The sequence below is a fragment of the Paraburkholderia sprentiae WSM5005 genome (genome assembly GCF_001865575.2).
Taxonomy (GTDB): domain Bacteria; phylum Pseudomonadota; class Gammaproteobacteria; order Burkholderiales; family Burkholderiaceae; genus Paraburkholderia; species Paraburkholderia sprentiae.
Genome location: NZ_CP017565.2, coordinates 399,443 through 457,113 on the forward strand (window position 1 = coordinate 399,443; position 57,671 = coordinate 457,113).

The following is a 57,671-nucleotide window of genomic DNA, read 5'->3' on the forward strand; positions in this document are numbered from 1 at the left end:
CCGCGACACGTACGGAGCCATGCGCCTCATTTTCGACGGCGCCTTCAAGCAGGCCGGAATGCCTGCATTCAAAAACATCACCGATAAGGACATCATAGCCCTTCAAGCCTATCTCACTGATCAGGCATGGAACGGCTACGAAGCACAGCAAGCACAGCAAGCACAGCAAGCACAGCAAGCACAGCAAGCACAGCAAAAAAAGTAACCCCGGGCGTTCACATTCAAACGTTCTGACGAAACAGGAGACTCCCATGCTCTGGAGCGTACAACTGCCAGGTTCGCATCCTATCGAAAAGCAACTCGAACTGATCGAACTAGCTGATCAGCTAGGCTTTCACGCCTATTACTTCAACGATGAGATCTATCATTACGATATTTGGAACGTGATGGCTCAAGCTGCCGTCCGGACAAAAAATATACGGCTCGTGGCTGTCACCAATGTCGTGGTGCAGGATCCTGTCTATCTGGCGCAGCGGTTGCTCACTGTCGACATGGTGTCGAATGGGCGCGCCGAAGCCCTCTATTCGATCGGCAGCGTGCCGATGCTGAAGCAATTCGGTGTCGATATGGAGCAACTCAAGCCGATCGGTAGGCTTCGCGAGGCCCAGAAAGTGCTTCGCCAGTTTCTGGATACTTCGGAAATTACGTTCGAGGGGAAATACTATAAGTACACCGGGATCTCGACTTCAGCTCACAAGATTCAAGATCAAATTCCGCTGACGATGGGCGGTATTAAGGGTCCCAAGACCTTCGAAGTCGCTGCCGAGATCTCACATGGGCTGATGACCGGCATTCTCTATTCCCGCGAAGCGCTGCGCTACGCCGCCGACCACTTCAAGATCGGCGCCGCGAATGCCGGCCGCGACTGGAAAAGTCTGAGTCTCGGTGCAGGCATCATTGGCACCATCGGAACCGACGGCGACGCAGCGAGAAATGCCGCGCGCAAAATCGGCGCATTCTATCTTCCCGCCCTCGGCGACGAGGCCGCGATAAAACATGGCATCGACCCCCAGCGGCTTATTCCGATCCGGGAGGCGTTCCACCGCGGCGACGTCAAGGCCGCGATCGAGATGACCCCGAACGATATCGCGGATTCGCAGATTCTCGCCACCGGAACGCCGGACGAAGTGGTCAATCAATTGCGCGTGGTAGAGGAGGAAGGCTATAACCACATCTGCATCGACATTATTGATGCCAGCAGCGTCAAGAACATGACCGGCTTCGATGTGGATGGTATCCCGGATGCGGCGGGTCAACTCCGCCTTCTTCACGAAAAAGTGCGACCGGCATTCTCGTAGAGAAAGTGCCAAGGTGGCATCAAAACAAAGGATCGTCGGCGGAATCTGTGGGTGATTTGAGGCAATTCCGTGTCCGCCGTCACGTTTGTTGACGCGCAGCATGGCTGCGCAGTTGGGCAGTGGGGCAGTGGGGCGTGATTCTCGCGACTAGCGACGGCGGTGAGACCTGGCAGAAGCAGCGCATGGACATTTCGGTGGGCCAGCCGCTGTTTCCGGTGCACTTCACGAACGAGAAGGACGGGATCACGGTGGGCCTGTGGTCGCTGATGCTCGCAACGCATGACGGGGGGCGACGTGGACAAAGGTGACCGTGCCGAAACCGCCAGGCAGCACTCGTGCGGATCGCAATCTGTATCACATTTTTGCGGATCGCCAAGGAGCGCTGTGTTTTCACTCGGAGCAGGGGATGGTGCTCAAGTCGACAGATAGCGGCGCCAACTGGACATATCTGGCGACAGGCGGCAAAGGCACTCTGTCGGCCGGCGTGGCGATGCCGGATGGACGTATCGTCGTCGGCGGACCACTCGGCAGCCTGTTCGAAAGCACCGATGGCGGGACGACGTGGTCGCCCGTGACCACAGGCACGAAAAGCTCGATTACAGATCTCGTTGTAAACGGTAATGAACTAATGGGCGTCGGGCTCGACGGGATGGTGATGAAGCAGAGAGTGGGTGCCGCAGCGTTCGAGGTTTCTCAACGCCCGGATCGCGCGACGCCGACCGCGGCCCTCTTGGGCGCGGGCGGAAATCTGATTCTGTTTCCCCACGAAGCGTGCTGCGGACGCCGTAAGAAAGGGAATTAAAAACTTAGTATCAGGAATACTAACTATATGACTCGAGCGTTTTTAGATGTGGTACTGTCGAGTCGGGGCGAATTGTGCATGCTGAGCGTTGTCCGGACCACGTCCAACGGCTGCACGATGTGCTTCGTGTTTGCTTTTTTGTTGTCTGTCGTTCGTGCATTGCACGGTACTTCCGTTCCTTCCATCTACTTAGAGGAGTTCAACCATGTGGACCAAGCCCGCATTTACCGATCTGCGTCTCGGCTTTGAAGTCACGATGTACATTTCGAACCGTTGATCCGTAGCATCGAAGGTTGCGAGAGCCCCGCTATGCCGGGGCTTTCCTCTGATTCACGCAGTGCGCAGTTTCTGGGCAAGCATGCATATTCAAATTCTCGGCTCCGCGGCAGGCGGCGGCTTTCCTCAATGGAACTGCAATTGCGTGAATTGCGCGGGCTTTCGTGAAGGCCGCATACGCGCCTCTGCGCGTACCCAGTCGTCGATCGCTATTTCGGACGAAGGCGTGGAATGGGTACTGTGCAATGCATCGCCAGACATCCGTGCACAGCTGTCAGGCTTCCCGCCGATGCAGCCGGGCCGCGCGCCGCGCGATACAGGCATCGGCGCTATCGTGCTGATGGACAGCCAGGTCGATCATACGACCGGCCTGCTAAGCCTGCGTGAAGGCTGCCCACATGAGGTCTGGTGCACTGACACCGTTCACGAGGATCTGAGCACTGGTTTTCCGCTCTTTCCAATGCTCTCGCACTGGAACGGCGGCCTATGCTGGAACCCGATCGTCTCGGGCACGGCATTCGTCGTTCCCGTATGCCCCAACCTGCGCTTCATGCCGTTTGCGCTACGCAGTGCGGCCCCGCCGTTTTCGCCGCATCGCAACGACCCGCATCCGGGCGACAACATCGGCCTCGTGATCGAGGACTTGCGCACAGGCGGCAAGCTGTTCTATGCGCCCGGACTTGGCGAGGTGGACGACGCCCTGCTCGGCCGCATGCGTGGTACCGATTGCCTGCTGATCGATGGCACGCTCTGGACCGACGACGAAATGCGGGGCTGCGGCGTGGGCGCACGCACGGGCCGCGAGATGGGACATCTCGCGCAAATCGGCGCCGGTGGCATGCTTGAGGTGCTCGATCAGTTTCCACACGTGCGCAAGGTTCTCACGCACATCAACAACACGAATCCGATTCTTGACGAAGACTCGCCCGAGCGCGCGGAACTCGTACGACGCAACGTGGAAGTCGCTTTCGACGGCATGAGCATCGTGCTATAGATATTTGCTGCACACGCGTGCGGCGTGTTACCAGGCTGCCGCAATTCTGTCGCAAAGCCACAGGAGAGATTCATGACAAAATCCGCCCTCACAACCGAACAGTTCGAACGGGCCCTGCGCGCGAAAGGCACTTACTATCACATTCACCATCCTTATCACGTGGCCATGTACGAAGGTCGCGCGACCCGGGAGCAAATCCAAGGGTGGGTGGCGAACCGCTTCTACTATCAGGTCAATATTCCTGCGAAAGACGCGGCGATTCTCGCCAATTGTCCCGACCGCGAAGTGCGCCGGTTGTGGATCCAGCGTCTACTCGACCACGACGGCGCGCCGGGCGAAGATGGCGGTATCGAGGCATGGCTCCATCTGGGGAAGGCCGTCGGGCTCGATCCCGACCAGTTGCGCGCGCAGGAGCTGGTGTTGCCCGGCGTGCGCTTCGCGGTGGACGCCTATGTCAACTTCGCACGGCGTGCGAACTGGCACGAAGCGGCCAGCAGTTCGCTCACGGAACTGTTTGCACCGCAGATTCACCAGTCGCGCCTCGACACCTGGCCCCAGCACTACCCGTGGATCGATCCACGCGGCTACGAATATTTCCGCTCGCGACTGAGCCAGGCGCGGCGCGACGTCGAGCACGGCCTGCAAATCACGCTGCAGCATTACACGACCTTTGAAAGCCAGCAGCGCATGCTCGAAATCCTTCAGTTCAAACTCGACATTCTCTGGACCATGCTCGACGCGATGTCGATGGCCTACGAACTCGGCCGCCCACCTTATCATACGGTGACAGACAAACGTGCCTGGCACAAAGGAATTGCACTGTGACGTTTCACCGCAAATTAACGCCAGCTTGGCGGCGGGGCTACCGCTTTCAGTTTGAAATCGCCCAGAATGCCTACGTGGTGCTCTATCCCGAGGGCATGATCAAGCTGAATGAAAGCGCAGGCGCGATTGGTGGACTAATCGACGGTGCGCGCAGCATAGCCGCCATCATCGACCATCTGAGCATACAGTATCCCGGCGCGCTGGAGCTTGGCGAGGATGTTGAACAGTTCATGTTGGTCGCGCGCGACAAGCACTGGATCGATCTTGTCTGACGATCACACCACGCACACCGACTTGCATGCATCCACAGGGGCGGCCGATAAAACCAAGATCGGGCTGCCGCTCTGGCTCCTCGCAGAACTCACGTACCGCTGCCCGCTTCAGTGTCCGTACTGCTCAAATCCCATCGATTTTGCGCGACAAGGCGAGGAACTTACCACGGAGCAATGGATTCGCGTGATGACCGAGGCGCGTGCGATGGGAGCGGCGCAGATTGGCTTTTCGGGCGGCGAACCACTTGTGCGCAGCGATATCGCGCAATTGATCGGTGAGGCGCGCAGGCTCGGCTACTACACGAACCTGATTACGTCAGGCATCGGCCTGACCGAGCAGAAGGTCGCCGATCTCCAGCACGCCGGACTTGATCACATACAGATCAGCTTCCAAGCGAGCGACGAAGATATGAATAACATGCTCGCGGGTTCGGGCAAAGCGTACGCTCATAAGCTCGCGATGGCACGGGCAGTGAAGGCGCACGGTTATCCGATGGTGCTGAACTTCGTCATGCACCGTTACAACATCGATGACGTCGGCCGCATTATCGAGATGTGCATCGCGCTCGAGGCGGATTTCGTCGAACTCGCCACATGCCAGTTCTATGGTTGGGCCAAACTCAACAGTGCGCTACTGCTGCCCACACGCGCTCAGCTCGAAAAGGCTGAGCGCATCACCAACGAGTACCGAACGAAGATGGAGGCGATCGGCAGTCCGTGCAAGCTCATTTTCGTGACGCCTGATTACTACGAGGAACGCCCTAAGCCATGCATGGCCGGTTGGGGCGCTATCTTTCTCCTCGTCACGCCCGACGGCACCGCATTGCCGTGCCACAGCGCTCGGCAGTTGCCGATCGAGTTTCCGAACGTGCGCGTTCACGATTTGCGCCACATTTGGTACGACTCGTTCGGCTTTAACCGCTTTCGCGGCGACAGGTGGATGCCTGAGCCATGCCGTTCCTGCGAGGAAAAGGAAAAGGACTTCGGCGGCTGTCGCTGCCAAGCCTTCATGCTGACTGGCGACGCAGCCAACGCTGACCCCGTATGCGGGAAGTCGCCTGAGCACCGTATCATAGTGCAAGTCCGCAACGAGTCTTCAAAGCCTGTCCAACCAATAAACCGGCTGATCTTTCGCAATGACCGAAACTCGCGCAAGCTCGACAAGTCCTGACTTCGTGTCGGCCGAACAGGCGGTCGCGGCACGAAAAAATTTCGTGGAACTCGTGGCGTGGTCGAGCGGCGTGTTCTGGAGTACATACGATCCGAATGATACCGCGTGCCATGTTTGGCAATGGCAACAGGGCTCCCCGCCGCGCTGCGTCACACGCAATGGCTTCAGCGTGCACGGCCGTGTTTACACTTGCCGCGAAATTTAGCCGCTTCCGCAGTCTCGCCGCCGACAAGGAGTGGTTCTACTGCATCGCTGCTTCGCCTACTTGCCCCCGCCGCCGTGCTTGCAATCGAACGCCGAGGACATCAAGTGAAAGTGCTAGCCGAAGTCTCGCCGATGATGCCCGAAGAACGCATTCCGCAGCCAGAAGTCCTGCGGTTTCCGAGTGGCAGCAGTGAGGCGCATGCGTACTTCTACGCGCCGGAGTTTGCCCAAAGGTTGCCGCCAGTCATCGTCTTCATTCACGGCCGCCCTACCTCCCACCTGCTATCCGGTGTTCGACTCCCGCATTCCGTACTGGACGCAACGAGGGTTCGCAGTCGTCAATCTGAACTATCGCGGGAGCACCGGATATGGCCGCGGCTTTCAGGAGTCGCTCCGGCGGAACTGGGGCATAACCGAGGTCGACGACGCGTGCGAGTCCGTCGCCCATCTCGCCGCGCGGCAGCGCATTGACCGCGCGCGTGCGTTCATCCGCGGCAGTAGCGCGGGTGGCTACACTGCGCTTTGTGCGCTCGCGTTTCGCAGAGTGTTCTGCGGCGGGGGGTGGCCTGTACGGCGTCAGCGATCCACTCACGCTCGGCCGTCGCACGCACAAGTTCGAGGCCGATTATCTGGCCTGGCTGATCGGCGATGCGGTTGCTGACCGCGAGCGCTATCTGGCGCGCACGCCACTGCTGCACGCGCATCGGATCGAGGTGCAGGTGATCTTCTTCCGGGGCGAACTCGATGCCGTCGTTACGACCGACCAGACACGCAGCGTGGTGGCTGCGTTAAAGGCAAACTGTGTGACCGTCCAGGCGCACTATTATGTCGATGAGCGCCACGGTTTTCGAAAGGAAGTGAATCTCGCGCACGCACTCCAGGCAGAATACGCGTTCTACCGTGGGGTTCTCGGGCACCCCGCGGAATGAACGGAATCTGTGCGCACGTACTCGAACCCTCAGGCCGGATCGTTCCAGCGTGGCAAGAGCTGAAGGTAACTGCAGGCTTTGTTGCGCAGCTTGTAGCTTCTAGACGAGGTCGCTGATGCGTGCCATGCGATCACCGAAGACGCCGCGCAGCGCTTCGCAAGGACGGAATCCGTCGAACCGGTATGCGTCGGAAAGACGCTTGACGTGCGTGAAGTAGCCATCGCGAAATCATGCCCGATTTCGCGAGGCCATCAAGACGCGCAAACCCCTGCCCCGATTGGCTCTCCGACGTTTTCATCATGGAAAACCGTCACACTTTTCCGCAAAGATCCGTTTTCCCTACGGACACGCGATTTGTCACGCCGCTTCGCTGGCTGTAAGGGAACGTATCAGTCCGAGACTGATCGATGGTGCTGATGTGCGCCTTTTGCTCAATCGCGACGGCGCGCAACTGGACTAGAGCATCACCCGGTGATCGCCTGATCGACGACTCCGGCTTGAGCCGAAGTTGTGGTAACTGCCTGCATGCATCCGACGGTGCGGCGATCCGCGCTGTCTGCGGGGCAAGCAGGCTTTCCCACATTTGCTCGGCTGACACCGACCCACGGTACAGAGAATGACACCATCAACGCAGTTGAGCAACGCAACATTTGTTCAACTTTATCGTCGAAGAGCTTCATCAGCGTGAACCTGAAGGCTTATCACGCAGCGGTACGATGCTCATCGCTTCGCAAAACCAGCGCGAGGATTCGCTCGGGCGTGCTGGACCAGAAGCTCGATGCCATCGCACGCGCCACCGCTATTCCAGAGCATCTCGTGCCACAGTTGTATCTTTTACACCGCAAGCGAGAAACCTCCGTCGCGTTCTGGCAAGCGTGGAACCGGTTGCTTGCCGCCATGGGCCGCAAGGAGTTCACGCTACTCGAACTCGGCCCGGTGCAGCCTCAGCACATCTGATGCAAGGAGGTCGTAGAAAACCTCTTTTCGCTTCGCATGCCCATTCTGCAGCTGTGGGCAGGTGATTCAGCTTGGCTGTAACGCAAAAAACTTGGATTTTTGAACCACGCCAAGGAAACCGCTGGTACTACCCTACGCACGATTCGCACTAATTTTGACGTTCGCCAGTGCAGAACCCAGGAGCGCATGGGTCGCAGGGGAATACTCTCGGCTTCGTCTTGCAAGTGCCAGATACACATTCTCTTCCAATCCACTTACGGGACGGTATCGCAGAGCGCGTGACATCAGAAATTGCATCGACTCGGGCACAAGCACAAGCCCATATCCAGCGGATGCCATCGTGAGCGCACTGATGAAATCCTGAACACGAATCTCGGCCGCCACTGAAAACCCACCGGAAACGGCAAGTCGTTCTAATGTCAAGCTGAAGCCCTCGTCTTCCCTCAATTGTGGGGTAATGAAAGTTTCATTCGCGAGATCACTGACATTTAGCTTAACTTTTGAGTTCAACGGATGATCCTCGGCGATCGCTACCACCAGTCGCTCAGTATGAATGATGGTCGCAGTCAGGCCGGATGGATATTTGCGTCTCGGTCTGAGGATCGCTAGGTCAATTTCCCCTGCAGCAAGTGCCTCTAGTTGACGCGGCGTGTCCATTCCCACCAGTTCGACCACGACGTCTGGATGTGTCGATCGAAAATCCTTCAGCATCCCGTTGACCAGACCACTACTTACGCCGGACGCGACCGAACCTACCCTGACGAAACCTAACTGACCACGCGCCGCAAGGCGGCCGACCTGACCCACCCGCGTGACATGTTGCAACGCGGCCGTGGCTTCTTCGTACACCATGCGCCCCACTTCGGTCAAAGACACCGGCTGCCGCTTATTGCGATTCAGCAGCCGCGCCCCGACTTCCTTTTCAAGTTTCAGGACTTGCACGCTGAGCGCCGACTGCGCAATGCCCAGTTCGTCCGCGGCCTTGGCAAAGTGCAAATGATCCGCCAGCGCAACAAAGTATCGAAGCTGACGCGTGTCAGGCATTTAATCACCCCGATGCATTAAAACTTCGGTTTTGGAATCTTTATCATATCAAACTATTGGTGTCCAATGAGTCTTTCCAGACGCTGGGTGCCACCATGAACGCTCCTCTTTCCGCAACAGCCTTCGCGACCACAATCGACAACTTCGAAGTTCGTCGGCACGAGACACATCATCGTATCAAGGTGATCGATATCGACGATAAGGCACTTCGCCTCTTTCTGGACGAAGCCCGGCACGTCGAAGTTCAGAACCTCGAATACGTTCCCTTCATGCGGTTTTACCTGGGAGGGCTTCTCGCTAGACATGCAGGCGAGACCTTCGCATCAACACTTCTCACTCTTGTCCGTGATCGACGGTTCGGAGGATTCACCGTCGGACTGAAGAATTTGACAGAAGACCCTGATGATTTCGTCCGGTTTGGCTCGGCCATCGGGCACCTTTTGGGACCGGCTAATCACGATGCGATGTCGGGAAATTATTACGCCCGCTTCCTCGTCAAACATACCGACGATAGCGACTCGTACCTCCGGCAGGCATACCGTCTCTTCACTCTGCATACCGACGGGACCTTTGTTTCAGACGCCACTGACTGGCTGCTGATGATGAAGTTTGAAGAAAAAAACGCGGTCGGTGGGGAATCACGCTTCCTGCATCTCGACGACTGGAATGAGGTTGATCAGTTTTCCTATCATCGCCTCGGCTCCAAGCCGTTTCTCTACAAATCTCCTGGGTCGAAAAATGTAACCGAAGTTATCGAGCGTCCTCTTTTCTTCCATGGAGAATTTGGTCTTTCAATGTCCTTCATCGATCAGTTTGTGCAGCCGACGAATCTCGAAGAAGCCCTCTTCCTGCGCGAACTGTCTAACTCGATGGAAGCCTCCGGGGGAACAAAGGAGGTCGCTTTGCCCGTCGGTGAACTTGTCGTTTTGAACAACTATTTTTATCTGCACGGTCGTGCACCGTTTGAGCGTAATGAATCCCTTCACCGTGAACTCATGCGGATACGCGGAATGCTGGTCTCTTAATACTTCAGCTTTGCTGCGACGACGCTTGCGCGTCGCCGCGTATTTTCGGCAGGATCCCCCATGAAGAGTACTGTTAAATCTACCAACCCTCACGAGGCTGCAGATGCAAAAGCGCTCGCAAAAGCGGCCTATGAGGTACGAGCCGACCTTCCCAAACGTCTCCGCAGGGTTCTATCATTAAACGACTTCGAAAACGAAGCACGATCGCTTCTCCCGCGGCCGCTCTTTGGATACATTGCAGGTGCGGCGGAGGACTCCACGTCACTTACCGCAAACCGTCTCGCTTTCGCACGCCATGAGTTTTGCCCGAAAGTGATGATCAATGTGTCGCGGCGGTCACAAAGTACGGATCTGTTCGGTCACAAGTACTCGTGCCCTTTTGGAATCGCTCCTGTTGGCATTAGTGCGATCTCGGCCTATCGTGGTGACATCGTTCTCGCAAGCGCGGCTCAAAAGTTGAACATCCCGGCCATCATGAGCGGATCTTCTCTCATTCGAATGGAGGAGGTTCATGATGCCGCGCCCTCGACTTGGTTTCAAGCCTATCTTCCCGGTGACAGCGGGGGTATCGATGCACTGATTGACCGCGTTGAGAGCGCGAAATTCTCAACACTCGTGATCACCGTTGACATTCCCGTGTGGGCGAACCGGGAGAATAACATTCGCACCGGATTTTCATTGCCGTTGCGCCCTAGCATGCGTTTGGCGTTTGATGGCATCACTCATCCACGCTGGCTGTTCGGGACTTTCCTTCAGACCATGCTACGGCATGGGATGCCTCACTTCGAAAACTCCTTCTCGACGCGCGGAGCGCCAATGTTGTCAGCATCGGCGGTCCGCGATACAACCGGGCGTGATCACCTTTGCTGGGACAACATCGAGCGTATAAGGCGCCGATGGAAAGGAAGGTTAGTCCTCAAAGGCATCCTTCACCCGGATGATGCCAAAAGAGCGGCACTGTCGGGTGTCGACGGGATAATCGTATCGAATCACGGTGGTCGACAACTCGACGGTGCGGTTTCTCCACTGACCGTTCTGCCCCTCATCAAAGAAGCCGTTCAGGACAGCATTGTAGTGATGATGGACAGCGGCATCCGTCGCGGAAGTGATGTCTTGAAAGCATTAGCGCTCGGCGCTGCGTTTGTGTTCCTCGGGCGGCCCTTCATGTATGCCGCCGCTGTCGCTGGTGAATCAGGTGTCAGACACGCGATCACCCTACTTCGCGACGAGGTCGATAGAAACATGGCGATGGTTGGTGCAACTTCCGTTGAAGACCTCACGGCTTCAATCCTCGTATGACCGTGAATGCCAATAAGTTAAGACCTGTCTTATGCTGCCACGCCGCAGGCCGGGCACAGCATGCAATCCATATGGCCGCGACGATCTATGGCCAATAACGGGCAGCAAAATCCGCCCTTCGCTATAACCAGTGTCGGGACAGGCTCAGTAATGGAGGGCCTGATGGTGAGTGCTGAAAAGTCGCTGCGTGTGATGATCGAGCGCTGGCCCGCTCCCGAAGGAGCGGACTTTGTTCGCATCACTCGCTATAAGGACAGTCGCCCCGGACTGGATCGTTATGTATGCGTTGGAGACATTTAACGCGGCAAGGTACGCTGCAATGTTTTTCTTTCGCCACCACGACGGCACGTCGCGGATTTTCCCATCGCTCGGTAGATGACTGATCGTGCTTCATTGATCGTGTGCGGTTGTCCATCGCATCGCTTACTGACAGACGCTGCATCCACACGACATTGGGGGACGGTCAAGACTTCTCAGTCGGACCTGAACAATCTTCGAAGCCTTGCAGGGCGAAGCTTCGAGCCTGAAATGGTGTTGTGAGATTTGCAGGAACCTGGCACATTAACGCGAAAATCCTGCATTTTTAGACGAGTGCAGACGGGTTTGAAGGAGCCTGTGACAGAGGGAGATTTCTTCCGGCAACCGCTGCGCGAACACATCAACCTGAAGCACCCGCTGGTCGGTTTGGTCGACCTGAACAACTGGGAGCGATTGGCGCATCTATGGATTTGGTCGCGTTAAGGCGGGAGAGGTAGTATTCAAACCTGGCAAATATGCTTTGGCTGGCAAATGAAGAAGACCCAAACACCGCGAAAGACGCTTGCTGCGTAAGCGGCTCGGCAGGGCCGGTCCGCGATTCGCGCGCGCGTGGGGCATGATGTGAGAGCGTGGGTAGGTCCGGCGTAGACCACGTGAAGATCGTTCCATGATCGTGGCCACGATCTATCTGGATCTACCCGGTCAAACGGTGGACGTGAGCGGAGCGGCCAGCTTCAGTTTGTCGGCCACGTTCCAGGGAAGCAGTTCGTCGATGCGGTTGACCTTGTGGTCCGCAATATGAGTGAGCACGTATTCGAGGTAGGCACGTGGGTTGACTTCGTTGAGTTTACACGTACCGATGAGACTGTACATCGCCGCCGCGCGCTCACCGCCGCTGTCGGAGCCAACGAACAAATAGTTTTTCCTGCCCAACGCTACACAACGCAGGGCATTTTCTGCGAGTACATTGCTGATCTCGGCGCGTCCGTCCTCGCAATAGAACGTGAGCGCCGCCCAGTGGTTCAGCGAGTAGTTGATCGCGCCCGTAAGCGTAGACTTCTTCGACAGCGTCGCAAGCTTGGCCCTAATCGTCGATTCGAACGTGTTGAGCAGAAACTTGCTCTTCTCCTGCCGCACACGCAACCGCTCATCGGGAGGTTTGCCGCGAATGTCGGCTTCGATGCTGTAGAGCTCGCCGATCATCTGGAGCAGGTTCTGGGTATCCGGAGTCGGCGTACGCTCGTGAACGTCGTATATATACCTCCTCGCGTGATCCCAGCATGCCGCTTCGAAGACGTCGCCGCTTGCGTACAGCTGATCGAAGCCGGCGTAGGCATCCGCCTGCAGGATTCCCTTGAAGTTGGCGAGGTGCGTTTGCGGATGAACACCCTTGCGGTCCGACGAGTACGAGAACCAGACTGCCGCAGGCTCCGTCGAGCCAGAGCGTCGATCGTCGCGCACATAGACCCAGAATCGGCCGGTTGTCGTCTTCTGGTTGCCCGGTGTGAGGACGGGAACCGTCGTGTCGTCGCCATGGAGCTTACCGGCAGCCAGCACGTAGCGCTGGATTGCTTCGACCAGCACCATGCAGAGTTCGACGATCTGGCCGACCCAGCGGCCCATGCTGGCGCGATCAAGCGTCACGCCGTCGCGCGCCGCGATCTCCGACTGGCGATACAGGGGTTGGTGATCCGCGAACTTCGATACTGCGATATCGGCCAGCAGGCTTGGATGTGCGATGCTGCGCTCGATCGGCAGGCCCGGCATCGGCAGTTGTTCGATATGCCTACAGCCGGGGCAAAGCAATTTGCGCCGGATCGTGCGGATCACCTTGAATGCGGCGGCTACGCGCGCGAGCTGTTCGGAGACGTCCTCGCCCAGCGGCTGCATGGTCGTCGCGCACCTGGGGCAGAGCGGATCAGGCTCGAGTACGATCTCCTCGCGCGGCAGGTGCGGCGGGAGCGGCTCTCGCGAAGGCGATTTGCTGGCCGGCGCATTCGGTGTCCTGTCGCGCTGGTTACGCGCCTCGGCAGCACCCCGGCCGGCCGTCAGGTCCTCCAGCTGCGCCTCGAGCTTGTCGATCTGCTTCGCGAGTTGCTCGGACTTGCGCCCGAAGTGCATCCGCCTGAGCTTGTCGATCTGCGCCTTCAGGCGCTCGATCTCGTCATCTCGCGCGGCGAGTTCCTCCACCATCTTCGCAATCGATGCCTGGTGCTCAAGCAGCGATGCCTGTTGCGCGAGCACCATGGCACGGAGCTCGGCGACAGTATCGGGAAGCGGCGCCTGATCGGACATGCGTCGCAGTTTACGAGCCTTCCTCGCGGTTTACAACATCGAGAGTGCGGCGGTGCGTCGTGGCTGTCGCCAGTCGATTCCCTCGAGCAACATCGACAACTGTGCGCTCGTCAGATGGATCTTGCCGCCATCGGCCTGTGGCCAGATGAAACGCCCTCGCTCCAACCGTTTCGCGAGAAGCCAGAGCCCGTCCTCAGTAGCCCAAAGCACCTTCACGAGATCGCCGCGGTGCCCGCGGAAGATGAAGACGTTACCGCCCAGCGGATTCTCCTCAAGCGCCGTGTGTACCTTGGCAGCAAGTCCCTGGAAGCCGCAGCGCATGTCCGTAATGCCCGCAACAAGCCAGATACGCGTACCCGTTGGCAGAGAAATCACGAGCGCAAACTCCCCAACACCGTCCGAAGCATCTCAGCGTCGACAATGCCGTCGACCTTGACTACTGCCCGGCCAATCCGAACCTCGATTGAACCAGCCGGCCTCACGACCTCAGACTCTGCCAGCGCAGGAGGTTCATTGACCGATGACACGTCGTTCACGATCGCCACTGGAACGAGTTGCACCGCCTCGGCTTGCTGTTCCGCCAGATACCGGCGCCGCCACGTGTACACGAGGTTCGCGTTCAAGCCGTTCTCACGGGCCAACCTGGCGACTGACACCCCTGATTCACAAGCTGCCATCGCCAGGCGACGGCGGAATTCGGGACTATGGTTCGGGCGGCCTTTACGGCTGCCAGGCCTCTGAGTTGGCTCTGACAAAATGGTGTCCACCACTTCGAAAATGATGGACATCACTTTGATGCAGATTCTAGCGCCCGTCTACGACGGCCATCGCGAGCCGCTTACCTTGCTGCGGGCATCACCCGAGTGCTAACAGGCCGCTGAAATACACCCCGGCAGAGGCATCCTTTTGCGCTTACGCGGCTCTCGCGGCAAGATTTTCCGAATTGCGCAAATCCAATGCGAATTCAACGTCCTTTGAGCGTTTTGAGGCCATTTCCTAGCCTCACTTCCGCGTTTACCGTCACGATGGACGGACTTGTGCCAAAGATCGCAGGCGCACGAGGTTGTAGGCGGCCATGTTCAACACGAACATCTGTTCCACCTTCTTCAACCCACGCACCATCGCCTGGCGCATACGCCCCCACGGTCTTCGCCCATCCGAAGCCTTGCTCGATCAGCTTGCGCTTTTGCTGAGAAATGGCGTAGCCCGCACTCGAGGAAATCATGTCGGACACCGCCGAGCGCCGCCCCGAGGTATTTTGCGCTACGTGCGGTGTAACCTTCATCTCGTCGCAGGCCTCGATGAACTCCTGTGCGTCGTAACCCTTGTCTGCACCAAGCGTGATCTCTACGCTCGCATCCTTTACCGCTTGCCGCGCGTCGTTGATCATGATCTTGGCCGCTTCACGTTCGGCATGCCGGTCAGCGTGTGTCACGCGCGCGTTGACCACTAGGCCGTGTCGGTTATCGGTCAGCGTGTGGGCCATGTACCGCAATTCGCTGGCCGTTTGCCTTTGCGATAGAGCCGCGCATCGGCATCGGTCCGGGACTGATGCGTCTCGTTGCTGCGCTTGCTACCTTTAAAGTCGTCTGCGCTGCCGCCGTCGTCGTCCTGATCGTCACCGTCCTTGCGCACGAAGCTCTTGCGCCCCGCCCACGCCTAGACGAGCGTGCCGTCGACGCTGAAGTGCTCGCCCGATAGCAGATCCTTCTTCTCGGCGATGCCCACCACTTCGTTGAAAAATTCGATGACCGCATCGTGCTTGATCAATCGCTCGCGATTCTTCGTGAAGACCGTCGGCACCCACACTTCGTCATCCATTGCCTGGCCGATGAATCAGCGAAAAAGCAGGTTATATTGAACCTGCTCCATCAGCTTCCGCTCCGACCGGACGGTGAGAGGATCTGGATCGGCATGGCTCGCAGCAGCTTCTCTGGCGCAATGCTCGGCCGACCGCCCTTTAAATCCGCTTGGTACATCCCGGCAAACAGCCGATCCATCTTCGCCAGCGCTTCGTTTGCCATCATGCGGATCGATCGCAACGGATAAAACTTCGAGACGAAATCGTCCAGCTTGCGCAGGGAAAACAGACTCTCGGTGAACGTCTCGGCGCGCCGCGCATGATCTGCAGTGGGCAAGTGAGGGGTCTTATATCAACGCATCAGGGCGTTCCGCGATGAAGTAAGGTGCCGGTACTTCAGCAACCTGCTAAAGCGCCTTCACTATCCGCTGGATGTGATGTTGCTATTCGTGCGGTGGTACGTCGTCTACTCACTGAGTTTGAGTAATCTCGAAGAAATGATGGTCGAGCGCGGTATTGAGCTTGATCATTCCACGGTGCATCGTTGGGTTATCAAGTTGGTGCCGCTGTTCGAGAAGACGTTCCGTAAGCACAAGCAGCCGGTAGGCAAGAGCTGGCGGATGGGCGAAACGTATATCAAAGTCAAAGGTCAGTGGAAGTACCGCTACCGGGCGGTGGACAAGGCGGGCTAAACCATCGATTTTTTGTTCAGAGTCAAGTGCGACAAGGTCGCAGCGCGGCGCTTCTTTGAAAAGTCGATCGCTCAGAACGGTGTACCCGAGTACGGTAGCCATCGATAAAAGCGGCTCTGATCTGGCTGCGTTGCACGCGGTGAACACGGAGCGAGAGACGCTCATCACGATTCGTCACGTCAAGTACCTGAATAGGCTAGCCGAGCAGGACCATCGGGCCATCAAACGCGTCACCCGACCGATGCTGGGCTAAGGATTTCCACTGCGCCCGCGTCATTCTGAGTGGCGTCGCATTAATGCACATGATCAAGAAAAGGCAGATGAAATGTCGGGGCGAGACTCCGCTGTCTCCCGCACAGCAGTCCTACTCGCTCGTTTCATAAACAATCCTCCGCATATCACCGCTGCTTGACCCGTTGACCTTACTGCGACTGAGCCCGTCGCGATGCACACGTACTCCGAAACAGGTCGCGATGGCAGAGCAGATTTGACAACACTATTTGGTCACCGCCGGAAGCACTGGCAGGACGAAGTTGCCTGCCGCTTTGGAAATGCGACATCCGCGGGGTGCCTGCGTTCCAGTTACGAGCGCACGAAGGCGCCACTGCCCCACAGCGGCGACGGCATGCACGGTGTCAGTCACTCGAGCGGCCGGATTCAACGACGAATACGTCATCCTCGGCGAGGCAAGCAACGTAGCTGAAGGACGGGCGCGGAAGAAATTTCCGAGCGGCCGTCCCGAAACCGGCTAGGACATAGTTTTTCGGAGCCGGGCAAGAGTATACGGCTCCATGCTGGAAGCGCCTTACTTTTGCTGGCTAGCAGCCGCGGTGAGGTGGGCGTTTGCCGCGCCGCGGTGATTGTGGATCTGCCCCTTCCAACTTAATGTGCCGTGGATCTGGCCGGCGCGGCATCGAGTGGCCTGAAGTAGGGCTGCCTTCGATGGCGAATGAATATTTTTTTGACACGTTGACACTCGCACCAGTACCGCATGAGAATAAACTCGTCCGTCGAAAATTGGACCCGTTGGCTTGAGATTGCTCTGCACCTGACTCGCGAGGGGTGCCTCACCGGGTGCGGACGGTTCAAATTGCTCACGCGATAGGGGTATTTCCCGATCTTCCGAAGGTGATTCGCTGAAAACAACAATCGATTCTGCTTTCTTTGATTGAAGTTCCAGAAATATGTATTGTCGGGAAGCCCGGTTGAGGCCGAGTATCAGGGTGTAGCAGGCAATGCTTGATACCGGAAGGGTTCTATGTTGGTAGCCAGCTGAGAGTGCCCGAGAGCGTCCGGTAGATCGAAAAGAAAACGAGCGTGATGCGCCCAACAGAATCGGCGTGAGGTCGAGATGAAGTCAAGGACGGTGCGACTGATGCAATTTCGCGCAATTGTGCTCTCGGACGCAGCCGTATTTTATGGATGCGCGGCAGCCATGCCGTCGTTCGTGCAAGCGTGTTTGCGGAGCACTACAAAGTCGCATCCCTTTCGGGCGGGCCGGTCCCGTCATTGCATCTTGATGTCAGCGATCGAAGATCGCCGGTCCCCAGTCCTTTCGCAAGGTAATGCCAATGGATGGATGAAGAGCCAACTCTCCCCGGGGTATTCATCTGGATTTTTTTTGCAGTACGCAATATCGAGCAATCCTAATTAGTAAAAGTGAAAGAACCGGTCCACGCGTTGATACCTGTCGTGACCGATCGGCGGCGTTCGCTGGTGCCGAAATGAAAAGACGCGAAGGACAAATCGAAAGGAGAGTCAGGATGGGAAAGCGCAAAATTGGAGTCGTTTCCGCTATCGCGGCGGCGGCCTTTCTTGTGGTCGGGACCGCTGCCGTAGCGGATGATCTCACGCCCGTCGGCGCCGAACGCGCTGCTAGTAGCGATGGACTCGTGCCTGCTTTTGCCGGAAGGCAGTCGCCCGAACCCGGCTGGGAATATGGGAAGTACCGGGGTGACTTCTGGAAGCATAAAGGCGAAAAGCCGCTCTATTCAATCGATGCGTCGAATGTCGAAAAGTACGCGACCATGCTTTCGCCAGGTCAGATTCAGCTGATCAAGCAAAGGAAGGGTTATCGAATGGATGTTTATCCTTCGCATCGAGAATGTCAGTTGCCCGATTTCGCTGAGGAGAATTCCAAAGCGAATCTGACAGGAGCGAAAGTCGATTCGACTGGCGAAATGTTGCAGACAGCGGCCCTTCCAGGTGTTGTGTTTTCCGAGCCGAAGACTGGCGCCGAAGCGGTCATGAACTACATTTACCGGTATCGCGGTGAAGGCTTGGAGTGGTCGGTTATCACGACCGTTTCTCCGCGTGCAGGAAGTAGTGACTGGATCGACGAAACCGGTCCGCAGACTTTGTATTTCCCATGGGGGAAACCGGGCAAGACTGCCCCGCAGGATGTCGATCAGCTCAATTACGGGATCTGGAGCGTGGTGGCAACGCCGCCGGCGCTGGCGGGTCAGGGTTACGTGGGACGTTTGTATTTCGACAAGGATACGGAAACCTACTATTACTACCCGGGGCAGCGCCGCGTGAGACGGGCGCCGGCCTATACCTATGATGCACCGATCATCGGATTCGAAAATCAGTATCTGATGGACGAGTTCAATATGTTCAATGGTCACATCGACCGTTTCAACTGGAAGCTCGTCGGAAAGAAAGAGATGATTGTTCCCTATAACGATTTTGGTATGTATAAGTACCAAGAGAGTCTGCATGACGTCGCCACGACTGATGGAATTGCTGCCGCAAACCGGCGTTATGAAGTGCACCGTGTGTGGGTCGTCGAGGCGACAGTCAAGCCCACCGCGCGGCATGTCGATTCGAAGAAGGTGTTGTATCTGGATGAGGATAGCTGGCTTGCGCTTATCGGTGAGGATTACGACGCGCAGGGTCGACTGTGGAAAGTCAGAGAAAGCTACCCGATCCCGATTAATGAGCTTGATGGCGCGTGCGATAACGAGCCATTCGTTCAATACGACATGATCAGCGGACGCTATGTCTTCGATTCAAGCAGCTTCGGCCAGGGTAGCGATCTGCACTACTACAAGGAAGTCAATAGTCCGAAGTTTAAGTCTGGTTTCTATACCGCCGAATCGCTGCGCTCACGTAGCGAGCGCTAATAAAAAGTCCGAAATATAGCGGAAAGGATTGGCGCACGTGAGCACGTGCGTCCACACATATCTGGCGAGAGATGGGGGGGAAGCGATGCAACAGTTACTCAAATTGAATGCCATGTCGATTGCAGTCGTTGCGGCTGTGACATCGAATGCATACGGCTATGAGTTCACCACAAGTATTAGCGACCTGCGCGGGTCGTTGGTGAGCAATGTCACCGCAGGGATGGGCATTCGAACGCAGAATCCGAGCTGTTCGCTTACCGGCAATCCGTATGTGTCCGGCTGCGGCGCAGGGGCTAACATCGATCAATGGCCGGGCAGTGATGGTGATCTGAATTATCACAAGGGGCAGCCCTATAGCGCGTACCTGAGTTTGACCAGCGAATTACTGCTGTTGATGCCAAGCGAAGGACTCAAGTTCATGGCCCGCGGTACGGGAATGTACGACTTCGCCGCGGGACATACCGACCTGACACCCCTGAGTAGTACCGCCGCAGCGCAGGTGGTTTACAATGCGCAGCTCCTTGATCTCTGGGTCGAAAAGGATTTTACGGTCGACGGGCGCAGTGCACACGTGCGAGTAGGCAACCAGGTGATCAACTGGGGGGAGAGCATTTACGCGTCTGGTGGCATCAACTCCACCAATTCGCTCGACACGCAGAAGTTGCTAATTCCGGGTGCCCAACTCAAGCAAGCACTGTTGCCAGCCCCGATGGTTAGTGTTGCATCGGATCTTCCGTTCGGAATGAGTACCGAGGCATACTACCAGCTTCAGTGGAATGGAAACCGTTACCCACCAGTCGGATCCTACTGGTCGACATCAAATAGTTTCGGTCGAGGGACTGGTCCCGCAACGACCAACGCCAATAATTACAACGTAGGCGGACCGAGCGCGAGCACAATCGCAACTGCGACCGGCGGCGTTGGTGCAGCGAACAACCTTGATACGCTCGCCGGGATCAATAGCGGTCTTCTCAGCGGCGCCTACGCCGGGGCCCCATTTTACAGTGTGGGGTCCGGCGTTTCCTGGCAGCCTCCGACGAAGTACAAGCCGCAATTTGGTATCAAGTTTAGCCGTGCGTCGGAGACTCTTGGTGCGAACTTCTCGTTTTATTACGAAAACTACACTGACAAGTCGCCCGTGATCACCGCGACGGCAGCCGGAATAACTCAATATTCATATCTCGAAAATCGTCAGTTGTTTGGTGTCAGTACGAACTTCGGGATCGGCGACTGGGCGATCAGTTCCGAGTTGTCGTATCGACCGCATGACGCTGTTGCGCTGTCGAGTTGCTATGGAGCAGGTGGCCCGCTTGATCTGAATACGAACGGAGTGTCGGGCAGTAATTGCCAGCAGTGGATCGACAGCAAAAAGGTCCAGTTCGACATCAACGGTCTCCTTGCACTGCCAAGTAATGACTATCCATTCATCAAGTTAATCGGTGCGGATTCGGCGAACCTTACATGGGAATTGACGTGGATTTATTACCCTGGCTTGAACACGAATGGCTACACCAAGACGATTAACGGTCAGCAGGTTACGCAAGTGCCACTTGCGGGTTATATGCCGTGGCTGAACTACAACTCTGGTCTGGGCTATCCGATTGGATCTGAGCGAGGTACTGCAAGCTCGGTGGGCGCAACTATCGACTTCAATTGGACCTATGACAGCACATTGATTCGCGGCTGGCAGGTCACACCGGGAATGACGTTCACGGATGCGCTGTATGGCTACACGCCTACGTTTACCATGAATTATTCGCAAGGCGCCAAATCGTTGAACCTCTATGTGTTGTTCAACCAGAATCCAACAGTCTGGCAGGCCGGCATCAACTATGCCATGTATTTCGGCGGGCACGGCACAGTAGGGAACTCATACGCGGACCGAAATTTCGTTGGATTATTCGCCACCCGGAATTTTTGACGGAAACGCCAGCACTGGGCTGCGCACAAAGTGCGCAGTCGCTAAACTTGAAGAGGCAATGCTGTGTTGAATCGTATAGTCAGCGGTCTGGAAAAATTTTTCTTCGGTCATCGCGCGATCTTACTCGGAGCGATTGGTTTGCTTACCGTCGTAATGGCGGTGTTTGCCGTGCAACTGCGGATGGATGCAGGTTTCGAAAAGCAGATGCCGATTGGCCACGAGTATATCCAGACGTTCCAGAAATACAGGGGTGATCTGCTCGGCGCAAACCGGATTACGATTGTGCTACGCGCTCGCAACGGTTCGATCTGGACAAAGGAAGGTCTGACGCGACTGTATAAGGCGACCCAGGCGGTGATTTATCTTCCGAACATCGATCGGGGCGGAGTCCAATCGCTTTGGACACCAAACTCGTTTGTCAATGAGATCACCGACGAGGGTTTCCGCGCGGAGCCTATCATCTCGGGCACCATTACCACTGATCAGTTGACGCCCCAGATCATCGCGAAGATTCGCCGCGCGACGTCGGAGGGTGGCTATGTCGGCACGCTTGTGTCGCATAACGAAAAAAGCGCGATGATCACGGCGGAATTGAACGAACGAGATCGCTTCGGTAAGGTACTCGACTATGTGGCATTCAATCATCTTCTAGAGGCGAAGATTCGCAAGCCGTTCGAAGACGCCGGCTACGAAGTGCAGATCATCGGTTTTGCGAAACAGATCGGCGACATTGCCGATGGCGCAACCGCGGTGCTCGGATTCTGCACGATTGCACTGCTGCTGACCGCGCTCGCGGTTTACTGGTATTGCCATTCGGTCCGCTTCACGGTACTGCTAATTTGCTGCTCGCTGACGTCTCTAGTCTGGCAGTTCGGTACGTTGAAACTGTTGGGATTTGGCCTCGATCCGCTGGGGGTATTGGTACCGTTCCTGGTGTTCGCGATTGGTGTGTCGCATGGCGTACAGCAGGTCAATTTTATCGTACGAGAGATTGCACATGGGCATGGCTCGTACGAAGCGGCGCGCCATAGTTTCAACGGCCTGCTGATTCCGGGCGTGCTGGCGCTCATCACCGCGTTAGTGTCGTTCATCACGCTGCTTCTCATTCCGATTCCGATGGTACGTGAGCTTGCGATCACCGCGTCGCTGGGTGTCGCCTACAAGATCGTAACGAACCTGATTCTGCTGCCCGTAGCGGCGTCCTGCTTTAACTTTACGAAGGTTTATGCTGATAAATCGTTAAAGCGCGCACAGCATCGGGCCAAACCGCTGCGTATCCTGGCGCGAGTGGCAGAGCCGAAGTTCGCGGGCGTCACCTTGGCGTTGGCGGTGGTGGTGCTCGCGTTGGCCGCGTGGCAGAGTCGCGACCGCGTGATCGGCACGCTGCAACCGGGTGCGCCTGAGTTGCGCGCAGATGCGCGCTTCAACCGTGATGCGACGTCTATCGCGAGCAACTACGACATGGGACTCGACTGGCTTTCGGTCGCAATCGAATCGAACGGAACGGCGTGCGACAACCCAGCTGTAGGCTTGTATGAAGACGATTTCTCGGCATCGATGAGGTCCGAACCTGGAGTAGTGTCGGTGCAATCGTATTCGTCGATGCTGCGCAAGTACAACCAAGGCTACAACGAAGATTATCCGAAGATGAACGTGATACCGATCGATGCGGAGAACTATGGTGCGATTTCCGTTGACGTGAGCCGCATCAAGGGCTTTATGAAAGCCAACTGCAGCATGACTGCGGTCCATCTGTTTCTGACCGATCACAAGGCTACGACGATCAACCGGATTCTGAACGATGTGAAACAGTATCGGGTAGCGCATCCGTTCCCGGGGATCACCGTTCGACTGGCCGCGGGGAACGCGGGAGTGCTGGCCGCGACCAACGACGAGGTGGCGTCGAGCGAATTGCCGATGATGATGTACGTGTATGCGGCGATCCTCATTCTAGTGTTCTTGGCGTATCGGGATTGGCGAGCGATGTTGGCGTGCTGCTTGCCGTTATCGGTGGCTACATTCATCGGCTACTGGTTCATGAAGGAGTTGAATATCGGCCTGACGGTGGCCACGTTACCAGTGATGGTGCTTGCAGTCGGAATTGGCGTCGATTACGCGTTCTACATCTACAACCGGTTGCAGGTGCACTTGGCGGGCGGCCAAAACATCGTGAAATCGGTGCAGCACGCGATGCTGGAAGTCGGCGAGGCGACGATCTTTACCGCGATTACATTGGCGATTGGTGTGGCGACGTGGAGTTTCTCAGCACTGAAGTTCCAAGCGGACATGGGGAAGCTGTTGGCGTTCATGTTCATCGTCAACCTGGTGATGGCAATGACAGTGTTGCCAGCGTTGGCGTCGGTACTGGAGTGCCGGTTCCCGCGCAGTAAGCCGGCGCGTGCGCCTGGCCTATTCAGCCATTGACGACGACGTACGAATACAGAAAATCACCATGATCAAAACACATATAGCCGGTCTCGCCCTATTCGCGGCCACAGTCTGCATGCCCTCAACAGGTTTCGCCCAAACGGGTGGAACGGTTGCGGCATGGGCTGCGAAGCCGGCGCACGGATGGACGGATCCGACGCACATGATGTTGATGGACGCGACACAGGCAGGAACGCGTATCGTCGCGGTGGGTGAGCACGGAGTCATTCTGCTGTCGGATGACGACGGCAAGACCTACAGACAGGCGCGTGCAGTGCCTGTTTCCGCAACGCTTTCGGCCGTTACCTTTGCCGATGCCGAGCACGGCTGGGCAGTCGGCCAGTGGGGCGTGATCCTCGCGACTACCGACGGCGGCGAAACCTGGCGGAAGCAACGGATGGATATTTCAGTCGACCAGCCGCTTTTCTCGGTCGAATTCACAAATTCCCGAGACGGGATTGCGGTGGGTTTGTGGTCGTTGATGCTCACGACACATGACGGAGGCCAGACTTGGGTCCGGACCGCCTTGCCAAAGCCGCCCGGCGCCGAGAAGGCTGACCGCAATCTTTACCATATCTTTTCGGACGGCAAGGGCACGCTTTACGTCGTATCGGAGCAGGGTACAGTGCTGAAGTCGACTGATGGTGTCAACTGGACCTACGGCGCGACGGGAAGCAAAGGCACGCTTTGGACCGGCGTCGTCATGCCAGACGGTCGGATCGTTGTGGCCGGGTTGCTTGGCAGTATGTTCCAGAGCCGAGACGGTGGAAGCAGCTGGACATCAGTGACGTCGGATGCGAAGAGCTCGATTACGGATCTGGTTGCGACTAGTGACGGTTTGCTGGGCATTGGACTCGACGGGCTGGTGATGAAGCAGAAATCAGGCGATGGAAAGTTCGAGATTTCTCGACGCGAGGATCGTGCGACGTTGACCGCGGCCTTGGTTAATGGTGGGGGAAAGGTGATTTTATTCGCGCACGAAGGCGTGTTGGCAGCGCGGTGAGCCAGTGATTTCTGCGTCGCTTAAACACAAATACATTGCAGTGCTGGGTGGCCTTTGACTCGCTCGAGGTGTTCATGAGGTGTGAGCGAGTCCATTTCTGCATTTAGAGTCGTGGCATCTATGGCTCTAACCATCGGCGCGCTTCTGGCGCTCTCGTTTTCGGTTCAATTGAAGCACGACGGTCCGTTGGTAGTGGAGACAAGATGAAGAACGCAAGTCGTTGCGCACGACACCGAAGCGTTGCTGTTGCCTTGCCTGTCGGCCTCATGCGCGCCGCAATTGAAGCGACATCACCCCGGGAGATGCTGCTGCGGCTCCCATGGCGTCGACATCATGTCACACTTTGACGATCAAGATTACGGGAGCGAAGCCAGGGCAACAGATCACTGTGCTGAACAATGGGCGTCCCGTGACTATCGCCGTTGCACCGAGTGACCGCGCGATGCCCTTGTCGAAGAGCGAATCGGTCCAGGCTGGTACCGACTATAACGCGACGCTGCAATCGGCATGGCACGGTACAAGTCTTAAAGACGGCGCCTATTGTTACGTGCGCAAAGGACAGGGTATCGCAAATGATGATGTGAGCATCAGGTTCCAGTGCGGGCCTGCCCCGAGCTCCATTGTCCTGTCCGGGGGGTGCAATACGGTCAATCGTATAGGAACTGGTCATTGGCGTATCCAACTGTCGTAAATGGAGAGCTTTTCTACGAGGCACTGTCAAAGGGAGCCCGTCGATTGATACGATGGCAATGTTGGGGACTCTGTTCGACGGCAGGGCGATGCATTCGACTAGGGATATCGGTACCGCCGAGCATCGGAAAGCGAGCATGTCGCTAACAATTAACCCACGGACAACCTCAAGGATTAAGATGCGGCCTCATGTAATCTGTCACATGATCAGCTCGGTTGACGGGCGCTTGGATCTCGATCGCTGGACACCACCGGTGGCCGGCACGCCAGATGGACTCGCTTTTCGGGTCTATGAAGGCATAGCATCCCGGTTAGGGGCGGACGCTTGGATGATTGGTCGAAATACAATGGCCGAACTGGTAACCGGACCATTTGCGAACAAAGAAATCGTAACTGAGCCGCTGCCGCGCGATACCTTCATCGCATATAAGGGGGCTGGGGGCCTTGCAACCGTTGTAGACGCCCACGGTAAGCTTGAGTTCTCATGCAACTCCGTCAGGACCGATCGAATCTTGACCATTCTGCGATGCGGCGCAAATGCACGATCAGGGACACGGTCTGCACGCCAGCTGTGAGCGTGAGTGCGAAGTGTCCGACGTCGCCCGGCGCGGCTGGAAGATATGCGCGCAGCGACGGCCGCAGTGAAAGGCGCCGGGCGCGGGCGATTAACTGGCTGCGGCTCATGCCGGGCCAGCAATCAGCTACGAACTGGCGCACGGTGGCGGGCAGTGACTCGGGGACGACGTCGCCGGGCAACGCCAGGGCAACGAGTTCAAATGCATCAGCCATCGTGGGACAGCGCTCCTTCTCCAACTTCGTGCGAAGCAGACCGGCGAACACTGCTGCCCGCGAGCTCAGGAGCCCGTATCTGCCATCGGGTTCGATCTTGCCACAAGTCGCGACAGGAATACCTCCGGTATCCATGCCCGACCATTCACTATGGTTTGCACCACCGCCTTGATGTTGCAGGAGGCGCCAATGCTGCAATCGCTTGCTGACTCCGTGCACGACCGTGCCCCGCGATGGACGACGGCAACAGGATCGAGGCGTTACCCGACATCGCGACCTGATCGGGACGTGGCAATAATGCTAGCCTTCCATCTGGCGAGCGCATGCGACGTGACGAACCAGATCCGAAAGTTGCAACGGGCAAAAGGTGAGCTAGAACCAGGTGCATTCTTCACCAAAGGATCGCTCACCATGCAAATGCAAAGCTGGGTAGGAACGATTGAGCATGAATGGCATCAGTTGCGCCGCGCCGACCCTACCCTGAATGTTGAAAAGTTTTCCCGTCACGTCATTGCAGCAAACAGGACTGGCTTCCTGTCGCCCGAGTCGCTTGCCGCCATCGCCAATGCTTTTCTCACCAGCACGCTCAATCGTGCGCCGCACCTGGGCCGCTGGTTGCTCGAGCGCATCGGCGCGAACCGGCATCCAGCCTAGCGGATGGCAATGGCCATTTCTCGTCACACCAACGGGAGGCGAGGCGGACCTTGAGAGAGGTAATGCGATCTTTGACGATGTGATGAAGGATGAGACCGCGGACGGCCATCTTCGCGGCATGGCCGCCGCCGCGCTGGCCGATAGCGCACGGCTCGGGGGGGGGCGTGCAGGCGGATGTGAGCCGCGCGCTCTCGCTCTATGAGCAGGCGATCAAACTGGGACACAAGGCCTCAGCACACAATCTCGGGCTGTTCTGGGAGGGCGCATGGGGGTGCAGAAGACAACAGCGTTATCCCGGACCGCACGAAGGCCATACAGAGCTATCGGCGCGGTGGAGATGACATACGTTGCCAACGCCGTCTGGCAGCGCTGCGGTGAAGCAGCCCTACCGTCTGCCAGTCGAGCCGGGGGAGAGGTTAAGAGGTGCAAACGCGTTGGGCGTGGTCGCAGATATGCGCCGGCAGGCAAACTGATGCCGCATTCGCCGGCGCCCGAATTGAACCCGTCAGATCCGTGTGTCGTCAGAACCTCACGCTTCGCCAGGCGCATTCGTAATGACACAAAGCACTATCGGCGCCCTCCCCCTGGGACGTGCATTAGGGATTGGCGACATCTGGCACCCGACGGACGCTCCCGTCAATGGCTACCGGCGAGGTAACGGAGAAAAGACTCGCCGTGCTTCGTGATGCGGGGGCGCGCATCGTTCGAATGCAGATCCTCGCGAAATGCAAGTTGAAGGGATCACGGCGTCAATTGACGAGCAGGCTTTCCTGATCGATACCAGCGATGCGATTCAGCAAACGAGCTGCGTACGCTTCCGTAGCACTTCGGAGGTCAACAGGCTCATGCGTCGTCGGCGATGTGAGCGCGTATAATGCCTGGCAATCGGAATCATTTCGACCTGAAGAAATCCGGCCAGACTTTTCCGCGGCTGACTGCGCAAGTGGCCCCTTTTTTCCTGACCACCGACGGATCAACCGCCGGCGGGAGCCTTTGCGCTGAACGTGATAGCGCCGGCGAATCGATCTTCCATCGCCTGCCTGATATTGGAAAGTTTTCTTTTGACCGGTGGAAGGGAGACTATGCGTTGCTTTACAGGTCGAGCTTAACCAGATCGCGACTGGAAAATGCCGACACTGACCAATACCGCGCTATGTTTGGTTCCCCGCGTACGTTTTCGCCCGACGGCGTCGTTGACGCGTCCAATGCCAGCATCGCCTCATTTATAATCAAACGGTCAGCAAACCAATGATCGCATGGAGCCCTACTATATGAGTCAACCCCGCGGACGAGATGCGGGATCTCGGGACAGCGGCCAGCGCCAACCTCGTCACGTGAAGAAATCTCAGTCCAACCGGCAGAGACAACCGTACGTGAATGCACCTGCTCGAGACTCCGCCCAGACTGCCTCCATTTTCAAAAGCCGATCGTTCCAGTTCCTGATCGATACGGTGGGTGCAGAGAATATCGCCCTGGGACTTGGATCGAACATGTCGCGAGTGGCCGAACTGACGAGGGGCGAGAGGTTCACGCCTGAGACCGCCTTTCACATGGAAACCACGCTTGGGTTGCCTCACGGTTTCTTTGACCAGCCCAATCCTGCGCTCGCGGCCGAAACCATTGCCCGCCTGAAATCACCGCTCGACTTCGTTCAAACAGACGACGAACCGGAAGCAGTGTCGGAAACACCCATGCCGGCGTCCGCCCTGAACGGCGGCCAGCAATCATTTCTTAAAGATAGTCTGTCCGAGGAAGCGCAAATGCCGAAGAAAGCAACGGGCGGGTCGCCCAGAGCTGTCAGGAACCGTCGAAGTCAGATGGCCGAGCCGCATACCCCTCATGCGCCGCGAAAAGGTTTGCCCTCGAAACACAGGACATCTCCTGGAACAACCCAACAGCAAGGGCTGGCATTAGACGACAGGGCCTCGGTAGAGAACATTCGACGCGCTAATCTCCATATTCTCACGGGTCGCAACGGATCGAAAGCAAAACTTGGTGTAGTCATGGCGATGAGCGGATCCAACATGGCCCATCGGCTATATGGCAAGAAACGCATGGACGATGTCGAAGCCAACCGCTTCACCGAGCGACTTGGTTTGCCAACTGGCTGGCTGGACACGCCGCGCTCCGAAGCTGACATTCCAGAGGCGGTGTCGCGTCTGCTTACGCCTGCTTCGCGCGGTCGTGCATCCGTTGAACAGCATGAGCCGCTCGCGGCCGCGACGAAGGATGGCGTGCCAGTGAACCCCGCACAAGTGAAGGCGCACACTGGGCGCGTGCGGGCAGCGGGCCGGACCGGTCCGGACAGCCCCTCTCCTGTTTCGGCGGATGTCGCCGGAGCGAAAGAAACGATCGTCGTCAGCCCACAGGATCATGTCAGTGCTGCCCCCGACGAGCTTGCGGGTGGCTCGCCAGAAGAAAGTGATAGCGAACTCCCGGCAGCCACACCGGCGACCTCTGAGTCGCTCCCGGCCGCCGCACCACCGCAGCGCAGTCCGGCGCTGCTCTCCTTCGCTTCCGTGACCAGCCTGGATAATCTTCACGGTATCGAACCGATCGCGGAAGCCTTGATCAAGACGCTGGCAGGTAAAGCACGCACGGGTCGACTGGACGAACTGAAGGCGCTGGAACTTCTGCAGCAGGCAGTCCTGTTGTGAGTCGGTAGCGTGCCACGACCCACTGTGCAATGACGCATGAAGCGCATCGAGGTAACCCGGCCCCGGTGCGCGCCAGGAATCGTCCTGTTCCTGATCGACGGTCGACTGCGAACCCGGTCCTCAAAGACAGCGCAACGCGCCGACGGCCCCGGCCCGTGGCTCAATGGTCGAGAAATTGCCGTAGCTTGCCGGCTCGAGCCGGGTGCATCAGTTTTCGCATCGCCTTGCTTTCGATCTGCCGGATCCGTTCGCGCGTCAGGTCAAATTGTTTGCCGAGTTCCTCAAGCGTATGGTCGGACGTGGTATCGATTCCGAAACGCATCCGTAGCACCTTCGCTTCACGGGGCGACAGCGCATCGAGCGCCTCATCGATCGCTGCGCGCAGGTTCGCATGCACGGCCGCGTCCGCGGGCGATGTCGCCATTGGATCTTCGATCATATCGCCAAGCGTCGCGTCGGCGTCCTCCCCCACGGGCGTCTCGAGCGACGCCGGTTGCCTGGCGACCTTCAATATGCCGCGAATCTTCTCTTCCGGCAGTTCCATGCGCTGCGCAAGCGCCGCAGGATCAGCCTCGCGTCCGGTCTGCTGCAGAATCTCGCGCGAGATCCGGTTGAGCTTGTTAATTGACTCGATCATATGCACTGGCACGCGAATCGTGCGCGCCTGATCGGCAAGCGAACGCGTGACGGCTTGCCGCACCCACCACGTTGCATAGGTCGAGAACTTCCAGCCGCGTCGATATTCGAATTTGTCGACGGCTTTCATCAAGCCGATATTGCCTTCCTGAATCAGATCCAGAAAATGCATGCCGCGGTTCACGTACTTTTTCGCGATGGAGATCACAAGACGCAGGTTCGCCTCGATCATCTCGCGCTTCGCCTGCCGCATTTTCGACTCGGCCGCCATCATCTGCCGGTTGATCTTTTTCAACTCTTGCAGCGGCAGCCCGGCGTTCGCTTCGATATCGATCAGCTTCTCCTGTTCGGCCTGAATCGCAGGCAGACTGCGTTCGAGCGCGGCGCCGTACTGGCGCGACCGCGCGGCCATCCTTTCGGTCCACCCAAGATCGGTTTCGTGCCCCGGGAACGACTCAACGAACTTCTCGCGCGGCATCCCGCACCGGTCAACGGCAATCTGTAAAATGCGCCGCTCGACCGCTCGCACCTGTGCGACCTGTTGCTGCACGTCGGCGCACAGCCGGTCGATGGTTCGCGCCGTGAAGCGGATGGGCGCCATCTCGCGTCGGATCGCTTCACACACGCGTGCGAAGCTTGCGTGGCCCTTGCCTTGCGCGGCGCCGGCATGCGGGATCTGATCGAACAACTCGCGCACTCGCGCAAATATCGCGAGACTGTCGCTCGTGAGCTGTTTCAGACGCGCCTCGTTCGCCTTCGCCGAATCCCCCTCCCCGATCTCACTGTCCTCATCTCCCTGCTCGTCGTCGCCATCGGCGGTATCCGCGTCAACATCCGGTGTTTCAGCCGGGTCCGACACTGACAGCTCGGCCGCTGCAATGTCTTCATTGAGACCGTCGACCACTTCGTCGATGCGCAGTTCACCGGTCCCGATCTGCTCTACACTCGAAAGGATCGTGGAGACAGTCGCCGGGCAGGCGGCAATTGCCTGGATCATTTCGTGAAGACCATCTTCGATGCGCTTCGCAATCTCAACCTCGCCCGCGCGAGTCAACAATCCGGTCGCGCCCATTTCACGCATATACATACGCACGGGATCGGTCGTGCGCCCGAATTCAGAATCGACGGTGGAAAGAGCGACTTCCGCTTCCTCGTCGGCCTGGTCGTCCGACACGGCTGCCGGCGCAGCGTCGTTCAGGAGCAACGTCTCCGCGTCGGGCACCTGCTCGTAGACCGCTACGCCCATGTCATTGAAGGTGCTGACAATGGTCTCGATTGCAACGGTCTGCGCGAAGTTGTCCGGCAGGTGATCATTGATTTCGGCGTGAGTCAGGTAGCCGCGCTCTTTTCCTAACTGGATGAGCGCGCGCATCTGACGCTGCCGCTCTTCGTCCTGCAACACCGTGGACACTGCGTCCGTCGGTAGCACGGCTGCGGCGGCCCTGGCCTTCGATGCGCGCCGAGCCGAAACATTCGGTGCGGATGCGGCTGTTTCCGGTCCGGAATCTTCCCGATCAAAAGTTGCCATACATTCTCCTCGGACAGGTTTGCTCGGCGAAAGCGAGACCCGGCAGCCAGCGCACGGCGGCCGGCGAGGCGCACACGTTCACGGAGGCAGGCGGCCACCAGTTGTAGGATCGCAGCGAGCAAGAGACGCGGCCTGCCGACAGGCGCGGGCCGGTTGAAATAGAGCACAAGAAAACCACTGCCTAAAATTATAGCACCAGTTGCTGCAGTGCACCACTGAAGCGCACTTTGCCGGCCCGAGATGCTTTCTGCGCAAGCAGGCCTTGCCAGGCGCTCGTCGCGCTATGGGCGGGGGCAGCGTATTGTCCTCGCGGCTGCCGCTGTGCACGGCAAGGGACTGCTGCCCAAGGAAACCGAAGCCGGCGTGGGGTTCTGGGGCGCGATGTACATCCCAGTCGTGGTGGCAATGGCCGCCAATCAGAACGTCGTGGCCGCGCTCAAGGGCGGACCCGTCGCGCTGCTGTCGGCGCTGGGCGCGGCAGCTGTCTGCGCAGGCTGCATCGCCGTTCTGTCTCGCACCGGTCACGACAGCAAGTCGTTCGTGAACGTTCCGCACCTCGAAGAAATCTGAAGCAAGAGTCAGCCATGTTCCAAATGATCGATAAGGTTCTGATCCACAACGGCCTCGTCACGGCGTTCGCGCTGGTGGGGCTCATCATGTGGGTGTCGCCACTGACCTCGCGCAAGCTGACGTTCGGGCGCGTGCACGGCTCGGCTATCGCCATTGTGATCGGCCTCGTGCTCGCTTACTTCGCCGGCGCGTTCACTGGAGGACAAAAAGGTCTGGCGGACCTGCCGTTCTTCACCGGCGTCGGCCTGATGGGTGGCGCGATGCTGCGGGACTTTGCCATCGTCGCAACCGCCTTCGAGGTGCAGGCGACCGAAGCGCGAAAGGCCGGGATGATCGGCGTGGTGTCGCTGCTGCTCGGGACCGTGCTGCCTTTCATCGTCGGCGCAAGCATCGCGCATGCGTTCGGCTACACGGATGCAGTCAGCATGACCACGATCGGCGCCGGCGCCGTCACGTACATCGTGGGACCGGTGACGGGCGCGGCGATCGGCGCAAGCTCGGATGTGATCGCGCTTAGCATCGCAACCGGTCTGATCAAGGCGATCATCGTAATGATCGGCACGCCGCTCGCAGCCGGCTTCATGGGGCAGAAGACACCGCGCTCCGCGATGATCTTCGGCGGACTGGCCGGTACCGTGAGCGGAGTCAGCGCGGGACTGGCCGCGACCGATCGGCGGCTCGTTCCCTACGGCGCGCTGATCGCGACATTCCATACGGGCGTAGGCTGCCTGCTCGGACCTTCGTTACTGCTCTTCGCGACGAAGGCGCTGATGGGCGCCTGACCGGTCAGGGAGAAACCCCGTTCAAACGCCGATGACGTCCCTCGCCCGCATGACCTCGTCTGAATTTCCGCGCTGGAAGGCATCCGCTCGACGTCCGAGGTGCCTGCATGGGCTTCGCCTGAATGGATGCGGATCGCGCCGGCCGTCGTGCACCGCGAGGATGTTAGAGGACGTGACGCCGTGCCGATGAGGCTTCGTGGACGCAACCGCAGCGACCGCTTCGCGGCTTTCGTAACCCGTGATCGCATCGTGCACCGCGTGACGCCGGAGGCGCTTGTCCAGGCGCGGGCGTGGTGCTCGGCCCCAGAACTGCCGGGCCTGCCCTGCGTGCGCGCCCTCGCGTGCGTCGCGCCGGAGTTCGATCGACCAGGTTTGACGTGGGGCATAACAGGTAGCGTCGGCTTCGCCCTTGCAAGCGGCGTAAGCACGCTGCGCGAGGACAGCGACCTCGATGTCGTGTTGTGCGCCGGACATGCCTTGTCGCGCGACGCTGCACGTGACGTCCTGTCGCCGCTGAATGCCGCGCCCGCGCACATCGACGTGCAAGCAGACACGGGGCACGGCGGCTTCGCCTTGGCAGAATGGGCTCGAGAGTCGGAACGAATCATGCTCAAGACGCGACGCGGGCCTTTGCTCGTCGCCGATCCTTGGACTACCGAAGCATCATGAGCGTGATATTCACATTCCCCGGTCAGGGCGCGCAGCGCGCCGGCATGCTGCACGCGCTGCCGGCTCACGCGGAGGCCGCCCGCACGCTCGAAGAAGCCAGCGACGCGCTCGGCTACGACGTCCGAACCATCGACGACACGGCGACGCTGCGCTCCACCGTCGCGGTTCAGCCCTGCCTGCTGATCGCGGGCGTCGCTCAGGCGCGCGTCATCCAGGCGCGCGGCCACGAACCGGACATGGTGGCCAGACTTTCGATCGGCGCGTACCCCGCCGCCGTGATCGCGGGCGCCCTGCCGTATGCCGACGCGGTGAGGCTCGTCGCATTGCGCGGCCAGTTGATGGAGCACGCCTACCCGCGCGGCTACGGCATGACCGCGATCATCAGCATGACGCAGCGCGCGCTCGAACGCCTGATCGCGCGAGTGTCGAGCAATGCCGACCCCGTCTTTCTTGCGAACATCAATGCGGAAACGCAGATGGTCGTGGCGGGCAGCGATGCCTCGATGAGTCGTCTCGCGGCACTCGCCAGCGAACGCGGCGCGCAACGCTGCGAGCGTCTCGATGTAGCGGTGCCGTCGCATTGCGCCCTCCTCGACGCGCCTGCAGCCGCGCTTGCCGATGCCTTCGCGACGTCAAGGTGAGTGCGCCGCACATCCTATATCTGAGCAGCAGTGCCGCGCGGCCACTTTTCGACGGCGCGCGCATCGCCGCCGACCTCGCCGGCAACATGGCGCGGCAGGTACGCTGGCACGACACGATGAGACTCGCATGGGAACGCGGAGCGCGCCTCGCGATCGAGATGCCGCCCGCAAACGTCCTGACGCGGCTGGCCAGTTCGATTTTTACCGAGGGCGTCGCGGTGAGTTGCAGCGAAACTTCGTTGCCTGACCTCGGCGCGCTCTTCGACAGAGAAAGCACAGGCGACGAGCGGTGAAGCGTCAAGCAGCGTTTCTCGTGCCAGATCCACGCCGATACGAGTAATCTTGTCCATGACTGTGCCCTTCTCAAATGGGTTGCCCAGCACCAACCATCCTGGCATATCGCCATGCCATGGGATTGGAAAAATCCTTACTAATTCGGGTAAAACCGCCAGCTGGTGACAGATTCACGCAATGCCAGTTCCAGCCTTTCACATTGCGCGAGACGGTCTTCGATCGTGCGCCGGTGTTCATTGAACGTCAGTTGTTGCCATGCGCTGTCGAACGAGAACGTACTTATCCAGCGTCGGTGTGTGGGCCCCCAGTTGGGGTGACCAAGGTAATGAATGCCGTGGGCAAGCAGAAACGATTTGAGCCTGCAGCGTGCGGCCTTCAGATCTTCCCTGGCAGCCGACCAGGCGCGTGCCAGGTCTCGGAACGCTTCGTCTTCAACCGATGGCACATGTACGGCCGAGAGGTCGCCGGCGCGTAGTGAACGCACTAGCTTGATCGCGTCGCGACGGTCTGTTTTGACGCGATCTCCCGGTTTCCGTGGAATGAGTGACGGTGCGCAGACCATGCAGTCGAAGCCTTTATCGACCAGCCTCCTGTACAACCCATATCCGCAGGGCCCCGCTTCATAGACAAAGCAGATGTGCCGCGCCTTTGTTTGCAACTTCTTGCACAACCGGTCGATATCAATATGCATGGTGCCGACCTTGCCAAACAGTTCGACTTCGCTCATGCCGATCGCGTATGCAACCGTGATCGAATCCTTATGGACATCCAGTCCTACGTACAACGTGCTATCGTTTTCCACGCTGGCCTTCGTGTCGGAACAGACCGATGAGCGGTGGCTCCATCCCCACTCAATGCGGCTCTGACAGCGATGCTAACCCGCGCTTAATTCCCCTCGGCGGCCAGCCTTGCCGAACGGGAGTCATACTGACTTTACTGTCACGCAGTCTCCGCTGCCGAGCGCTTCATCTGCGACCGACTTGAGCGGAAGGATTTTTCCGGCTCGCATCTGCTCGTCTGCCGTAATCAGGGCTACGGCGCCAAGATCGGCGATGCGTTCCTGCAAAGCCTTGGCAGTAAAGCCGCCGAAAACGACGGAGTGAATCGCCCTGATACGGGCACAAGCCTGCATGGCGACCACGCCTTCGACCGACATGGGCAGGTAGATGACGACACGGTCCCCGTTGACGACGCCCAGGTCTTTGAGCGCGTTGGCGAACCAGCAGACTCTGCCATGCAACTCACGATAGGTGAGGCGCGTTAATGCACCGCCGTCCGCTTCAAAGATGATAGCCAACTTCTCGGCATTTCCGTTTTGCAGATGTCGGTCGACACAATTGAACGATGCGTTGAGTTGACCGTCCGCGAACCAGCGATAAAAAGGCGCACTGCTTTCGTCGAGAACCTCATTGAACGGCCTTGACCAGAGAAGATTTATTCGCGCTAGGCGCGCCCAAAAATTCTCATAGTCAGCCTCGGCCTCGGCGCAGAGCGTGTCGTATGCGTCCATACTCGGAACGGTCGCCCGAATCGAAAACGCGTCGGGCGCAGGGTAAACGCGGCTTTCCCGCGTCATCGAATCAATCTTGGTCACGGTGTCTCCGCCGCAAGGCTCGGGGTGTCAACAAAGGAATTGGGCGCTCGAGCGAGCGCAGCCGCCCTCGTCGGTTCCCTACTTTAGTGTTCTTGTTTCCAGTACCGTAACCTGACCACTGCCAACAGATCAATTAACCTGAGTAACGAATGGCTAACGTCCGCGAATCAGAAGCACGCTTTATTCAAATGAAGGGGCGCTTCTAGACATGACAAGCAGCACCCAAAGTTAAGTCGCCGAATCCCTTTCATCAACACATCGAAAACCCACACTGGTACGCCGCTCCATACAAGTCAACATCACACCCAGCGGACAGTGCAGCCGTTTGAGCACCTTGTTCAAACCCGCATTCAAGCTCGTCATCGTTGATCAGCGCTTGACGAACTCCGGTGTCAAGCGCCTGACCCAACGCATGATCGTGGTACACGCCAGCACCAGTCCACGCCCGGCCATCATCTCGACCACATCGCCCAGGCTGAGCTTGTAGCGAAGGTACCAGCGCACGCACGGAACAATGATCTCACGGTCAAAATGCCGACCATCGAATAACCCCTCCATACCCTTTCCGCTTGCTGATCATCGGCTACCTGTTTGTCAGGCTGACTGCTTTAACCGAGTCCTCGAGCCTATTTGCACCAGAACCCGAATTACCTCGCACGTCCCTCTCAATCGCGCTCATTCGACGTTATCGGCGACATGAGTCATGCGAATCATGTGCGGCCGCACGCCGTCGTCCTCGTCTTGTGACGGCACCGGCGGGTGAATCAGAGCTTCAAGCCGCGACTTCGTCGCGACGAACTCGGGCGACGTGCCCTGCGAATAGTCGCGTGGACGCGATACGGGCACTTCGATCAACTCCTGCACCTGCCCCGGATTCGCTTTCAGTACGAGGATGCGGTCCGCGAGAAAGATTGCCTCATCCAGATCGTGCGTGATGAAGAGGATCGTCACGTCGATGTTGCGCCAGATATCGAGCAGATGGTTCTGCATTTTAGTGCGCGTTTGCGCATCGAGCGCGCCGAACGGCTCGTCCATCAGCAGGATGCGCGGCCGATTCGCAAGCGCGCGCGCGATCGCAACGCGCTGCTTCATGCCGCCCGACAATTGATGCGGATAAACGTTGGCGAACTTCGTGAGGCCCACCATATCAAGCCATTGCAGTGCCTCACGCTCCGCCTGGTCTTTGCCCGAGCCGTTCATGTTCAGGCCGAACATGACGTTCTTCTTCACGGTGAGCCACGGAAACAGGGTATAGCCCTGAAAAACCATGCCCCGATCCGCACCCGGCCCATCGACCGGCTTGCCGTCCAGTAGCACCTCGCCGCTCGTCGGCCGCTCGAGGCCGGCGAGAATGCGAATCAAGGTCGACTTGCCGCAGCCAGAGGGGCCGATCACGCAGACGAACTCGCGCCGATGCGTCTTGAAGTTTAAGCCGTCGAGCGCCGTGTACTCGCCCTGACGCGTCTCGAAGCGCTTTTTCAGGTCGCGAACTTCCAGGATCGTCTCTCGCGCCTTCAGGCGCGCAAAGCGCGCACGCACGGCTTCAGATTGAATCAGGTACGAGGGGACCGGTTGAGGATTTTGCACGATGAAGTCCTTGTTACGTGGCGAATCTGATCGAAATGAACGAAGCCGACAGGCAGGTCATGCCTTCAGCACACGGTCCCACGGAAACAGCTTGCGGCCGATGAAGGCGAGCACGATGTCCGTGCCGAGCCCGATGATGCCGATCATCATGATCGCCGCGTAGACGTTGTCGAAATGCTCGTAGCGCGCCTGCTGCGTGATATACCAGGTAATGCCCGAACTGGTGCCGACGAGCTCCGCGACGATCAGATAAGTCCATGCCCAGCCGAGCAAGATGCGTTGATCGCGATACAGATCCGGCAGAATGCCCGGAATCGCCACGTGCGTGAGCAGACGCAGCTTCTTCGTGCCGAGCGTCATCGCGGCTTCGAACAATCCATAGTCGAGCTTGCGCGCAGTATTCGCGATGATGAGCATCTGCTGAAAGAGCGTGCCGATCACGATGACGGCGATTTTCGGCGCGTCGTATATGCCGAGTATCGCCACCATCAATGCGCCGAACGCGGGCGCTGGCAGATAGCGGAAGAACTCGAAGAAGGGCTCCTGCAAACGCGCAAACGCGCTGTAGGTGCCGCAGATGATGCCGATCGGCACCCCGATCATCGACGAGATGACGAAGCCCCAAAAGATGATCTGGACGCTATGCCAGAGGCTTTGATGGAGCCACACGCCATCATGCGATGCGGGCGGCGTCGTGAACGCCGTATAGAACGCGCGCAACACCTGATGCGGCGCCGGCAGGTACACGGGATTGGCCGGCTCGCCAACGGGTAGCGCGGCATGATTCGCGCGCGCGTTGGCGAGCTCGTCGGCGAACGTGTCCTTGTCAATGCGCATTCCCGCCTGGAAGTAATCGACGCTGCCCGGATTGGTGATCAGCATTTGCGGATGCCATACGAATGGTACGTAACTAACCACGCACCAAACGAGGAGCGGCAGCGCGAACGAGCCGATCCCCAATATCCATTTGCCGCGCAGCGACAACTCGCGGCGCACCCCGAACCACTCCATCCGGCGATTGACTGTCATTGAACCCTCCGTTGCATGCTTTCCTCGCGTATTCATTGCCTGCGCCACTCACCTCTCGCTCGTCTCGCGGCTCGCGAGATAAGCACGCCATCCGCGGAACGCCGTGATGTCCGTCGCGCCCTCGAGCGCGATGCTTTCGCACAGGAAGCCCTGGACCTGCGCACCGTCGGCAAGCGTCAGCGTACCGATGCCAAGCGGCGCCGGCACCTGCGCGACAAAGCCCCCGAACACCGCGAGCGGCATCTCCCACACCTCGACCTCGATGGCCTCGCCGCCAGCCGGCACGCGCACGAGCCCGGGCTTCGCGACGTTGCCATTCGACGCGGCAGGCAGCGCGTAGAGCCGATAGGCCGGCGCGGTCTCAGTCGTCTCGGCAAGACGCGCGCCGCGCTGAGTCAACTGCCAGTTGAGCGGTTCGCCGCGCAGGTGTGCGCCGACGACGGCAACACGCACATTGGCCAGCTCACCGGTGGCGGGCGCAACGCGAGGCGCGCAATCGTCTGCTGCCTCGTCAAGCCAGGCGCGAGCCAGGTCAAGCAGCAAGATGTCCTGATGCGCGCGACCAACGAACGTCACGCCGAATGGCAGGCCCGCATGGGCTCCCGCATCGCATACGCCGGCCGGCACGGCGAGCGCCGACAGGTCCAGCAGATTGACGAAGTTCGTGTAGTAGCCGAAACGCGCGTTGACTGCGATCGGATCCGCTTCGAGTTCGTCGACGGTCGCCGTCGTGGGCGAAGTCGGCGTGAGCATCACGTCGATGTGCTGCCACACCGTTTCAGCCTGCATGCGCAATGCGGCAAGGCGATCGAGAGCGGCGAACACGTCCGCCGCGCTCCAGCGCGCCGCGCCACCGATGATCTCGCGCGTGACGGGAAAAAGCGCGTCAGGCTGCTGGTCGAAGAACGTGCGGATTCCAGCGAGGCGCTCGGCCACGAAAGGCCCTTCATAGAGCAAGCGCGCGGTAGCGAGAAACGGCTCGAAGTCGATTTCGATCACTTGCGCGCCGGCCGCGCGCAGCCGTGCGAGCGCGGCATCGAAAGCGCGCGCGTACGAATCGTCGTCGAAGAATTCGAGCTGCGCTGCGCGCGGCACGCCGAAGCGCACGCCGCGCAGCGAGCGCAGCGGCGCGGGCGAGCCCGATGTCGCCGCGAGGGGCATCCACTCGCGCGCATAGGGATCGCCGTCGGCCACACCGCGCGCGACGTCGAACACGCGCTGCGCGTCGTTCGCATTGCACGCGAAAATAGAAACGCAATCGAGCGACTTGCAGGCGGGCACCACCCCGAGCGTGCTCAGCACGCCCTTGGTCGGCTTCAAGCCGACGATGCCGTGAAAGGCCGCCGGCACTCGGCCCGAGCCCGCGGTGTCCGTGCCGAGCGAAAACGCGGCGACGCCGAGCGCGACCGCCACGGCCGACCCGGAGCTCGAGCCCCCCGACGCGTAGCTTGAATCGAGCGCGTTGCGACATGCACCGTAGGGAGAGCGCTGTCCCGACAGCCCCGTTGCAAACTGGTCGAGATTGGCCTTGCCGACCGGAATGGCGCCGTCCGCGATCAGCCGCTCGACGACTGCGGCGCTCTTGTCGGGCGTATAGGCATAGGCCGAGCAGCCGGCCGTCGTCGGAATACCGGCGAGATCGATGTTGTCCTTGATCGCGAACGGGATGCCGTAGAGCGGCAGCGAGTCGATATCGCATGTTTCCAGCGCGGCGAGATACGGCTCGAGTTCCGCCTCGGACAGAAGATGGATGAACACGTTATAGTCCGCGTTGAGTGCGGCCGCGCGTGCTCGCAGTTCGCCAATCAGACGCCGTGGGGTAGTCGTCCCGGCGCGATAGGCGGCGGCGAGCGTCGACAGACGGAGATCGAATGAAGGCATGGCGGATTCTGAGGAATGGTTCGAATAGGGGTTCATCGCTGAAGCTTCACGCGCGGCCGATTACGACGATGCGCTGCCCCGCCCGCACGGGCGAACCGGGCGCGACGTACACCTCGTCGACGATTCCGGCGCACGGTGCAACGACCGAAATCTCCATCTTCATCGACTCGATGACGAGCAGCACGTCGCCGGCCGCGACCTTCGCGCCGCGGTGCACGTGGACCTGCCAGAGATTGCCGGCGATCTCGCTGTCGACCGCGATCTGGTGGTCGTCGAGCGGCGTTGCGGCGGTGTCGACGGAGACGGGGGACTCGACTGCGTCTTCCACGCTGCCGGCTTCGTGCCAGCGTTGCCGCTCAGCCTGAAACGCGGCCTGTTGCTGCGCGCGGAAGCGGTCGATATCGTCGGCTTCGCGTTCGAGAAAGGTCTGGTAGTCGGCCAGCGACAGTTCGGTTTTCTCGATCCGCAACGGGTATCGCCCGAGCGGAAAGTCCGCGCGTATCCGCAACAGCTCGTCTGCCGGGACTTCGTAAAAGCGGATCTGGTCGAAGAAGCGCAGCAGGTACGGCTGGCCGGCAAAATCCGCGGTTTGCCGGAAGCGATTCCACATCTGCAGGGTGCGGCCGACGAACTGGTATCCGCCCGGACCTTCCATGCCATACACGCACAGATAGGCACCGCCGATGCCGACCGAATTCTCGGCGGTCCAGGTTCGCGCCGGGTTGTACTTGGTCGTCACGAGCCGGTGCCGCGGATCGAGCGGCGTCGCAACGGGCGCGCCGAGATAGACATCGCCGAGACCCATCACGAGATAACTCGCATCGAAGACGATCTCCTTCACTGCCTCGATCGAATCGAGATCGTTGATGCGGCGGATGAACTCCAGATTGCTCGGGCACCACGGTGCGTCCTTGCGCACGGTGGTCATGTATTTGTCGATCGCCAGTTGGCATGCCGAGTCGTCCCATGACAGCGGCAAATGCACGATGCGCGACGGCACGCGCAGGTCCTGCAGGAGCAGGACGCGTTGCCATGTGCTTGCGATAGTCGCGACCAGCGTGGCAAGCGGCAGGCGTTCCGGCTGGTAATGAATCTGCAGCGAGCGGATGCCGGGCGTGAGGTCGATCACGCCGTCGATGTCGAGTGCTTCGAGCGACTGCATCAAGGCGTGGCCGCGAAAACGCAATACGAGATCGAGCTCAGCGGGTCCGATTTCGAGCAGCAGGTGCGTATCGCCCGACAGGCGCGCAACCAGCCGTTCGCGATCCGAGCCGATGTCGAGCACGACCGGCGAGGCCAGTGCGGGCGTCGCGTCGATGCGGGAGGCGTCGAGCGGCGCGGCGTCTGCCTGGGCTTCGAGCGTGGCGGTCTCCGCGTGGCGGGCCAGCGCGGCGGCGCGTGCCGTCGCGACATCGACGGGAACGAAGCGCACCTTGTCGCCGGCCTTTAGCTGGCCGATCTGCCAGAGGTCTGCATCGATGATCGTGACCGGGCAGACGAAGCCGCCGAGACTCGGGCCGTCGGGGCCGAGGATCACGGGCATGTCGCCGGTGAAGTCGATCGCGCCCACTGCATACGGGTTGTCGTGAATGTTCGACGGATGCAGACCCGCTTCGCCGCCGTCTTCACGCGTCCATTCGGGTTTCGGGCCGATCAGGCGGACGCCGGTGCGACTCGAATTGAAGTGAGTCTCCCATTCGGTGGCAAGAAAGCGGTCGATGTAGGCGGCGCTGAAATATTCCGGCGCACCGTGCGGGCCATAGATGACCCTCAGTACGCGCACGTCGCGCAGTTGCGGCGTGAGCGGCTCGGGCAACACGGCGCCGGCCGTGCTGTCGGTCAACGGTTGAAGGTGCAGCACATCGCCGGCCCGCAGCGCGCGGCCGCCGTGTCCGCCGAACTGACCGAGCGTGAATGTACTTTTGCTGCCGAGATACCGCGCGACATCGAGTCCGCCACGCACGCTGAGATAGGCACGCGCGCCGGCGCCGCGGATCGTACCCAGCGCGAGCGTTGCGCCGGCGGCGATGAAGAGCGCCGTGTTCATCGGCTGGGCGATGTCGTCGACGGTGATCGGCAACGCCGCGCCTGTGATGGCGACGACCGCGTTCGTATTGAAGCGCAGCGTCGGGCCGCTCATGGTGATTTCGAGCGCGGCAGCGGACGTTTCGTTGCCGAGCAGGCGATTGCCGAGTCGCAACGCGCGGTCATCCATCGGACCCGACGGCGGGATGCCGACCGCCCAGTAACCGAGCCGCCCCGGATAATCCTGGACGGTCGTCTGCGTGCCGCCGCCCAGCACCTCGAGGGTGGTGGCGTAATAGCGCAGGCCTTCGAGACAGCGCGTCCACGGCTCGCCGCTCGCGAACGGCGTGTCATCAAGGATCTGCCGCAGATAGTCGCGATTCGTCTCGACGCCATACAGCCGGGTGGCGGCCAGCGCGTCACCGAGCGCGCGGCGCGCTTCATCGCGGGTCGGCGACCACGCAATCAGCTTCGCCAGCATGGGATCGAAGTGCGGCGGCACTTCGCAGCCGGCTTCGATCCAGGTGTCGATGCGCAGCGCGCGGCCATCGGCAGCGGGGAACGCAACGTCCGTCAGCAGGCCTGGACTCGGTTTGAAATCGCGGCCCGGATCTTCGGCGTATAGCCGCGCCTGAATCGCGTGACCCGTAGGGCGCAGGCCGCGCACAAGCGTATCGAGCGGCGCCAGCGTACCGGCTGCCAGTTCGATCATCCAGCGCACCAGATCGACGCCCCAGACCTGCTCCGTCACGCCGTGCTCGACCTGCAGACGGGTGTTGATTTCCAGAAAATAGAAGCGCTGTGCAAGGCTGTCGTAGACGAATTCGACGGTTCCCGCCGAGCGGTAGCTGACCGCCTTCGCCAGCCGGATCGCGGCGTCGCAGAGCGCATCGGCTATGCCGTCGGGCAGGTTCGGCGCGGGCGTCTCCTCCAGCACCTTCTGGTTGCGCCGCTGCACGGAACAGTCGCGCACACCGAGGGCGATGGCAGCGCCTTTGCCATCGCCGAAGATCTGCACTTCGAGGTGACGCGCGCGCTCGATGTATTTTTCGAGGAACACGCCAGCGTCGCTGAAGTTGTTCTGACCGAGGCGCTTCACGACATCGAACTGCGACATCAGTTCGTCGCCCGAGCGGCACACGCGCATGCCGATGCCGCCACCGCCCGCGGTGCTTTTCAGCATCACCGGGTAACCGATGCGTTCTGCCGCGTCCAGGGCTGCAGGAAGGTCGTCGAGCAGCCCCGTGCCCTCCAGCATCGGCACGCCCTGAGTGGCAGCAATCGCGCGTGCGGTGTGTTTGAGTCCGAACGCACGCAGCTGCTCGGTTGTCGGTCCGATGAAGGCGATGCCGGCCGCTTCACACGCTTCGGCAAAGGCCGCGTTCTCCGACAGGAAGCCGTACCCGGGGTGAATCGCCTGCACGCGTTCGGCGCGCCCAACGCCGAGGATCTTGCCGACGTCGAGATAGGTCGCGCCGGCTGCGCCTTCGCCGAGACTGTGTGCCGAGGCGGCTTCGGTGACATGCCGGCTCGCGCGATCGGCTTCGCTATAGACTGCGACACCCGCAACTTTGAGTTCGCGCAACGTGCGCAGAATGCGGCAGGCAATCGCGCCGCGATTGGCAATGAGGACTTTCTCGAACATGAAAGGATGTGCTTGGCATGGGGCGGGCCGTCCCGCCACGTGGGCATGCATACCGTGGCCGTCCACGGCATGTCAGCGATGAGGCTGTATGGCGTTTAGCGCTTCACGGGGGCGTGCGATGTCGCGCAACGATGCATCGGGAAATAGCCTTCCGCCCGAACCCGCAGCAGCTCGTAAATCCAGCCGCGCAAGGTCGTCAGTTCCATATCAGCAGCTCCGCTGGCGTCGGGTTGTAGGCGTTGCACGGGTTGTTCAGTTGCGGGCAGTTTGAGATCAGCACGATCACATCCATGTCCGCGCGCAACTCGACATATTTGCCGGGCGCCGAGATGCCGTCTTCGAACGTCAGGCCGCCGCTTGCCGTCACCGGCACGTTCATGAAGAAGTTGACGTTGCTCACGATGTCGCGCTTCGTCAGCCCCACGCCCGCCCCGCAGGTGCAATGAGTGACGGCGTGCAGAAAACTGTCGCGGCAGTTGTGCATGGAGTGCTTTTCGAGCGAGTAGCGGACCATGTTGCTTTCGGCCGCGCATGCGCCGCCGAGCGTGTCGTGGCGGCCGCAGGTATCCGCGACGATCGTCAGCATCGGATTTCCGAGATTCGACGTGAGCACGCTGCCTGCGGACAGATACAGATTGCGTTGCACGCGAATCGTGTCCTGTGCACTGTAGCGCTCGAGCGGATCGGCGCTGTTATAGAACAGCGTATCGACGGCCTGGTTGCCTTCGAGATCGAGAATGCGAAACACCTGTCCTCGCTTCAGTTCGTGAATCCAGGGCTCGCCGGCGGGCAGCGTGAAATGGTAGATCGCTTCACGCGGATCCAATTGGCTTTCGACGATGGGCATCGCGGTCTCCTTAAACAAACAGACGCTCGGTATTGACAAAGCCGCGCTCGTTCTCCGCGCATGACGAACGGCATGGGTCGTCGGCCGGTACGCGATCGTCGACCGCATAGACGCGGTAGGCGATCAGCTTGACGGGCTTCGGCTGGTACTTGGGGCTCGGGTCGAATGGATGAGGCGCGCTCGAAAACGCGGCGAGCGTATTCATCTCGAAGCGCAGATCGAATGCGTCGCCCGCACGCGAATGGTCCGGCGCGAACGTGAGCGAGCCGTCCTCGGCAGCATCGAGCTTGCTGAAGAAGTTGACGTTCGCAACGAGGTCGCGAGCGCCCAGCCCGTATTTCGCCAGCTCGACGAGCAGGCTGTCGCGCCCGTTGCGGATCATCTCGTTGCGATACTCCTGATAGCGCGCCGAGCCGTACTTCGTCGCGAACAACCCCGCATCGCCCACGCCGCCGACCGGATCGTGCCAGCCCAACGTGTCAGCGGTGATCGACGCGATTACGCGGCCCATGTCCGAATACAGCACGACACCGCGCGTGAGACGCGCTGTGTGCTGCGCCTTGAGCGTGTCGGCCATGTTGTATCGTTCGAGCGGATCCTCGTGGCGATAAAAGACCGCGGCGAGATTCGCGCCGCCTTCGACATCGACGACACGCAGCGCGAGCCCACGTCGCAAGACGCCGGACCAGTGTGTACCGGCGGGCAGAACTGTTTCCCACAGGACGTGCGGGATAGGCGGAAGGTCAAAGTCGACTGGAGGGTTCGACTGCATGGAGGCTCCTCTTAACGATGGGATCAGCATGAGAGGGGCGATAGACGACATCGCGACCTCCCGGGCTTTTATCCCTCCGTGGAGCCTCGCCGACGCCTTGGAAGCAAGGTTCGAGGGCAAGACCGGGCCGCTCTCGGACCAGGCATCGCCCATGAAGCAAGGCGACCGGAACCCTAGCGATCCTGAAGATGATGCAAATTGCTTCGCACCTCTCGCGGGACATTTAAGCGAGAACTGTGCCAGACCCGTCAGCGTGACGCAAAGCCATGCCGAAAGGCGGTGCGAGCGAGACGGCCCGATCGCACGCGATGCACTTCAACGGTGACATGCTGCCCCGCAGCGCTCGTCTGCACGATTTGCGCGCACAAACGTCCCATGTATGGGCAGCACTCGAGCAAGACAGTGCTATGGCACAGCCTTGCCGACGCCGGTACCGTCCATCCCGCTCGCCTCACTGCGCCGTCTGATCTGCGCGCACGTCTCTGCCGAAACTCGCCGGCGTCCTCAATCCTTCCGGCAAAGTCAGTTCGCCGCGCGTTACACGCCGCCGCAGATATTCGAAGGTCTGCGCGGTCTGCGCGAACAGATGCTCCCCCGCTGTGCGCCGCTCGTATCGCGCCGCGACCTCGGGCGTCGAGAACTGCGGCAGCGGCGCGACCTGGGTCCGATAGTCGCAAGCGAAGAAGAGCGGAAATGAGTACCGCTCTTGTGCGACTTTGCGCACGCGGTGCGTGGTGGCGACATAGGTCCCGCCGGTCCACGTCTCCAACATGTCACCGATGTTCACGACGAACGCATCCTGCAGCGGCGGCGCATCGATCCACTGCCCCGCTCCGTTCATCACTTCGAGTCCGGGGGCGGTCGGCAACAGGATCGTGAAGCATTCGTAGTCAGTATGGGCGCCGATGCCTGGGCGATCGTCGGCCGACGCGTCATAGGGATAGTGGACCAGCCGTAATTGACTTGGCGGCTTCGTCAGATAAGCGTCGAAGTAAGACTCGGGCAAGCCGAGGGCAAGCGCCACACCGCGAAACATCACACATCCGAGAGCAAACGCGTCTTCGTAATACCGGCTCACCGCTTCGCGAAAGCCCGGCTGATCCGGCCACACGTTCGGCCCAAGCATTGGCGTACCACACGACACATCGGGATCGTCAAGCGGCAAGTCGCGGCCCGTGTCGAATGCTTCCTTCCTGTCGCGCCCGCCGCCCGCGAACACCTCCTCGCCTTCGGGAACATAGCCGCGATGCGCTCTTGAATGGCCGATGTAGTAGCGCATCTTCCACTCTTGCGGCGACGCAAAGAAGCGCCGAGCCTCCTCAACGAGCGCCGCGCGCAATTCGCGCGCGACGCGATGGCCGGTCACGTAAAAGAAACCCGCTTCCCGCGCCGCCACATCGAGTTCGCGCGCGCTCGCAATGCGCGCGCTCAGGTCATCGCTGTAGAGTCCGCTCACGTCGACGATCGGAAGTCGATCAAAGGTGGCATGGTGATGAGTCTGGCTCATGACTCCACCCTCGCGCCAGGCATGCTCGCCGCGTCGTGCGCCGACCGATCGAGAAACTCCGCGAAATTACGGCGAGCCTGTCCGCCCATCCAGGTATTGACCTCCCATAGGTCTGCGACCGGCGCATTCGTGAAAGGAAGCGTGTGGAGATAGCCGTCGGGACCGAATTCGGGCGTCATCGTCGTCACCGGGTAGCCGGCGGCCATTTGCGCAGTCCAGAGCGCCTCCCAGATCCGCAGATGAGACTGCAGGCAATCGGCGTATTCGGGCGCGGCGGGATGTGGCACCTGCGGACCTTGCGGATAGCCAATGCGTCCGTGAATGTGGTGCGCGTGGGGCGCGATCTCCGCGAGCGTATCCCATTCACTGTCGAGCAGCCGCTCGCATACCACGACCCAGTGACTGAAGTCGCACGTCAGCCTGAGTTGCGGCACGGCGCGCACAACGTCGCGCGTGATCCACGGGTTAAAGAGCGAGCGGCTTCGGTGTGTCTCGAAGCTGCACATTACATCGTGCCTCGCGGCCAGTTCGACGGCACGCGAGAAAAAGTCGATCTGCGTCGCAGCCGGCCATGCATCGCAGCCGGCGATCACACTGAAAAAGCGCGGCTTCAGCGGCTTGCCCAAGACAATCTTCGCCTCCAGATCGTGCAAATGCTCGGCAGGCGTTGCCGAACGCACTGGCACATAGCTGCCTGCAGTCGTGATCTCAGCGATGAACGCGAGATTCTCATCTGCGATCGCTGACTCAAACGCTTCGCGCTGAGCGGCGTCGGCAGGCACCTGCGCCTCGATGCCGTCAAAATCGGCCTCCCGCACCAACGGCGCAGCTTCGCGCGGCCCTGCCCCATAGCCCCAGAATGTCTTGAAGAGTTCAAGCTTCATCATCGCCCCATTACATGTAAAGTTGCATGCAATAGTACATTCGAATGGATGGACGTCAATATGCTGACGATGAGCCGGCTCGGCTCGCCCATGATGCGCACGATTTCCGGGCTCGCGCGCACGAAAACAACGCATCTTTCCTCATAGTGATGAATCGATGAAGAAGAAAATCAGCCGCGCCAAAGCGCAAGCCGTGGCGCGCGCGATTCTCGACATGGACTTCCAGTGGTCCGCTTACTTCGGCGACTTGGGTTTGAGCGACCTCAACTACAGCGATCTGTTCTGTCAGATGTGGGCGGACGAACAGGCCTCTTTTCCGAAGACGGCGCTCTACGGCTTCATGCCCGGTGTCAGCCGCCGCACCGCCGTCAGCTACGTCCAGGACCTGATCGATCAAGGTTGGCTGCTTCAGACGGGCGGCAAGGACGACCGCCGTATCAAGTATGTGCGACTCACGCCCATGATCGAGGAACGGCTTGAGCGTTTCCTCGCATTCGTACATCAGCGGTTTGCCGCGCTCGAGTGAATCGACAGCGTCCGTTCGCACTGTTCAAGACGACGATGCGAAAACCGCCTGGCATGGTTCTCGCATAGCCTTCCGGGAGAGGTGCGGCGGAGTCGCATCTTAGGGATGCTAGGGTTCCGGTTCGCGAGAACGTCTGGTCCGAGAGCAGACCGGTGGGCCGTGGCGATTGGCTTAAAGCGATCCGGCGACTCACTACACGGCGGGATAAAAGCCCGGGAGATTGGTGGTAGCGACAGCTGCCTGCACCTCTCCATGGCCGGCTTTCCGTCTCGCGTGTCCCGCAGGAACCGGTCATGTCGTGGTCCCGTGCACGTCATGTCGCACGAGCCGCTTAGACAACTCAATCTTCACCGGTCTCCTGGAGTCCAACAATGAAAAGAATCAAATCCGCGCTTACCGAAATTGCGCCGTCGCGTCTTGTGCGCCGCACGTTCGCGGGCATCGCGACCGCGCTCGCCATCGGCGCCGCCATGCCTGCGCAGGCCGCCGCGCCGCTAAAGATCGGCTACAGCGACTGGCCCGGCTACGTCGCCTTCCAGATCGCTATCGACAAGGGCTGGTTCAAGCAAGCCGGGGTCGACGTAGACTTCGAATGGTTCGATTACTCTGCATCGCTCGACGCCTTCTCGGCGGGCAAACTCGACGCGGTGGGCACGACCAACGGCGATGCGCTGGTGACCGGGGCAAGTGGCGCGAAGAACGTGATGATCCTGTTGACCGACTACTCGAGCGGCAACGATATGATCGTCGCGAAGCCGGGCACCAAATCGATCGAAGCGCTCAAGGGCAAGAAAATCGGCGTCGAAGTCGGTCTCGTCGACCACCTACTGCTCGACACCGCACTCGAAAAGCACGGCATGAAGGAATCGGACGTGACGCTTGTAAATGCGAAGACCAACGAACTGCCACAGGTGCTGGGCTCGTCCAGCGACATCGCGGCGGTCGCGCTCTGGCAGCCGAACGCGGGCGAAGCCCTCAAGCGTGCGCCCGGCTCGCGCCCGATCTTCACCTCGGCCAATGCCCCGGGTCTCATCTACGACGTGTTTACGGTCAACCCGGCGAGCGTCGCTGCACGTCGCGCGGATTGGGAGAAAGTGATCGGCGTCTGGTACCGTTGCGTTGCCTACATAAACGATCCGAAGACGCAACCGGACGCGCTGAAGATCATGTCCGCGCGCGTCGGTCTCACGCCCGAGCAATATCTGCCCTTGCTCAAAGGCACACATCTGCTCGATGCTGCGGCCGCGAAGAAAGCGTTCGGCAAAGGCCCAGGCCTCGACTCGCTCTACGGTTCGAGCGAGAACGCTGACAAGTTCAACATGCGCAATACCGTCTACAAACAGCAGCAGGACGTGAACACCTATATCGATCCGTCGCTGACCGCAGCACACTAAGTGATAAGTCGCATCGTGCCTCGCAGCGCGATGCGACTTGTCAAGAGCAGGAACAAACTGATGACACAGGTTTTGCGGGTATGGCCCCTCCTAAGCGCGATGCACCGTTACGACAAGTCGATATCGACACGCAATCGCGGCATCGGCACCGACATCGACGCCCCGATCCTTGCGTACCTGATCGAGACGCGAAACGGACGCGTCCTTTACGACGTCGGCTGCGACTACCGCAAGATCGCGGACCCGGCGCTGCGCGAGCGCTACTACGAGTGCGGTGCCGCCCCGATGCCTGCGCCTCAGATGACCGAGGAGCAGCGCATTCCAAACCATTTGGCACGCCTCGGACTACAGCCGTCGGACATCGACGTGGTGATGATCGGCCATCTGCATTTCGATCACGCAGGCGGCCTGTGCGAGGTGTGCGGCTCGGACATTCACGTGCATGCGGATGAGCTCGAGGCAGCGCGCGCGCAAGCGGATCTCGCCTACTTCCAGGACGATTTCATTGGCGACTATCGTTGGCGAACGCAGCGCGACGAGTACGACGTGGCGCCCGGCGTACGCACAATCAACACGCCCGGCCATACCGCGGGCCACATGTCGCTGTGGATCGAGCTGCCGCGCGGCAGGCCCGTGATACTCGCGGGCGACGCGGCCGACCTGACCGAGAACATCGACGAGGAGGTGGCGCCGGGCGTCTGCTGGAACGATCGAGAAGATCTCGCCCTCACGAGCATTCGCAAGCTGAAAGCGCTCGCGGCGGAGTCTGGCGCCACGATCTGGCCGAATCACGACATCGCGTTCTGGCACACGTTGGCGCGTGGACCGGCCTGGTGTGCGTGAGACACCGCGCAACTGAACGCTGATCCTGAACATGCCGTCGCTTCGTCGATTCGCAACAGTCGGCCCACGCTCGGCACGTTGACGTCCTGCGGCTTTGTCGCGGTAAGGCTCAAAGAGCGAGCGGAATAGATATACGAAGTACCGCTTATATTCTCAAGAGTGCCGAGTTCGGCACGGTCTTGGGGCTATGTGGCCAGTCTTAACATCTCGAAGGTGTCAGGGTCCTGTCTTTCGGCGATGAATTTCGCGAAGAAATTGGTTTTGGCGCTATTCACGAGAAATTCGGGCAGGCATTGGCGTAATGCTCCAGAGCCTTCGATCGTCTTGATGACATCGTAGCGGCTGTACTCCCTTCCCAGTGCAATGTAATAGCCGAGGACGGCACGGGTGCAGACATCGATAATGACAAGGAGCCACGCCCGGTCGATCTCGAACTCCTGCTCAAACCCAAGCGGGTCACACGTGACCACCTTGAGTCGGATATCAAGCCGGTGACCGTCGAATTCGACCACCTAATACGGACGAGTCGCCGCAGGGACACCTGCATCGTTCGGCCGTGGCAATCCCTTCAGATGCGAAGCGCCTGCCGACCGCGCGGCTGTGTCGAAGCGGCGCAACAACTCCGCCTTCACGCGCCGCGCGAGGGAGCGGATCGCGCGGTCTGAAGTATTGAATGGGTAATCCGCGGCAGTCAGACCAAGCGTGCGGCATTGGCGGAGAAATTCATCGTGCAGCACTCGCAAACCCTGCAGCCTGGTTCGAAGCCCAGAGTCCGTATGTATCTGCACGAGCATTACCTTGCGATGCCTGACCTTGAGCAGCAGCCAGCCTGCGAGGGCTGGATATTGCTCGAACAGGAGGGATAGCGCACCCGCCGCGCCACAACCGCCGCGGTTACGACGGAACTCGACGGCTTGTACGCGCGTATAGTCCGCGATGTGTGTGTAACGTACGAGAGCACGGAAACCAAACGGTCTGCCATCGGGGTGCGTCGACATCGCGCGCTCCGGCAAGCGATACAACTGCCGACGGTTGACACCTGTTGATAGCTCGATCGATTTAACCGGCCCTCCGGCGGCATACCGCACCACCGCCTCTTCGCGCCGTTCGAAAGCTCGCCGGGCGGCTTCATCGAGTTCTGTGTGCGCAACGGTAGGCCAGACACTCAGGTCGATCGCCTGCAACTCCGGCTTCCAGTGGCTTATGATCCTGCCTCCGCCCGTACAAATGGCGTCAGCAGAGATAGTGGTTGGGTGCGAAGCTCCGCTGCCGTGACCCGCCCGCTGCACAACAGGGCGAACAGTGCCGCTCGGCACAGAACGGGATCGCCAGTCGAAAATTCACGCTCGATGGCGAGTAGTCTCTGAGGCACTGCAACGAACCGCGTTATCGCTTCCGATAACGCCGCGGGAATAGGTCCCGGTTGGCGATAACATATGGCAGCATGCGCTGCCAGTTCTCGATCCATACTCGCGCGGCAGTCAGCTCAGCCAGGGCGATCCGACGGACCGATAACGTATAGCCATCAAGCGAACATTGCGAATGCCCTCCTCCACTGGTGCATTCCCTAAGATCGGCATCGCTTAGGATAACCAATTCATCTTTATCAACGTAGGGAACCCAAAAATCCGCGAGCTGGAGGCGCTCCCCGATCTTGATGTAGCCGGGGCGCTCACAGAAGTCGGACACCGCCGGGTCCGTCTCAAGCAACATCCACATTGCGAGCAGGGAACGTCGATAGAAACTCAACCGGCGCTGCAGCTTAGGGCTGAACGCATCGAATCAATGCGCGCCTCGCGGTCGCTTGAGCGCTATCGGCTTGACTATCACGGACGATCTCATGGGATCCACGCCTTGAAGACGGGATTCGAAGTGTAGGAGGCGGATTGACGAATTTAATACGTACATATGCGAATTGACAGATTTGCGACGTTTCCCATGTACGCAAAAATGTCAACATGCACGCGGCTTGCCCCGCCAGCGCTGACCCGGCCAGTGACAGATTTACTCCGCTCTACGGTTGGGCACTGCCTAGCCGACTAACTCTCCGCTAAACACATCCTTGAGGCCGGCCAGACGCAGCCATCGCTGATCGGTCGCGATATACGGCCGGCCTTCAATCGGGCCGCCGCTGGCGAGGATTATTCGTTGTTCTGGGTCGGCAATATGCGTGGAGTTCTGGTAGGACACGACCCAGAAGCATGGGACGATATCGCGATCGCTCGGTACGCGGGCTTCGGCGCACTACGACGGATTCTGCAAAGCGCGGCATACGAAGAACATGCAGCGCCGCATCGCCGCGCAGCGCTCGCCGATTGGAAGTTCATCGTGACGACTCAGCCTAATAAGCTCCCCGCATGAGGATCTTGGTGGCGCCTTCGGCGTCAGTTTGCGGTTCAGCGAACGCCCTCACGTCACGCTCGCACTGGCGATCGCGCTTGTTCCGCGCGTCCTTGAAGACGCCGATAAGCAGCTCACGAACATCTTTGAGCATAACAATGAAACCGGCGAGTGCCTTGGTGCAAGGTTTTTCAGTGGGGGTTACCGTGCAACATTTGGTTGTAGGCCATGCCAGGTTGGGCCTTTACCCAATGCTACATAGGAGTGTGTTGCATCCACCGGTTGAATCCGCCCTCCGCAGCGGACCTTCATGTGTAGATCATGTCAGTCGCGTCTCCGGTCTCATGGAAAAGAGGTAGGTGCACGATGATCGCGCAGCCGTTTCCCGGTGAACTGACAACAACGATCCGGCCACCCAGCATCAGGACGCGCTCCTCCATTCCCGCCAGTCCGAACGATCTTTTTCTGGTCGCCAGAGGATCGAATCCTTGACCGTCGTCCCGTACTTCCAGCACACAGGAATCCGGCGTTCGCTCGAGCGTGATGGTCACCTGGCTGGCCGCAGCGTGACGGGCAACATTGGTCAGCGCCTCCTGGGCGACGCGAAACAGTACGATAGCGCGGTCCTCGCTCAGCACGAGGTTCTCGTCCTGCACGCGGAGGCGACACACGGTGCATGGATTGTGGTTGAATTCCGCAACGAGCCACTCGAGCGCAGCCACAATGCCTGCGTCCAGCGCTGCAGGGCGTAGCGACGCGATGACACCCCGGACAACCCGCATGGTGTTGTCCACCAGCGTCGTCAATGCCTGGGCCTGTTCGGCCAGCGCTGGCAGGTCCTTGCCAAACTGCAGGGCTAACGTCGATGCCCTCATGCGAAGGGCTGTGAGGTGTTGTCCCAGTTCGTCGTGCATTTCCCGTGCAATGTGCTTGCGCTCTTCCTCACGAGCCGTCTCGCGACGGGAGGTGAGCTCTCGCAGCATCTCGTAGGACTCACGCAAGCGGTGCTCTGCTTTCTTGCGTTCCGTCAGATCGAGCACGAACGCGACACCCTCGTTTCCGCCCTCCTCGAACGTGGCGACGCCGATCAGCACGGGCACGCGGCTGCCGTCTTTCCGGAAGTACTCCTTTTCGAACGGTTCCAGGCGCCCAGTCACTTTCTGTTGTGGTATCCATTGACTCAGGTCACGGGCTAGCCATTCCGGTGGCGTGAGGTCCATCCAGCGTAGCCGGCCCGCCGTGAGGTCCTCGCGGTCGTAACCCACAACGCGCAGAAACGCGTCGTTGGCCTCGAGAACGTGGCCTTGGAGATCCCATATGAAAATACCGATGATGTTCGCGTCGACGAGGCGCCGGATCTTTGCTTCGCGTTGTTCGAGTTCGCGGTACAAGCGCGTATTCTCGAGCGAAGTCGCCGCCTGGGAAGCAAGAAGCCGAAGCAACGCAATCCGGGCCGGCGCGAAGACGCGCGTTTGGGCCAGCTCGGCCAGCGTCTCGTCGCCCTTGAGCGCCGCGAGTGCCACCTTTGCCTTGAACGCCGGTGAGTGTGTCCGTCGGTTGCGTTTCGTCATCTTCTGATTCCTTGTTGCCGGCCACTATGACCGACTCACGCCCCCTAACTCTTCCACTTACCGACCTGTCCGGATTCTCGGCGTCACTTCTGTTACCCGGGTGTAGATTGCGGAAACCTTCATCAGTCGCTCCACTCGGTCGAGCTTGCTCATGATCCGGACCAGCATGTCCTGCACCCGCTCCGGTTTCATGGCCAGCACTCAGAAGCGCATTCCAGGTCAGCGCGAGGGCCTCCCTGGTGGTGCTCCGGCACCATGTCTTCAAGATGACGAAGACTCCACGCACAGGCCTCTCCGACACCGAGACAAATCGGATTCCTCATCATTCGCCAACGCCGCTTCAAACGCATGAACAAAACGCTGAAACGCATCCAGGGTCCCATGGACGCTTCGGTACTCGGTGCGCCCGATTCTGCCGTCGAGTATGACCAGCATTCCGGCATTCCCCGCCAATTCCAAGATGTTCATTCCGTTCTCCTCAGATCGCCCGACTATCGACCCGCTCACGCCGCGAGCCGGTAAGAGCGCATCGCGGGCATCTCAGCATCCAGCGACACCGCGTTCCTCAAACGAAAATCGGTCCGACCTCATACAGGCATTGCCTTGCCAGCAGGATCCGGTCCATGATCTCTACGCGCGCGATGCTGAAGGTGAATTACGCCGTTTTCCTCTTCGCCGCCGCCGGTACGGTCACGCTTGATCAGCCTGTCGGCAGCTACCCTCAATACTTTAAACAGAAACGTCTTACTTTCGATACGAATAGGAATCCTTATTGCCTCCAGGTCGCGTCAACGGCGCGGAGCTCGCTTTTCCCACCGGAGCGGGATGGCGCTATTAGGGAGGGTTCCGTTGGCTGGTTCGCACCACGCCGTTATTCATTGTGGTAAATCGCGAACTCTCGAGCAGGCGCTCGCTCCGTCCTCAATCTATTTTCGTCAGCCGACGTATCCTCATATCCGAGCGCCATGCCCGACAGCAGAATGTGGCTGTCAGGGATGTTCAGGATGTCGTGGACGACGCCACCATATTCGCACCAGGCTTGCTGCGGGCATGACGCAATTCCGTAGCACTGTGCCGCGATCATTACGTTCTGCATGAACATGCCACTGTCAAGCCAGGAGCCCGCCAGGAGATATCTGTCCATGGTGAAGAACAAGCCGACGGGGGCACCGAAGAACTTGAAATTGCGAAGCATCGCCTCCTTGCGGGAAACATGGTCTGAGCGTTCAATCCCGTAAAGACTGTATAGGTCGAAGCCGACCTTGCGTCGTCGCGATAGATGGACGTCGTGCAGTTTTTCCGGCATGTAGGCATACTCGTCACACCGCCTGCCTTCGCGAGCGGCCTCCAATACGGCTGCGGACAGCCGATTTCTGGCATTGCCGGTTACCACATGAACGTGCCAAGGCTGAATGTTCGTACCTGAAGGGGCTCTTGCAGCCAGGTTGAGAATGTCGTCGATCACGCCCGCGGTAATAAGCGTATCCAAAAACCGTCTTACCGACCGACGTTGGACAATAGCTTCGATCGCGCTTACGGAAGGCGTTGCATTCATAGGTTGGTCACTCTTTAATAGCGGCAAGACTAATTCGTCCCGGCACCAATCGAGGCAATAGAACCGTCTTTTTTGCGCTGCTCCCGCAGCACAAACCGTTGAATCTTCCCGCTCGGAGTTTTGGGAAGCTCGGCGGAAAAGTGGACCTGGCGAGGGTAAGCGTGAGCCGCATAGCGGGTCTTTACCCACTGCTGAATGTCATGTTCCATTTCGGGCCCCGCCTTTTCAGGCCGACGCAGTACGACATACGCTTCGATAACCTCGCCCCGCACCTTATCCGGTACCGCAATCACTGCGCATTCGGCGACATCCGGGTGCGCGGCGATCACCGATTCGACCTCAAACGGGCCGATCCGGTAGCCAGCCATGATGATTACGTCGTCCTCTCGCGAGGAAAAGAAGAAGTAACCGTCTTCGTCGACGCGGCCCAGGTCGCCGCTCAGATACCATCTTCCGTCGCCGGCAAAGCGCTCAGCGCTTTTCGCAGAATCGTCCTCGTAGCCCTTGAACCAGGCCAGCGGGCTTTCCGTCAGTTCGAACGCGACTCGGCCCACCTCGCCGACTCCGACCTCGACATCATTGTCGCGATCGAGCACAACCGCCTTCCATCCCGGCATCGCGACACCCATTGAGCCCGCTTTCACAGGCCGCGCGAGACGTGGGTCATGATGGTTATTGATGAGCATGCCAGCTTCCGTTTGACCGTAATGATCAAACACTTCGACACCAAGGGCGCCGACCGCCCATTCATTCACATCCGGTGTGAGCGGTTCGCCCGCACTTGAGGCGCAACGGAGTGCAAGGCCGGGAGGCGGCTCAATTTCCGAACACAACAAGGAGCGATACACGGTCGGCGCAGCAGCAAAGTTTGTCACTTTGCGATCGACCAGGACGCGGTACGTCGTCAGAGGCTCAAACCCAGCTTTCAGCAAGACACTGTGAACGCCGGTGCACAAGGATCCGATAACGCCAAAGTATAGGCCGTAGCCCCAGCCGGGGTCAGCAGCGCACCAGTAGACATCGTCATCGCGTACGCCGATACCGAATTCGACATAGCTATGGAATGTGGCGAGCGCTCGAATCGGAACGACCACCGCCTTCGGCCGACCCGTGGTACCGGAGGTGAAGATGTGGATGAAGGGG

At 59.5% G+C, this 57,671-nt stretch carries 41 protein-coding genes, 10 pseudogenes and 2 riboswitches (2 of these 53 running past the window's edge); of the genes and pseudogenes, 26 read left to right on the plus strand and 25 right to left on the minus strand.

What is annotated here, in order from left to right; all coding sequences use genetic code 11:
* From BJG93_RS35590 to BJG93_RS35645, 10 genes and pseudogenes are all read left to right on the plus strand, one after another.
* On the plus strand, window positions 1-205 hold the 3' portion of the coding sequence (locus BJG93_RS35590) for an outer membrane protein assembly factor BamB family protein (protein WP_051374103.1). Its footprint begins 1,871 nt before the window's first position; only the last 205 of its 2,076 coding nucleotides appear in the window; its start codon lies beyond the left edge, outside the window; the stop codon is at window positions 203-205.
* A 46-nt stretch (window positions 206-251) separates the two neighbouring features.
* Window positions 252-1,298 (plus strand): LLM class flavin-dependent oxidoreductase, encoded by a 1,047-nt coding sequence (locus BJG93_RS35595; protein WP_027193640.1) that lies wholly within the window; start codon window positions 252-254, stop codon window positions 1,296-1,298.
* 66 nt (window positions 1,299-1,364) lie between these two features.
* Window positions 1,365-2,100 (plus strand): annotated as a pseudogene (locus BJG93_RS36325) (YCF48-related protein); the annotation flags it as partial.
* 205 nt (window positions 2,101-2,305) lie between these two features.
* Window positions 2,306-2,377 carry a pyrroloquinoline quinone precursor peptide PqqA gene (gene pqqA / locus BJG93_RS35610; RefSeq protein WP_082194460.1) on the plus strand — a complete coding sequence of 24 codons (72 nt, stop codon included), beginning with the start codon at window positions 2,306-2,308 and terminating at the stop codon, window positions 2,375-2,377.
* An 81-nt stretch (window positions 2,378-2,458) separates the two neighbouring features.
* Window positions 2,459-3,370, plus strand: a complete 912-nt coding sequence (gene pqqB, locus BJG93_RS35615) for a pyrroloquinoline quinone biosynthesis protein PqqB (RefSeq protein WP_027193639.1) — start codon at window positions 2,459-2,461, stop codon at window positions 3,368-3,370.
* Window positions 3,371-3,442: 72 nt separating this feature from the next.
* Entirely contained in the window at window positions 3,443-4,195 is a 753-nt protein-coding gene (gene pqqC, locus BJG93_RS35620) for a pyrroloquinoline-quinone synthase PqqC (RefSeq protein ID WP_027193638.1), read from the plus strand.
* Window positions 4,192-4,467, plus strand: coding sequence for a pyrroloquinoline quinone biosynthesis peptide chaperone PqqD (pqqD, locus tag BJG93_RS35625; RefSeq protein WP_027193637.1), 276 nt, complete (start codon window positions 4,192-4,194; stop codon window positions 4,465-4,467). Before pqqC ends, pqqD begins: the two co-directional genes overlap by 4 nt.
* Window positions 4,412-5,638, plus strand: coding sequence for a pyrroloquinoline quinone biosynthesis protein PqqE (gene pqqE, locus BJG93_RS35630; protein WP_051374102.1), 1,227 nt, complete (start codon window positions 4,412-4,414; stop codon window positions 5,636-5,638). The genes pqqD and pqqE overlap by 56 nt, the downstream gene beginning before the upstream one ends.
* 200 nt (window positions 5,639-5,838) lie before the next feature.
* Window positions 5,839-6,771, plus strand: a pseudogene (locus tag BJG93_RS35635) (alpha/beta hydrolase family protein); the annotation flags it as partial.
* Between the two features lie 525 nt (window positions 6,772-7,296).
* Window positions 7,297-7,728 (plus strand): hypothetical protein, encoded by a 432-nt coding sequence (locus tag BJG93_RS35645; RefSeq protein WP_154671645.1) that lies wholly within the window; start codon window positions 7,297-7,299, stop codon window positions 7,726-7,728.
* A gap of 132 nt (window positions 7,729-7,860) precedes the next feature.
* On the opposite strand, the gene BJG93_RS35650 is transcribed toward BJG93_RS35645, so the two are convergent.
* A complete protein-coding gene (locus BJG93_RS35650; RefSeq protein WP_027193633.1) occupies window positions 7,861-8,772 on the minus strand; it encodes a LysR family transcriptional regulator in 912 nt (303 codons plus the stop codon).
* A 95-nt stretch (window positions 8,773-8,867) separates the two neighbouring features.
* Here BJG93_RS35650 and glaH point away from each other — a divergent pair, with 95 nt between their 5' ends.
* A complete protein-coding gene (gene glaH, locus BJG93_RS35655) occupies window positions 8,868-9,797 on the plus strand; it encodes a glutarate dioxygenase GlaH (RefSeq protein ID WP_027193632.1) in 930 nt (309 codons plus the stop codon).
* Window positions 9,798-9,857: 60 nt separating this feature from the next.
* Window positions 9,858-11,096: an alpha-hydroxy acid oxidase gene (locus tag BJG93_RS35660; RefSeq protein ID WP_051374100.1), complete on the plus strand. Its 1,239-nt coding sequence runs from the start codon at window positions 9,858-9,860 to the stop codon at window positions 11,094-11,096.
* Between the two features lie 960 nt (window positions 11,097-12,056).
* Here BJG93_RS35660 and tnpC read toward each other — a convergent pair.
* The 4 genes and pseudogenes from tnpC to BJG93_RS35680 form a co-directional block, all read right to left on the minus strand.
* Window positions 12,057-13,649, minus strand: a complete 1,593-nt coding sequence (gene tnpC, locus BJG93_RS35665; protein WP_027193631.1) for an IS66 family transposase — start codon at window positions 13,647-13,649, stop codon at window positions 12,057-12,059.
* 30 nt (window positions 13,650-13,679) lie between these two features.
* The gene (gene tnpB / locus BJG93_RS35670) at window positions 13,680-14,024 is read right to left on the minus strand and encodes an IS66 family insertion sequence element accessory protein TnpB (RefSeq protein WP_027193630.1); all 345 of its coding nucleotides are present in this window, start codon (window positions 14,022-14,024) and stop codon (window positions 13,680-13,682) included.
* Entirely contained in the window at window positions 14,021-14,437 is a 417-nt protein-coding gene (gene tnpA / locus BJG93_RS35675; protein ID WP_034476873.1) for an IS66-like element accessory protein TnpA, read from the minus strand. The genes tnpB and tnpA overlap by 4 nt, the downstream gene beginning before the upstream one ends.
* Before the next feature lie 232 nt (window positions 14,438-14,669).
* Window positions 14,670-15,787: pseudogene (locus tag BJG93_RS35680) on the minus strand (IS5 family transposase).
* A gap of 100 nt (window positions 15,788-15,887) precedes the next feature.
* On the opposite strand from BJG93_RS35680, the pseudogene BJG93_RS36190 reads away from it, so the two are divergent.
* From BJG93_RS36190 to BJG93_RS35705, 5 genes and pseudogenes are all read left to right on the plus strand, one after another.
* Window positions 15,888-16,525: pseudogene (locus BJG93_RS36190) on the plus strand (IS6 family transposase).
* A gap of 1,380 nt (window positions 16,526-17,905) precedes the next feature.
* On the plus strand, window positions 17,906-19,267 hold the full coding sequence (locus BJG93_RS35690) for a DUF1329 domain-containing protein (RefSeq protein ID WP_027193626.1): 1,362 nt from the start codon (window positions 17,906-17,908) through the stop codon (window positions 19,265-19,267).
* Between the two features lie 85 nt (window positions 19,268-19,352).
* Window positions 19,353-21,188: a DUF1302 domain-containing protein gene (locus BJG93_RS35695; protein WP_027193625.1), complete on the plus strand. Its 1,836-nt coding sequence runs from the start codon at window positions 19,353-19,355 to the stop codon at window positions 21,186-21,188.
* Between the two features lie 63 nt (window positions 21,189-21,251).
* Window positions 21,252-23,612 (plus strand): efflux RND transporter permease subunit, encoded by a 2,361-nt coding sequence (locus BJG93_RS35700; RefSeq protein ID WP_027193624.1) that lies wholly within the window; start codon window positions 21,252-21,254, stop codon window positions 23,610-23,612.
* Between the two features lie 28 nt (window positions 23,613-23,640).
* Window positions 23,641-24,618, plus strand: coding sequence for a WD40/YVTN/BNR-like repeat-containing protein (locus tag BJG93_RS35705; RefSeq protein WP_027193623.1), 978 nt, complete (start codon window positions 23,641-23,643; stop codon window positions 24,616-24,618).
* Between the two features lie 1,185 nt (window positions 24,619-25,803).
* Here the strand turns inward: BJG93_RS35705 and BJG93_RS35710 are convergent.
* On the minus strand, window positions 25,804-26,148 hold the full coding sequence (locus BJG93_RS35710; protein WP_231337697.1) for a hypothetical protein: 345 nt from the start codon (window positions 26,146-26,148) through the stop codon (window positions 25,804-25,806).
* A gap of 138 nt (window positions 26,149-26,286) precedes the next feature.
* On the opposite strand from BJG93_RS35710, the gene BJG93_RS35715 reads away from it, so the two are divergent.
* Window positions 26,287-26,751 (plus strand): hypothetical protein, encoded by a 465-nt coding sequence (locus tag BJG93_RS35715; protein ID WP_231337698.1) that lies wholly within the window; start codon window positions 26,287-26,289, stop codon window positions 26,749-26,751.
* 1,271 nt (window positions 26,752-28,022) lie between these two features.
* Complete coding sequence (locus BJG93_RS35720; protein ID WP_027193622.1) at window positions 28,023-29,408, plus strand: hypothetical protein; 1,386 nt, start codon at window positions 28,023-28,025, stop codon at window positions 29,406-29,408.
* A gap of 160 nt (window positions 29,409-29,568) precedes the next feature.
* Here BJG93_RS35720 and rpoD read toward each other — a convergent pair whose 3' ends face one another.
* Window positions 29,569-31,416 carry an RNA polymerase sigma factor RpoD gene (rpoD, locus tag BJG93_RS35725; RefSeq protein WP_407675380.1) on the minus strand — a complete coding sequence of 616 codons (1,848 nt, stop codon included), beginning with the start codon at window positions 31,414-31,416 and terminating at the stop codon, window positions 29,569-29,571.
* 477 nt (window positions 31,417-31,893) lie between these two features.
* Here rpoD and BJG93_RS35730 point away from each other — a divergent pair.
* From BJG93_RS35730 to mdcH, 4 genes and pseudogenes are all read left to right on the plus strand, one after another.
* Window positions 31,894-32,142: pseudogene (locus tag BJG93_RS35730) on the plus strand (malonate transporter subunit MadL); the annotation flags it as partial.
* Window positions 32,143-32,156: 14 nt separating this feature from the next.
* The gene (gene madM / locus BJG93_RS35735; RefSeq protein ID WP_027193620.1) at window positions 32,157-32,924 is read left to right on the plus strand and encodes a malonate transporter subunit MadM; all 768 of its coding nucleotides are present in this window, start codon (window positions 32,157-32,159) and stop codon (window positions 32,922-32,924) included.
* Between the two features lie 126 nt (window positions 32,925-33,050).
* Complete coding sequence (locus tag BJG93_RS35740; RefSeq protein ID WP_082194419.1) at window positions 33,051-33,593, plus strand: malonate decarboxylase holo-ACP synthase; 543 nt, start codon at window positions 33,051-33,053, stop codon at window positions 33,591-33,593.
* A pseudogene (mdcH, locus tag BJG93_RS35745) lies at window positions 33,590-34,527 on the plus strand (malonate decarboxylase subunit epsilon). Before BJG93_RS35740 ends, mdcH begins: the two are co-directional and overlap by 4 nt.
* A 143-nt stretch (window positions 34,528-34,670) precedes the next feature.
* Here the strand turns inward: mdcH and BJG93_RS35750 are convergent.
* The 11 genes and pseudogenes from BJG93_RS35750 to BJG93_RS35800 form a co-directional block, all read right to left on the minus strand.
* Window positions 34,671-35,330: pseudogene (locus BJG93_RS35750) on the minus strand (IS110 family transposase); the annotation flags it as partial.
* A gap of 123 nt (window positions 35,331-35,453) precedes the next feature.
* A pseudogene (locus tag BJG93_RS35755) lies at window positions 35,454-36,104 on the minus strand (AMP-binding protein); the annotation flags it as partial.
* A gap of 390 nt (window positions 36,105-36,494) precedes the next feature.
* Window positions 36,495-36,680, minus strand: a pseudogene (locus tag BJG93_RS35760) (IS6 family transposase); the annotation flags it as partial.
* Window positions 36,681-36,797: 117 nt separating this feature from the next.
* Window positions 36,798-37,709 carry an ABC transporter ATP-binding protein gene (locus tag BJG93_RS35765; RefSeq protein WP_027193617.1) on the minus strand — a complete coding sequence of 304 codons (912 nt, stop codon included), beginning with the start codon at window positions 37,707-37,709 and terminating at the stop codon, window positions 36,798-36,800.
* A gap of 57 nt (window positions 37,710-37,766) precedes the next feature.
* Window positions 37,767-38,738: an ABC transporter permease gene (locus BJG93_RS35770; protein ID WP_027193616.1), complete on the minus strand. Its 972-nt coding sequence runs from the start codon at window positions 38,736-38,738 to the stop codon at window positions 37,767-37,769.
* Between the two features lie 48 nt (window positions 38,739-38,786).
* Window positions 38,787-40,619: an allophanate hydrolase gene (gene atzF, locus BJG93_RS35775; RefSeq protein WP_027193615.1), complete on the minus strand. Its 1,833-nt coding sequence runs from the start codon at window positions 40,617-40,619 to the stop codon at window positions 38,787-38,789.
* Between the two features lie 46 nt (window positions 40,620-40,665).
* On the minus strand, window positions 40,666-44,289 hold the full coding sequence (gene uca, locus BJG93_RS35780; protein WP_027193614.1) for an urea carboxylase: 3,624 nt from the start codon (window positions 44,287-44,289) through the stop codon (window positions 40,666-40,668).
* 196 nt (window positions 44,290-44,485) lie between these two features.
* Window positions 44,486-45,136, minus strand: coding sequence for an urea amidolyase associated protein UAAP2 (locus BJG93_RS35785; RefSeq protein ID WP_027193613.1), 651 nt, complete (start codon window positions 45,134-45,136; stop codon window positions 44,486-44,488).
* A gap of 10 nt (window positions 45,137-45,146) precedes the next feature.
* Window positions 45,147-45,908, minus strand: a complete 762-nt coding sequence (locus BJG93_RS35790; RefSeq protein WP_027193612.1) for an urea amidolyase associated protein UAAP1 — start codon at window positions 45,906-45,908, stop codon at window positions 45,147-45,149.
* Between the two features lie 55 nt (window positions 45,909-45,963).
* Window positions 45,964-46,096: riboswitch (guanidine-I (ykkC/yxkD leader) on the minus strand.
* A 263-nt stretch (window positions 46,097-46,359) separates the two neighbouring features.
* On the minus strand, window positions 46,360-47,415 hold the full coding sequence (locus BJG93_RS35795) for an isopenicillin N synthase family dioxygenase (protein ID WP_027193610.1): 1,056 nt from the start codon (window positions 47,413-47,415) through the stop codon (window positions 46,360-46,362).
* Window positions 47,412-48,299 (minus strand): sugar phosphate isomerase/epimerase family protein, encoded by an 888-nt coding sequence (locus BJG93_RS35800; RefSeq protein WP_051374162.1) that lies wholly within the window; start codon window positions 48,297-48,299, stop codon window positions 47,412-47,414. The genes BJG93_RS35795 and BJG93_RS35800 overlap by 4 nt, the downstream gene beginning before the upstream one ends.
* Before the next feature lie 157 nt (window positions 48,300-48,456).
* Between BJG93_RS35800 and BJG93_RS35805 the strand changes: the two genes are divergently transcribed.
* The 3 genes from BJG93_RS35805 (at window position 48,457) to BJG93_RS35815 (ending at window position 51,062) form a co-directional block, all read left to right on the plus strand.
* The gene (locus tag BJG93_RS35805; RefSeq protein ID WP_027193609.1) at window positions 48,457-48,825 is read left to right on the plus strand and encodes a MarR family winged helix-turn-helix transcriptional regulator; all 369 of its coding nucleotides are present in this window, start codon (window positions 48,457-48,459) and stop codon (window positions 48,823-48,825) included.
* A gap of 97 nt (window positions 48,826-48,922) precedes the next feature.
* Window positions 48,923-49,046, plus strand: a riboswitch (guanidine-I (ykkC/yxkD leader).
* Window positions 49,047-49,196: 150 nt separating this feature from the next.
* Entirely contained in the window at window positions 49,197-50,219 is a 1,023-nt protein-coding gene (locus BJG93_RS35810; protein ID WP_027193608.1) for an ABC transporter substrate-binding protein, read from the plus strand.
* A 60-nt stretch (window positions 50,220-50,279) separates the two neighbouring features.
* Complete coding sequence (locus BJG93_RS35815) at window positions 50,280-51,062, plus strand: N-acyl homoserine lactonase family protein (RefSeq protein WP_027193607.1); 783 nt, start codon at window positions 50,280-50,282, stop codon at window positions 51,060-51,062.
* A gap of 185 nt (window positions 51,063-51,247) precedes the next feature.
* Here the strand turns inward: BJG93_RS35815 and BJG93_RS36335 are convergent, their stop codons facing one another.
* From BJG93_RS36335 to BJG93_RS35850, 7 genes and pseudogenes are all read right to left on the minus strand, one after another.
* Window positions 51,248-51,574, minus strand: a complete 327-nt coding sequence (locus tag BJG93_RS36335; RefSeq protein WP_051374098.1) for a hypothetical protein — start codon at window positions 51,572-51,574, stop codon at window positions 51,248-51,250.
* Window positions 51,575-52,246 (minus strand): hypothetical protein, encoded by a 672-nt coding sequence (locus BJG93_RS35820; protein ID WP_051374097.1) that lies wholly within the window; start codon window positions 52,244-52,246, stop codon window positions 51,575-51,577.
* 847 nt (window positions 52,247-53,093) lie between these two features.
* Window positions 53,094-53,252, minus strand: coding sequence for a hypothetical protein (locus BJG93_RS35830; RefSeq protein WP_154671644.1), 159 nt, complete (start codon window positions 53,250-53,252; stop codon window positions 53,094-53,096).
* Window positions 53,253-53,710: 458 nt separating this feature from the next.
* A pseudogene (locus BJG93_RS35835) lies at window positions 53,711-54,874 on the minus strand (PAS domain-containing sensor histidine kinase); the annotation flags it as partial.
* A gap of 360 nt (window positions 54,875-55,234) precedes the next feature.
* A complete protein-coding gene (locus BJG93_RS35840) occupies window positions 55,235-55,441 on the minus strand; it encodes a hypothetical protein (protein ID WP_034476863.1) in 207 nt (68 codons plus the stop codon).
* A 403-nt stretch (window positions 55,442-55,844) separates the two neighbouring features.
* A complete protein-coding gene (locus BJG93_RS35845) occupies window positions 55,845-56,528 on the minus strand; it encodes a nitroreductase (protein WP_027193605.1) in 684 nt (227 codons plus the stop codon).
* A gap of 29 nt (window positions 56,529-56,557) precedes the next feature.
* Window positions 56,558-57,671, minus strand: partial view of an AMP-binding protein gene (locus BJG93_RS35850; RefSeq protein WP_071336758.1) — the 3' portion only. 581 nt of this gene lie beyond the right edge of the window; the window shows 1,114 of its 1,695 coding nt (coding positions 582-1,695); its start codon lies beyond the right edge, outside the window; the stop codon is at window positions 56,558-56,560.

Excerpts from the sequence above, each read along its gene's own strand:
- BJG93_RS35595 (WP_027193640.1), top strand. The coding sequence starts at position 252 with ATGCTCTGGAGCGTACAACTGCCAGGTTCGCATCCTATCGAAAAGCAA.
- pqqB (WP_027193639.1), top strand. The coding sequence starts at position 2,459 with ATGCATATTCAAATTCTCGGCTCCGCGGCAGGCGGCGGCTTTCCTCAA.
- pqqC (WP_027193638.1), top strand. The coding sequence starts at position 3,443 with ATGACAAAATCCGCCCTCACAACCGAACAGTTCGAACGGGCCCTGCGC.
- pqqE (WP_051374102.1), top strand. The coding sequence starts at position 4,412 with ATGTTGAACAGTTCATGTTGGTCGCGCGCGACAAGCACTGGATCGATC.
- BJG93_RS35645 (WP_154671645.1), top strand. The coding sequence starts at position 7,297 with ATGCATCCGACGGTGCGGCGATCCGCGCTGTCTGCGGGGCAAGCAGGC.
- BJG93_RS35650 (WP_027193633.1), bottom strand. The coding sequence starts at position 8,772 with ATGCCTGACACGCGTCAGCTTCGATACTTTGTTGCGCTGGCGGATCAT.
- glaH (WP_027193632.1), top strand. The coding sequence starts at position 8,868 with ATGAACGCTCCTCTTTCCGCAACAGCCTTCGCGACCACAATCGACAAC.
- BJG93_RS35660 (WP_051374100.1), top strand. The coding sequence starts at position 9,858 with ATGAAGAGTACTGTTAAATCTACCAACCCTCACGAGGCTGCAGATGCA.
- tnpC (WP_027193631.1), bottom strand. The coding sequence starts at position 13,649 with ATGTCCGATCAGGCGCCGCTTCCCGATACTGTCGCCGAGCTCCGTGCC.
- tnpA (WP_034476873.1), bottom strand. The coding sequence starts at position 14,437 with ATGTCCATCATTTTCGAAGTGGTGGACACCATTTTGTCAGAGCCAACT.
- BJG93_RS35690 (WP_027193626.1), top strand. The coding sequence starts at position 17,906 with ATGGGAAAGCGCAAAATTGGAGTCGTTTCCGCTATCGCGGCGGCGGCC.
- BJG93_RS35695 (WP_027193625.1), top strand. The coding sequence starts at position 19,353 with ATGCAACAGTTACTCAAATTGAATGCCATGTCGATTGCAGTCGTTGCG.
- BJG93_RS35705 (WP_027193623.1), top strand. The coding sequence starts at position 23,641 with ATGATCAAAACACATATAGCCGGTCTCGCCCTATTCGCGGCCACAGTC.
- BJG93_RS35715 (WP_231337698.1), top strand. The coding sequence starts at position 26,287 with ATGCTGCAATCGCTTGCTGACTCCGTGCACGACCGTGCCCCGCGATGG.
- BJG93_RS35720 (WP_027193622.1), top strand. The coding sequence starts at position 28,023 with ATGAGTCAACCCCGCGGACGAGATGCGGGATCTCGGGACAGCGGCCAG.
- rpoD (WP_407675380.1), bottom strand. The coding sequence starts at position 31,416 with ATGCGCGCGCTCATCCAGTTAGGAAAAGAGCGCGGCTACCTGACTCAC.
- madM (WP_027193620.1), top strand. The coding sequence starts at position 32,157 with ATGTTCCAAATGATCGATAAGGTTCTGATCCACAACGGCCTCGTCACG.
- BJG93_RS35740 (WP_082194419.1), top strand. The coding sequence starts at position 33,051 with ATGCGGATCGCGCCGGCCGTCGTGCACCGCGAGGATGTTAGAGGACGT.
- BJG93_RS35770 (WP_027193616.1), bottom strand. The coding sequence starts at position 38,738 with ATGACAGTCAATCGCCGGATGGAGTGGTTCGGGGTGCGCCGCGAGTTG.
- atzF (WP_027193615.1), bottom strand. The coding sequence starts at position 40,619 with ATGCCTTCATTCGATCTCCGTCTGTCGACGCTCGCCGCCGCCTATCGC.
- uca (WP_027193614.1), bottom strand. The coding sequence starts at position 44,289 with ATGTTCGAGAAAGTCCTCATTGCCAATCGCGGCGCGATTGCCTGCCGC.
- BJG93_RS35785 (WP_027193613.1), bottom strand. The coding sequence starts at position 45,136 with ATGCCCATCGTCGAAAGCCAATTGGATCCGCGTGAAGCGATCTACCAT.
- BJG93_RS35790 (WP_027193612.1), bottom strand. The coding sequence starts at position 45,908 with ATGCAGTCGAACCCTCCAGTCGACTTTGACCTTCCGCCTATCCCGCAC.
- BJG93_RS35795 (WP_027193610.1), bottom strand. The coding sequence starts at position 47,415 with ATGAGCCAGACTCATCACCATGCCACCTTTGATCGACTTCCGATCGTC.
- BJG93_RS35800 (WP_051374162.1), bottom strand. The coding sequence starts at position 48,299 with ATGAAGCTTGAACTCTTCAAGACATTCTGGGGCTATGGGGCAGGGCCG.
- BJG93_RS35805 (WP_027193609.1), top strand. The coding sequence starts at position 48,457 with ATGAAGAAGAAAATCAGCCGCGCCAAAGCGCAAGCCGTGGCGCGCGCG.
- BJG93_RS35810 (WP_027193608.1), top strand. The coding sequence starts at position 49,197 with ATGAAAAGAATCAAATCCGCGCTTACCGAAATTGCGCCGTCGCGTCTT.
- BJG93_RS35815 (WP_027193607.1), top strand. The coding sequence starts at position 50,280 with ATGACACAGGTTTTGCGGGTATGGCCCCTCCTAAGCGCGATGCACCGT.
- BJG93_RS35840 (WP_034476863.1), bottom strand. The coding sequence starts at position 55,441 with ATGAACATCTTGGAATTGGCGGGGAATGCCGGAATGCTGGTCATACTC.
- BJG93_RS35845 (WP_027193605.1), bottom strand. The coding sequence starts at position 56,528 with ATGAATGCAACGCCTTCCGTAAGCGCGATCGAAGCTATTGTCCAACGT.